This is a genomic window from Pseudonocardia adelaidensis, from assembly GCF_039543345.1.
Classification (GTDB): Bacteria; Actinomycetota; Actinomycetes; order Mycobacteriales; family Pseudonocardiaceae; genus Pseudonocardia; species Pseudonocardia adelaidensis.
The window spans coordinates 115,344-171,580 of sequence record NZ_BAABJO010000010.1; the positions used below are offsets into that span (position 1 = coordinate 115,344).

At 74.0% G+C, this 56,237-nt stretch carries 51 protein-coding genes and 1 pseudogene (2 of these 52 cut by a window edge); 27 read left to right on the forward strand and 25 right to left on the reverse strand.

Translation table 11 applies throughout. The features are described from left to right. Window positions 1–1,826 carry the 3' portion of a GAF domain-containing protein gene (locus tag ABEA81_RS15535; RefSeq protein ID WP_345605791.1) on the forward strand. The gene continues 415 nt to the left of window position 1, outside the view, so only the last 1,826 of its 2,241 coding nucleotides appear in the window; its start codon lies off the left edge, out of view; its stop codon occupies window positions 1,824–1,826. On the opposite strand, the gene ABEA81_RS15540 is transcribed toward ABEA81_RS15535, so the two are convergent. Genes ABEA81_RS15540 through ABEA81_RS15550 form a run of 3 tightly spaced genes read right to left on the reverse strand, consistent with a single transcriptional unit; the run spans window position 1,804 to window position 4,853 of the window. Further along, window positions 1,804–2,457 (reverse strand): response regulator, encoded by a 654-nt coding sequence (locus ABEA81_RS15540; protein WP_425570567.1) that lies wholly within the window; start codon window positions 2,455–2,457, stop codon window positions 1,804–1,806. The two genes, ABEA81_RS15535 and ABEA81_RS15540, sit on opposite strands and share 23 nt — an antisense overlap. Window positions 2,458–2,464: 7 nt before the next feature. Further along, window positions 2,465–3,799, reverse strand: a complete 1,335-nt coding sequence (locus ABEA81_RS15545) for an MFS transporter (protein ID WP_345605792.1) — start codon at window positions 3,797–3,799, stop codon at window positions 2,465–2,467. A gap of 43 nt (window positions 3,800–3,842) precedes the next feature. Then, window positions 3,843–4,853 carry a LacI family DNA-binding transcriptional regulator gene (locus ABEA81_RS15550; RefSeq protein ID WP_345605793.1) on the reverse strand — a complete coding sequence of 337 codons (1,011 nt, stop codon included), beginning with the start codon at window positions 4,851–4,853 and terminating at the stop codon, window positions 3,843–3,845. A 129-nt stretch (window positions 4,854–4,982) separates the two neighbouring features. Between ABEA81_RS15550 and ABEA81_RS15555 the strand changes: the two genes are divergently transcribed. Continuing rightward, on the forward strand, window positions 4,983–7,277 hold the full coding sequence (locus tag ABEA81_RS15555; RefSeq protein ID WP_345605794.1) for a beta-xylosidase/alpha-l-arabinosidase: 2,295 nt from the start codon (window positions 4,983–4,985) through the stop codon (window positions 7,275–7,277). 61 nt (window positions 7,278–7,338) lie between these two features. Here the strand turns inward: ABEA81_RS15555 and ABEA81_RS15560 are convergent, their stop codons facing one another. After that, window positions 7,339–9,258: a TPM domain-containing protein gene (locus ABEA81_RS15560; RefSeq protein ID WP_345605795.1), complete on the reverse strand. Its 1,920-nt coding sequence runs from the start codon at window positions 9,256–9,258 to the stop codon at window positions 7,339–7,341. Between the two features lie 96 nt (window positions 9,259–9,354). Between ABEA81_RS15560 and yczE the strand changes: the two genes are divergently transcribed. Beyond that, window positions 9,355–9,987 carry a membrane protein YczE gene (gene yczE / locus ABEA81_RS15565; protein ID WP_345605797.1) on the forward strand — a complete coding sequence of 211 codons (633 nt, stop codon included), beginning with the start codon at window positions 9,355–9,357 and terminating at the stop codon, window positions 9,985–9,987. 40 nt (window positions 9,988–10,027) lie between these two features. On the opposite strand, the gene ABEA81_RS15570 is transcribed toward yczE, so the two are convergent. Beyond that, the gene (locus ABEA81_RS15570) at window positions 10,028–11,287 is read right to left on the reverse strand and encodes a Bcr/CflA family efflux MFS transporter (RefSeq protein WP_345605798.1); all 1,260 of its coding nucleotides are present in this window, start codon (window positions 11,285–11,287) and stop codon (window positions 10,028–10,030) included. A gap of 71 nt (window positions 11,288–11,358) precedes the next feature. Between ABEA81_RS15570 and ABEA81_RS15575 the strand changes: the two genes are divergently transcribed. Further along, window positions 11,359–12,348 carry an alanine racemase gene (locus ABEA81_RS15575; protein ID WP_345605799.1) on the forward strand — a complete coding sequence of 330 codons (990 nt, stop codon included), beginning with the start codon at window positions 11,359–11,361 and terminating at the stop codon, window positions 12,346–12,348. 3 nt (window positions 12,349–12,351) lie between these two features. On the opposite strand, the gene ABEA81_RS15580 is transcribed toward ABEA81_RS15575, so the two are convergent. Further along, window positions 12,352–12,774 carry a pyridoxamine 5'-phosphate oxidase family protein gene (locus ABEA81_RS15580; RefSeq protein ID WP_345605800.1) on the reverse strand — a complete coding sequence of 141 codons (423 nt, stop codon included), beginning with the start codon at window positions 12,772–12,774 and terminating at the stop codon, window positions 12,352–12,354. A gap of 43 nt (window positions 12,775–12,817) precedes the next feature. Here ABEA81_RS15580 and ABEA81_RS15585 point away from each other — a divergent pair, with 43 nt between their 5' ends. Then, window positions 12,818–13,981 (forward strand): pyridoxal phosphate-dependent aminotransferase, encoded by a 1,164-nt coding sequence (locus tag ABEA81_RS15585; RefSeq protein ID WP_345605801.1) that lies wholly within the window; start codon window positions 12,818–12,820, stop codon window positions 13,979–13,981. A 10-nt stretch (window positions 13,982–13,991) separates the two neighbouring features. Here ABEA81_RS15585 and ABEA81_RS15590 read toward each other — a convergent pair whose 3' ends face one another. Together ABEA81_RS15590 and ABEA81_RS15595 are read right to left on the reverse strand one after the other, a co-directional pair. After that, window positions 13,992–14,972, reverse strand: coding sequence for a zinc-binding dehydrogenase (locus ABEA81_RS15590; protein WP_345605802.1), 981 nt, complete (start codon window positions 14,970–14,972; stop codon window positions 13,992–13,994). A 46-nt stretch (window positions 14,973–15,018) separates the two neighbouring features. Continuing rightward, window positions 15,019–15,285, reverse strand: a complete 267-nt coding sequence (locus tag ABEA81_RS15595) for a helix-turn-helix domain-containing protein (RefSeq protein WP_345605803.1) — start codon at window positions 15,283–15,285, stop codon at window positions 15,019–15,021. Window positions 15,286–15,318: 33 nt separating this feature from the next. Here ABEA81_RS15595 and map point away from each other — a divergent pair, with 33 nt between their 5' ends. Both map and ABEA81_RS15605 read left to right on the forward strand, forming a co-directional pair. Beyond that, window positions 15,319–16,101: a type I methionyl aminopeptidase gene (gene map / locus ABEA81_RS15600; protein WP_345605804.1), complete on the forward strand. Its 783-nt coding sequence runs from the start codon at window positions 15,319–15,321 to the stop codon at window positions 16,099–16,101. Window positions 16,102–16,122: 21 nt separating this feature from the next. Beyond that, window positions 16,123–17,016 (forward strand): MOSC domain-containing protein, encoded by an 894-nt coding sequence (locus ABEA81_RS15605; protein WP_345605805.1) that lies wholly within the window; start codon window positions 16,123–16,125, stop codon window positions 17,014–17,016. A gap of 18 nt (window positions 17,017–17,034) precedes the next feature. Here the strand turns inward: ABEA81_RS15605 and ABEA81_RS15610 are convergent, their stop codons facing one another. Continuing rightward, the gene (locus ABEA81_RS15610; RefSeq protein WP_345605806.1) at window positions 17,035–18,294 is read right to left on the reverse strand and encodes an amidase; all 1,260 of its coding nucleotides are present in this window, start codon (window positions 18,292–18,294) and stop codon (window positions 17,035–17,037) included. A gap of 71 nt (window positions 18,295–18,365) precedes the next feature. Between ABEA81_RS15610 and ABEA81_RS15615 the strand changes: the two genes are divergently transcribed. After that, window positions 18,366–19,964 carry a fatty acyl-CoA synthetase gene (locus ABEA81_RS15615; protein ID WP_345605807.1) on the forward strand — a complete coding sequence of 533 codons (1,599 nt, stop codon included), beginning with the start codon at window positions 18,366–18,368 and terminating at the stop codon, window positions 19,962–19,964. Window positions 19,965–20,072: 108 nt separating this feature from the next. Here ABEA81_RS15615 and ABEA81_RS15620 read toward each other — a convergent pair whose 3' ends face one another. From ABEA81_RS15620 to ABEA81_RS15630, 3 genes are read right to left on the reverse strand one after another with little or no spacing between them, the layout of a single operon-like run. Beyond that, window positions 20,073–20,282, reverse strand: a complete 210-nt coding sequence (locus ABEA81_RS15620) for a hypothetical protein (protein ID WP_345605808.1) — start codon at window positions 20,280–20,282, stop codon at window positions 20,073–20,075. Between the two features lie 46 nt (window positions 20,283–20,328). Next, a complete protein-coding gene (locus tag ABEA81_RS15625) occupies window positions 20,329–22,272 on the reverse strand; it encodes an acyl-CoA dehydrogenase family protein (protein WP_345605809.1) in 1,944 nt (647 codons plus the stop codon). Further along, the gene (locus tag ABEA81_RS15630; protein ID WP_345605810.1) at window positions 22,269–22,898 is read right to left on the reverse strand and encodes a TetR family transcriptional regulator; all 630 of its coding nucleotides are present in this window, start codon (window positions 22,896–22,898) and stop codon (window positions 22,269–22,271) included. The genes ABEA81_RS15625 and ABEA81_RS15630 overlap by 4 nt, the downstream gene beginning before the upstream one ends. Before the next feature lie 57 nt (window positions 22,899–22,955). On the opposite strand from ABEA81_RS15630, the gene ABEA81_RS15635 reads away from it, so the two are divergent. The 5 genes from ABEA81_RS15635 to ABEA81_RS15655 all read left to right on the forward strand — a co-directional run bounded on the left by ABEA81_RS15635 (window position 22,956) and on the right by ABEA81_RS15655 (window position 29,072). Then, window positions 22,956–24,242 (forward strand): acetyl-CoA C-acetyltransferase, encoded by a 1,287-nt coding sequence (locus ABEA81_RS15635; protein WP_345605811.1) that lies wholly within the window; start codon window positions 22,956–22,958, stop codon window positions 24,240–24,242. Next, window positions 24,242–25,567: a 3-oxoacyl-ACP reductase gene (locus ABEA81_RS15640; protein WP_345605812.1), complete on the forward strand. Its 1,326-nt coding sequence runs from the start codon at window positions 24,242–24,244 to the stop codon at window positions 25,565–25,567. Before ABEA81_RS15635 ends, ABEA81_RS15640 begins: the two co-directional genes overlap by 1 nt. Continuing rightward, window positions 25,567–26,415: a MaoC/PaaZ C-terminal domain-containing protein gene (locus ABEA81_RS15645; protein WP_345605813.1), complete on the forward strand. Its 849-nt coding sequence runs from the start codon at window positions 25,567–25,569 to the stop codon at window positions 26,413–26,415. The genes ABEA81_RS15640 and ABEA81_RS15645 overlap by 1 nt, the downstream gene beginning before the upstream one ends. A 70-nt stretch (window positions 26,416–26,485) precedes the next feature. Beyond that, window positions 26,486–28,036: an adenylate/guanylate cyclase domain-containing protein gene (locus tag ABEA81_RS15650; protein ID WP_345605814.1), complete on the forward strand. Its 1,551-nt coding sequence runs from the start codon at window positions 26,486–26,488 to the stop codon at window positions 28,034–28,036. A 145-nt stretch (window positions 28,037–28,181) separates the two neighbouring features. After that, a complete protein-coding gene (locus ABEA81_RS15655) occupies window positions 28,182–29,072 on the forward strand; it encodes a DMT family transporter (protein WP_345605815.1) in 891 nt (296 codons plus the stop codon). On the opposite strand, the gene ABEA81_RS15660 is transcribed toward ABEA81_RS15655, so the two are convergent. From ABEA81_RS15660 to ABEA81_RS15690, 7 genes are all read right to left on the reverse strand, one after another. Further along, window positions 29,069–30,229 (reverse strand): epoxide hydrolase family protein, encoded by a 1,161-nt coding sequence (locus tag ABEA81_RS15660; protein ID WP_345605816.1) that lies wholly within the window; start codon window positions 30,227–30,229, stop codon window positions 29,069–29,071. The genes ABEA81_RS15655 and ABEA81_RS15660 overlap by 4 nt on opposite strands. 36 nt (window positions 30,230–30,265) lie before the next feature. After that, window positions 30,266–31,048 carry a putative hydro-lyase gene (locus tag ABEA81_RS15665; RefSeq protein ID WP_345605817.1) on the reverse strand — a complete coding sequence of 261 codons (783 nt, stop codon included), beginning with the start codon at window positions 31,046–31,048 and terminating at the stop codon, window positions 30,266–30,268. Then, complete coding sequence (locus ABEA81_RS15670) at window positions 31,045–31,923, reverse strand: 5-oxoprolinase subunit C family protein (RefSeq protein ID WP_345605818.1); 879 nt, start codon at window positions 31,921–31,923, stop codon at window positions 31,045–31,047. Before ABEA81_RS15670 ends, ABEA81_RS15665 begins: the two co-directional genes overlap by 4 nt. Next, complete coding sequence (locus tag ABEA81_RS15675) at window positions 31,920–32,525, reverse strand: 5-oxoprolinase subunit B family protein (RefSeq protein ID WP_345605819.1); 606 nt, start codon at window positions 32,523–32,525, stop codon at window positions 31,920–31,922. Before ABEA81_RS15675 ends, ABEA81_RS15670 begins: the two co-directional genes overlap by 4 nt. Beyond that, window positions 32,522–33,313: a LamB/YcsF family protein gene (locus ABEA81_RS15680; RefSeq protein WP_345605820.1), complete on the reverse strand. Its 792-nt coding sequence runs from the start codon at window positions 33,311–33,313 to the stop codon at window positions 32,522–32,524. The genes ABEA81_RS15675 and ABEA81_RS15680 overlap by 4 nt, the downstream gene beginning before the upstream one ends. Window positions 33,314–33,332: 19 nt before the next feature. Continuing rightward, window positions 33,333–34,550 carry an NRAMP family divalent metal transporter gene (locus tag ABEA81_RS15685; protein WP_345605821.1) on the reverse strand — a complete coding sequence of 406 codons (1,218 nt, stop codon included), beginning with the start codon at window positions 34,548–34,550 and terminating at the stop codon, window positions 33,333–33,335. A 471-nt stretch (window positions 34,551–35,021) separates the two neighbouring features. After that, window positions 35,022–35,597, reverse strand: coding sequence for an SACE_7040 family transcriptional regulator (locus tag ABEA81_RS15690; RefSeq protein ID WP_345605822.1), 576 nt, complete (start codon window positions 35,595–35,597; stop codon window positions 35,022–35,024). 85 nt (window positions 35,598–35,682) lie between these two features. Between ABEA81_RS15690 and ABEA81_RS15695 the strand changes: the two genes are divergently transcribed. After that, a complete protein-coding gene (locus ABEA81_RS15695; protein ID WP_345605823.1) occupies window positions 35,683–37,551 on the forward strand; it encodes a sensor histidine kinase in 1,869 nt (622 codons plus the stop codon). Here the strand turns inward: ABEA81_RS15695 and ABEA81_RS15700 are convergent. From ABEA81_RS15700 to ABEA81_RS42680, 3 genes and pseudogenes are all read right to left on the reverse strand, one after another. Then, on the reverse strand, window positions 37,527–38,201 hold the full coding sequence (locus ABEA81_RS15700) for a response regulator transcription factor (RefSeq protein WP_345605824.1): 675 nt from the start codon (window positions 38,199–38,201) through the stop codon (window positions 37,527–37,529). The genes ABEA81_RS15695 and ABEA81_RS15700 overlap by 25 nt on opposite strands. A gap of 58 nt (window positions 38,202–38,259) precedes the next feature. Further along, window positions 38,260–39,510, reverse strand: a complete 1,251-nt coding sequence (locus ABEA81_RS15705) for an MFS transporter (RefSeq protein WP_345605825.1) — start codon at window positions 39,508–39,510, stop codon at window positions 38,260–38,262. Between the two features lie 234 nt (window positions 39,511–39,744). Then, window positions 39,745–39,834, reverse strand: a pseudogene (locus tag ABEA81_RS42680) (hypothetical protein); the annotation flags it as partial. A gap of 496 nt (window positions 39,835–40,330) precedes the next feature. On the opposite strand from ABEA81_RS42680, the gene ABEA81_RS15710 reads away from it, so the two are divergent. From ABEA81_RS15710 to ABEA81_RS15730, 5 genes are all read left to right on the forward strand, one after another. Continuing rightward, window positions 40,331–41,875 carry a carboxyl transferase domain-containing protein gene (locus ABEA81_RS15710; RefSeq protein ID WP_345605826.1) on the forward strand — a complete coding sequence of 515 codons (1,545 nt, stop codon included), beginning with the start codon at window positions 40,331–40,333 and terminating at the stop codon, window positions 41,873–41,875. Window positions 41,876–41,964: 89 nt separating this feature from the next. Then, on the forward strand, window positions 41,965–43,947 hold the full coding sequence (locus ABEA81_RS15715; RefSeq protein ID WP_345605827.1) for an acetyl-CoA carboxylase biotin carboxylase subunit: 1,983 nt from the start codon (window positions 41,965–41,967) through the stop codon (window positions 43,945–43,947). After that, complete coding sequence (locus tag ABEA81_RS15720) at window positions 43,947–45,095, forward strand: acyl-CoA dehydrogenase family protein (RefSeq protein ID WP_425570568.1); 1,149 nt, start codon at window positions 43,947–43,949, stop codon at window positions 45,093–45,095. Before ABEA81_RS15715 ends, ABEA81_RS15720 begins: the two co-directional genes overlap by 1 nt. Before the next feature lie 113 nt (window positions 45,096–45,208). Beyond that, window positions 45,209–46,657 (forward strand): fused MFS/spermidine synthase, encoded by a 1,449-nt coding sequence (locus ABEA81_RS15725; RefSeq protein WP_345605828.1) that lies wholly within the window; start codon window positions 45,209–45,211, stop codon window positions 46,655–46,657. Window positions 46,658–46,697: 40 nt separating this feature from the next. Continuing rightward, window positions 46,698–47,087, forward strand: a complete 390-nt coding sequence (locus ABEA81_RS15730) for a hypothetical protein (protein ID WP_345605829.1) — start codon at window positions 46,698–46,700, stop codon at window positions 47,085–47,087. Between the two features lie 39 nt (window positions 47,088–47,126). Here the strand turns inward: ABEA81_RS15730 and surE are convergent, their stop codons facing one another. Then, a complete protein-coding gene (gene surE, locus ABEA81_RS15735) occupies window positions 47,127–47,927 on the reverse strand; it encodes a 5'/3'-nucleotidase SurE (RefSeq protein WP_345605830.1) in 801 nt (266 codons plus the stop codon). 119 nt (window positions 47,928–48,046) lie between these two features. Between surE and ABEA81_RS15740 the strand changes: the two genes are divergently transcribed. Beyond that, window positions 48,047–48,988, forward strand: a complete 942-nt coding sequence (locus ABEA81_RS15740; protein WP_345605831.1) for a ferritin family protein — start codon at window positions 48,047–48,049, stop codon at window positions 48,986–48,988. After that, the gene (locus tag ABEA81_RS15745; RefSeq protein ID WP_345605832.1) at window positions 48,985–49,410 is read left to right on the forward strand and encodes a hypothetical protein; all 426 of its coding nucleotides are present in this window, start codon (window positions 48,985–48,987) and stop codon (window positions 49,408–49,410) included. Before ABEA81_RS15740 ends, ABEA81_RS15745 begins: the two co-directional genes overlap by 4 nt. Before the next feature lie 11 nt (window positions 49,411–49,421). On the opposite strand, the gene ABEA81_RS15750 is transcribed toward ABEA81_RS15745, so the two are convergent. Then, a complete protein-coding gene (locus ABEA81_RS15750) occupies window positions 49,422–50,738 on the reverse strand; it encodes an MFS transporter (protein ID WP_345605833.1) in 1,317 nt (438 codons plus the stop codon). Between the two features lie 182 nt (window positions 50,739–50,920). On the opposite strand from ABEA81_RS15750, the gene ABEA81_RS15755 reads away from it, so the two are divergent. The 4 genes from ABEA81_RS15755 (at window position 50,921) to ABEA81_RS15770 (ending at window position 53,436) form a co-directional block, all read left to right on the forward strand. Further along, window positions 50,921–51,373 carry a MaoC family dehydratase gene (locus ABEA81_RS15755; protein ID WP_345605834.1) on the forward strand — a complete coding sequence of 151 codons (453 nt, stop codon included), beginning with the start codon at window positions 50,921–50,923 and terminating at the stop codon, window positions 51,371–51,373. A 12-nt stretch (window positions 51,374–51,385) separates the two neighbouring features. Then, the gene (locus tag ABEA81_RS15760; protein ID WP_345605835.1) at window positions 51,386–52,603 is read left to right on the forward strand and encodes an acetyl-CoA C-acetyltransferase; all 1,218 of its coding nucleotides are present in this window, start codon (window positions 51,386–51,388) and stop codon (window positions 52,601–52,603) included. A 72-nt stretch (window positions 52,604–52,675) separates the two neighbouring features. Beyond that, complete coding sequence (locus ABEA81_RS15765; protein WP_345605836.1) at window positions 52,676–52,924, forward strand: hypothetical protein; 249 nt, start codon at window positions 52,676–52,678, stop codon at window positions 52,922–52,924. Between the two features lie 53 nt (window positions 52,925–52,977). After that, on the forward strand, window positions 52,978–53,436 hold the full coding sequence (locus tag ABEA81_RS15770) for a MarR family winged helix-turn-helix transcriptional regulator (RefSeq protein WP_345605837.1): 459 nt from the start codon (window positions 52,978–52,980) through the stop codon (window positions 53,434–53,436). Window positions 53,437–53,553: 117 nt separating this feature from the next. Here the strand turns inward: ABEA81_RS15770 and ABEA81_RS15775 are convergent, their stop codons facing one another. Next, complete coding sequence (locus tag ABEA81_RS15775) at window positions 53,554–54,045, reverse strand: inorganic diphosphatase (RefSeq protein ID WP_345605839.1); 492 nt, start codon at window positions 54,043–54,045, stop codon at window positions 53,554–53,556. Between the two features lie 210 nt (window positions 54,046–54,255). On the opposite strand from ABEA81_RS15775, the gene dacB reads away from it, so the two are divergent. Together dacB and ABEA81_RS15785 are read left to right on the forward strand one after the other, a co-directional pair. Continuing rightward, the gene (gene dacB, locus ABEA81_RS15780; protein ID WP_345605840.1) at window positions 54,256–55,620 is read left to right on the forward strand and encodes a D-alanyl-D-alanine carboxypeptidase/D-alanyl-D-alanine endopeptidase; all 1,365 of its coding nucleotides are present in this window, start codon (window positions 54,256–54,258) and stop codon (window positions 55,618–55,620) included. 37 nt (window positions 55,621–55,657) lie between these two features. Then, a protein-coding gene (locus ABEA81_RS15785) for a zinc-dependent metalloprotease (RefSeq protein WP_345605936.1) crosses the window boundary here: on the forward strand, window positions 55,658–56,237 show its 5' portion. 491 nt of this gene lie beyond the right edge of the window; 580 of the gene's 1,071 nt are visible here — the first part of the coding sequence; its start codon is at window positions 55,658–55,660; its stop codon lies off the right edge, out of view.

Here is a 56,237-nt window from a genome sequence, read left to right on the forward strand (position 1 = left end):
TGGCGGAGACGGTCGAGAAGCAGGGCCTGCTCGGGGTCGTCGCCTGCCCGGTCTTCGTCGAGGGACGCGTGTGGGGTGCCTTCGGCGTCGGGTCGCGGGCAGGCGCCTTGCCCGCGTCCACCGAGCGGCGGCTCGTCGACTTCATGGAGCTGATCGGCGCGGCGATCGCCAATGCCGAGAGCCGGGCCCAGGTCGGCCGCCTGCTCGACGAGCAGGCGGCGCTGCGGCGGGTGGCCACGGTCGTCGCGCGGGGGGCGCCCGCCCAGGAGGTCTTCGCCGCGGCCGCGGACGAGGTCGCCGCGGTGCTCCGGGCCGACGTCGCGTGCCTCATTAGGGCGGACGTCCCGACGATGGTCGCGGCGAGCGGCTGGGACGACGCTCCGATCGGCGTGGTCCTGGACCGGTACCCGCAGCTGCGAACGGCCTTCGAGCTGGGCGAGCCCTACCGGACGGACGACCTCTCCCTGGTCCCCCACGAGGCGGAGGTACTCGCCGGCTCGGGCGTCCGCGGGTTGGTCGCCACCCCCGTCACCGTCGAAGGGCGGTTCTGGGGTGTGCTCGTGGCGGGTTCGCGCAGCGGGCCGCCCCCGGTCGGTGCCGAGCACCGGCTCGTCCAGTTCACCGAGCTCGTCGGCACCGCGATCGCGAACACGGAGAGCAGGTCGGAGATCCTCCGGTTGCTGGCCGAGCAGGGCGCGCTGCAGCGGGTGGCCACCCTCGTCGCCACCGGCGCGTCCTCCCTCGAGGTGTCGCGGGCGGTTGCCGGGGAGGTCCGCGGCCTGCTCGGGGTGGCCGACGCCGGGGTGTGCCGCTTCGAGCCCGACGGCACCGCCGTCCTGCTCGTCGGGATCGGCGACACCATCGCGCAGTGGCCCCCGGGCACGCGCTTCGCCGTCGACGACATGTACAGCGTGTCCGAGGTGTGGCGCACCGGGAGCTCCGCTCGCTTCGACGCCGAGCGGTGGCAGCAGGACATCGGCGCCGTCGGCGCGCAGCTGCGCCGGTTGGGCGTGCAGTCGGTGGTGGCGGGCCCGGTGACGGTGGAGGGGCGGCTCTGGGGCGCGGTGATCGCCTGGTCGAGCGGGACCTCGCTGCCCGACGACACCGAGGAGCGGATGGCCCGCTTCACCGATCTCGTCGCGATGGCGATCGGCAACGCCGAGAACCAGGCCAAGCTCGCCGCCTCGCGGGCACGGATCGTCACGGCCTCCGACGAGGCCCGCCGGCGCATCGAGCGGGACCTGCACGACGGCGCCCAGCAGCGGATCGTGTCGCTCGGCCTCGAGCTGCGCCTCGCACAGGCGGGCGTGCCCGACGAGCTGCCGGAGGTGCGGGCCGGGCTCGCCCGCGTCGCCGACGGGCTCGCCGACGTGCTGGACGAGCTGCGCGAGACGGCGCGGGGGATCCACCCCGCGATGCTGTCCGAGGGCGGGCTGCAGCCCGCCCTCCGGACGCTGGCGCGCCGCGCGCCGGTGCCGGTCGAGCTCGACGTCGCGACCGATGCCCGGTTCCCGGAGCCGGTCGAGGTGGCGGCGTACTACGTGGTGTCCGAGTCGTTGACCAACGCGGCGAAGCACGCGAGGGCGTCGCACGTCGCCGTGGCCGTGTCCGCGCGGGACGGCGACCTGCGGCTGTCGGTGCGCGACGACGGTGTGGGCGGCGCCGATCCCCAGGGTGGTTCCGGGCTGATCGGCCTGCGGGACCGGGTGGAGGCGCTCGGCGGGACCATCGAGGTCGCGAGCCCGAGGGGCGGCGGCACGAGCGTGGTGGTCACCCTGCCCGCCGCGGACGGGCAGGACCGGATCACCTCTTCTCGAGGAAGGTGAGCACCGCGAGCACCCGGCGGTGGTCGTCGTCCGTGTCCGGGAGGCCCAGCTTCGTCAGGATGCTGCGCACGTGCTTCTCCACCGTGCCCTCCGTGATCCACAGCCGGCGGGCGATGCCGGCATTGGACCTCCCCTCGGCCATCAGGGAGAGCACGTCGCGCTCCCGCTCGCTGACCACGGCGAGCGGGTCGTTGCGCTTGCGGGCGGTGACCAGCTCCTGCACGAGCGCGGGGTCGACGACCGAGCCTCCCCTGGCGATCCGCTCGAGCGTCTCGATGAACTCGGCGACGTCGCTGACGCGGCTCTTGAGCAAGTAGCCGATCCCCCGCCCGCTGGCCAGCAGCTCCATGGCGTGGTCGACCTCGGCGTGCGCCGAGAGGACCAGGATCCCCACCTCCGGCCGGTCCCGGCGGATCTGCTTCGCCGCGTCCAGCCCTTCGGTGGTGTGCGCGGGCGGCATCCGGATGTCGACGATGGCCAGGTCCGGGTCGGTGTCACGCACCAGCTCCAGGAGTTGGGTCGCGTCCCCGGCCTGCCCGACCACCTCGAACCCGCTCCGGTCGAGCAGGCTCGCCAGTCCCTCCCGGAGCAGGACGTCGTCATCGGCGACGACAACCCGCACCGCGGTCATGCCCCGATTATCCGGCGTCCGCATTGGCACTGCCCACACTGAGGCCGGCCTGTGTCCATTTGCCGACGCTTCGCTCGTCCGTCCGCTGTGCGGCGGACGCCCGTGCCTGCTCCCGTCGCGCGACGAGCGCGGTCGACGCCGCGGCCACCAGGCAGGCCACCGCCCCCAGCGCGAGGCCGGCCCGCCCGCCGAGGTGCTGGCTGACGAAGCCCGCGATCGGGCCGCCGATCGGCGTCGAGCCGAGGAACGCCACCGCCCAGAGCGCCATGACGCGGCCCCGCATGTGCGGAGCGGACGCCAGCTGGAGCGTGCTGTTGCCCGTCGACTGGAAGGCCACGCTCGTGGCGCCGACGAGGGCCATCCCGATCAGGGCGAAGGCCAGGGTGGGTGCGAGTGCGGTGGCCAGCATCGTGAGGCCGAACGCGGCGGCAGCGGCGGAGAGCGACCAGAGCCCGGTGCGGCCCCATGCGGCCATGCACAGGCCGCCGATCACGGCGCCCACGCCCATCGCCGCCGTCAGGAACCCGTAGGTCCTCGCGTCGCCCGCGAACGTCTCGCTGGCGACGATCGGGAGCACCACCTGGAACTCGTAGGCCAGGCAGCCGATCAGCGCCATCGTCAGCAGGGGCACGGCGAGCGCGGGGGTGCGCCGGACGTAGTCGAAGCCCTCCCGCAGCTGGCCGGGAGCGCGGGGAGCGGGAGCGGTCGGGGTGAGTGCGGTGAGGTCGAGTCGCAGCAGCGAGGCGATGACCGCGGCGAAGCTCGCCGCGTTGAGCAGGAAGCAGACGGCGATGCCGCCGGTGGCGATCACGATGCCCGCGAGGGCGGGCCCGACCGCGCGGGCGACGTTCGCGAGCACGGAGTTGAGGCTCACCGCGTTGCGCAGGTTGTCCGGCCCGACCAGCTCGAGCACGAACGTCTGGCGCGCGGGGTTCTCGAGGCTGCTGACGGTTCCGAGCAGGAACGCGAGCACGTAGACGTGCCACAGCTGCACGGTGCCGGTAGCGGTGAGCACGCCCAGCACCATGGCCAGGGCCGCCATGAGGACCAGCAGGCCGATCATCAGCCTGCGCTTCTCCAGCCGGTCGACGACCACGCCGGCGTACGGGCCGAAGAGCAGCACCGGCAGCGTCTGCAGGGCGACGACGAGCCCTACCGCGGTTGCGGAGCCGGTGAGCTGCAGGACCAGCCAGGACTGGGCGATCGTCTGCATCCAGGTGCCGGCCAGCGAGACGGCCTGGCCGCCGATGAACCGGCGGTAGTTGGGGGTGGAGAGGGAAGCGAAGGTCTGGCGACGCAGTGCGTCGAGGGGGGCGAGCGCGCGCTCGCCGATCATCGTCATAGGGTCTCCGTATAGTTGCTTGCCAATAGGCAACTATACGCTGTCAACGCGGCGCGGGCCCGGTACTTCCCCGCACGACCAGATGTGTGGCGAGCTCCACGCGCGGTGGCGGGCCCGGGATGCTGTTCCCGGCGTCGAGCAGCAGTCGCACCGCCTCGGCCGCCATCCGGGCCAACGGCTGGCGCACCGTCGTGAGCGGCGGCGCGGCCAGCTCGCTGAACGCGATGTCGTCGAACCCCACGATGCTGAGGTCCTCCGGGATGCGCAGCCCACGCGCCGCCGCCTCCTGGTAGACGCCGAACGCCTGCATGTCGGAGCCGGCGAAGATCGCGGTCGGTGGCTCGGGCACGTCGAGCACGACGCGGGCGCCGTCCCGGCCGCAGCTCGTGGTGAAGTCGCTGAAGTGCACGAGCCGCTCGTCCACCGGGATGCCGGCACGGCCGAGCGCGGCCCGGTAGCCCTCCACCCGTTCCTGGCTGCACGCGAGCTGCGGGCGTCCGGAGAGCGCGGCGATCCGGCGGTGGCCGAGTGCGATGAGGTGCTCGATGGCGGAGAGGCCGCCTGCCCAGTTCGTGGCCCCGACCGTGGCGAACGACGGGTCGCTGCCGCCGACGGGGTCGAGCAGCACCACCGGTGTGTGCAGGGCGGCGAGCTGTTCCACCGCCTCCGGTGCCGCCTCGCTGACCACCAGCACGAGACCGTCGGAGCGCCGGGTGGCCAGCCGGTCGAGCCACTGCCGGTTGCCGGCGGGGGCCCGCTCGGTGGACGTCACGACGATCTGGCTGCCGACCTTCCGCGCCTCGGCCTCGGCGCCGCGCAACACGTCGACGACCCACGGGGAGTCGAGGCTCGGCACGGCCATGTCGATCAGGCCGACCGGGCGCTGCGCGCCGGACGCACGGCGCTGGTAGCCGCGGTCGATCATGACCTGCTGCACCCGCCGGCGGGTGGTCTCGGCGACGTCGGCCCGGCCGTTGAGCACCTTGGACACGGTGGGCACCGATACGCCGGCGGAAGCGGCGATCTCGGCGATCGTCACGCGACGGCTGGGCATCACGGTCCTCCAGGCAGAAACTTTCGGCCTCCATGCTCCCGCCCCGTGCGGCTTGACGGGCGGCCGGGTCGAACCTACCGTCAGCGCGGCGAATCGCAAATGTCGGAAACTTTCGGTCCCGGAGGGAACGTGTCCACCAGAACCGAGGCCTCCTCCCGGGTCGCAGAGCTCGTCGCGCGCATGACCCTGGAGGAGAAGCTCGCCCAGCTGGTCGCGCTGTGGGAGGGGCGCGGCGGTTCCGGCGAGGGCGGCGACGTCGCCCCGATGCAGGACGCGATGCAGGCCGACGAGGCCGGTTTCGAGGCGTTCGCCGCCCACGGGCTCGGGCAGCTGACCCGCCCGTTCGGCACGGGCCCCGTCGAGCCGGTGGACGGGGCGCGAGCAGTGGCCGCCAAGCAGCGCTGGCTGGTCGAGCACACCCGCCTCGGGATCCCCGCGCTCGTGCACGAGGAGTGCCTCACCGGCCTCGCCGCCTGGAAGGCGACGACGTTCCCGGCGCCGCTCTCCTGGGGGGCGAGCTTCGATCCGGCACTCGTCGAGGAGGTGGGTGCGGCCATCGGCGCGTCCATGCGCAGCCTCGGGGTGCACCAGGGCCTCGCCCCGGTGCTGGACGTCGTGCGCGACGCCCGATGGGGCCGCGTGGAGGAGTGCATCTCCGAGGACCCCTACGTCGTCGGGACGATCGGCACCGCCTACGTGCGCGGCGTGCAGTCGGCGGGCGTGGTCGCCACGCTCAAGCACTTCGTCGGCTACTCGGCCTCGCGGGCCGGGCGCAACCTCGCCCCGGTGCACGCCGGGCCGCGAGAGGTGACCGACGTGCTGCTGCCGCCCTTCGAGATGGCCGTGCTCGACGGCGGCGTCGACTCGGTCATGAACTCCTACGCCGAGATCGACGGGCTGCCGGTCGCCGCCGACGCCGCCCTGCTCACCGGCGTGCTGCGCGATCGGTGGGGGTTCGGCGGCACGGTGGTGGCCGACTACTTCTCGGTCGCGTTCCTGCACACGCTGCACCAGGTCGCGGGCGACCTCGGCGCCGCCGCCGCGCAGGCCCTCGCCGCGGGCATCGACGTGGAGCTGCCCAGCGGGAACGCCTTCCTCGAGCCGCTCGCGCAGCAGGTGCGTTCCGGTGCGGTCCCCGAGGCGCTCGTCGACCGCGCCGTGGAGCGCGTGCTGCGCCAGAAGGCCCGCCTTGGCCTGCTCGACCGGCAGGCGCAGGACTACGCCGAGGTGGGCCCCGTCGACCTCGACCCGCCCGCGCACCGCGCGCTGGCGGCCCGGCTGGCCGAGGAGTCGGTGGTGCTGCTCGCGGGCGACGGCACCCCGCCGCTGGCGGCGCCGGCCCGGGTGGCCGTCGTGGGCCCGAACGCCGACGACACCGCGGCGCTCTTCGGCTGCTACAGCTTCCTCAACCACGTCCTCTCACTGCACGACGGCGTCGAGCCGGGCCTGGAGATCGCGAGCGTGCTGGACGCCCTGCGCGCCGAGCTCCCCGGCGCCGAGATCACGCACGTCCGAGGCGCCGACGTCGACACCGACGACACCAGCGGCTTCGCCGAGGCGGTCGCGGCGGCCCGGAACGCCGATCTGTGCGTCGCGGTCGTCGGCGACCGGGCGGGTCTCTTCGGCCGCGGCACCTCCGGCGAGGGCTGCGACGCCGACTCGCTCGACCTTCCCGGCGTGCAGCGCGGGCTCGTCGAGGCGCTGCTGGAGACCGGCACCCCGGTGGTGCTGGTGCTGCTCACCGGCCGCCCGTACGCGGTGGGCTGGGCGCTGGAGCGGTGCGCCGCCGTCGTGCAGGCGTTCTTCCCGGGCCAGGAGGGCGCCGCCGCCGTGGCCGGCGTGCTGTCGGGACGGATCAACCCGTCGGGACGGCTGCCGGTGAGCATGCCGCGGTCGGTCGGGGCCCAGCCCTACAGCTACCTGCACCCGCGCCTGGGCGGGGCGAGCTCGGTGAGCAACCTCGACACCGCCCCGGTCCGCCCGTTCGGCTTCGGGCTGTCGTACACGACGTTCACCCACTCCGACCTGCGGGTCGCGGCGTCGCGGGTGCCCACGGACGGCGCGATCGTGGCGAGCTGCCGCGTGACGAACACCGGCGACCGCGCGGGCGCGGAGGTCGTGCAGCTCTACGCCACCGACCCGGTGGCGTCGGTGACCCGCCCGGTGGTGCAGCTGCTCGGCTACGCCCGCGTGCACCTCGAACCCGGGCAGAGCGCCGACGTCGAGCTCGACGTGCCGACCCACCGGCTGGCCTTCACCGACCGGCGCATGGTGCGCGTGGTCGAGCCGGGCGCCGTGCGCCTGTTCGTCGGGCGCAGCTGCGCCGACCCGGTGCTCGACACGGAGGTGGAGCTGACGGGCCCGGTGCACGAGGTCTCCACAGCGGACCGGCGGGTCGTGGGGGTGCGGATCACGCCGAACTGATCGGACGAGCGGCAGTCTCGTCGGAACCCGTGCGACGAAGGTGCCGCTCGTGCACCTGCCGTCAGAACCGGCCGCCACCGCCCCGGCGCCCGCGGCTGGCGGAGCCGCCGAAGCTGCCCGGTGAGAAGCCACCGCCGCCGTGCCGGCCGCCGCGGTAGCCGCTGGTGGCCCCGGACAGGATGCCGCCGAGGACGAGGCCTGCGAGGTCGGCCCCCACGCTGTTGGTGGCGCCGGGCGGGGACCACCGCGACACGTCCGCCTGCGCCAGGCGCAGCGCCTCCCGGCCGAGCGCGTCGGCCTGTTGCGCCTCGCCGAGCGCGGCCACCGGGTCGTCCGCGCCACCTGCCTGGTCGAGGTGGCGGTGGGCCTCGGCGAGCCGGGTGCGGGCCTGCGCGCCGACGGCCCCGCGCCGGGTGGCGACGAAGTCCTCCGCCGCGGCCACGCTCGACCGGGCGGTGAGCACGGCCTGCCCGAGCGCGGCGGCCGCCTTCCGCCCGCGTTCGGCGGCCTCGCGGGCGTCGGCCATCCCCTGGTCGAGGGCGGCACCGGCCTCGCCGAGCAGGCGCAGCGCCGCGATCGGGTCCGGCTGCGGTCCGCCGGCCGCCTCGTCGGCCGCGGCCAGTGCGGCCGACGCCCGTGCGACCACCGGGGCGATCTCGGCACCGGGCAGCGCCCGTGCCTCGGCCAGGTCCAGCTCCACCTCGGAGCGCGCGGCCGGGATCTGCTCCGCGGCGTCGGCCAGCTCCGACTCGCGGCGCCCGATGCCGTCGAGCAGGGTCTCGACCTGCGTGATCGCGTCCTCCGCCGCCCGACCGGCGACGACCGCGGCCCCCGACCCACCGCCGTCCAGGCCTTGCTGCGCCTCCGCGAGCTCGGCGTCGGCGGCCGTGAGCAGCTCCCGCGCCTGATCGACGTCGCCGGCCACGGGTTCCAGGGCGGTCGCGGCGTAGCGGGACCGCAGTGCCGCCCACGCGGCGTCGACCTGCGGAACCCGCGCGCGGACACCGTCGAGGCGGGTGCGCAGGCCGGTGACGTACTCCGGTGCCCGGGCCTCCAGGCCCCGCAGCGCGTCGAACGCCTCCACCTGCTCGTCGAGCCGCTCGTCCGCGGCGGTGGCGAGCCGGACGATCTCGGCGTGCAGGGCGCGCGCCGCGGGCTCGTCCTCCGGTTCGTCGTCGTCGAGCCGCTGGCGCAGCGTGAACGCCCGCAGCATGTCGGCGCGCGAGTGCTCGAGCGCGGCCGCGAACTCCGCCACCGCGTCGTCCCCGAAGTGGGCCCGCGCGGCGGCGAGCTCCTGCTCGGACGTGCGGACGGCGTCGTCGACCTCGATCAGGGCAGCGCTGGCCCGGTAGGCGAGGTCGGCGGTGGAGACGTCGGGGAACTCGTCGGGCGGGAGGCCGGGAGCCGCGGCGGCGCCTGCGGTGCGGCGGCGCCTGCGCGCCAGGGCGTAGGCGCCCGCGCCGACGACGACGGCGCCGCCGACCACCGCCAGCCCGAGCCCGAACCCGTGACCGCCGCCGGAGCGCAGCCCGTCGGCCAGTGCGACCGCGGCGCCGCCCCATGCCTCCGCGGAGAGCCGCGGCTCGACGTCCTCGGTGCGGATCTCGTCGAGCCGGGACTCGTCGACCGGGAAGCCGTCGGCCACCGAGATGCCGTAGGCGCGGTCCGCGACGGCCACGGCGAGCAGGGCGTCCTCCTCACCGAGCTGGGAGAGCCGGGCGGTCTCGTGGGCCCACTCCTCGCCGTCCGCACCGTCGAACGACTCGACGTAGACGACGAAGAGATCCACGTTGTTCTCGGTCCGCAGTTGCTGGATCGCGTCCTGGATCTCGGCGACGTCGTTCGGCGTGAGCACGCCGGCCCGGTCGGTGACGCGGTCGGCGAGGCGCATCGGCGGATCGGCCGCTGCGCCGCCGGCATTCAGCGCGAGCAGCGCCGCAACCCCGATCAGTACCCCGATCAGTACGGACAACCTGCGCACGGCGACCTCCGCGATCGACAGGGCGCCATCATCGCGCGCCGGTCCACCGGCGCTCGATTGGCCATCGGCTGCGGCCCGACGATCACGCACGATGGGGTGGTGGTCGTCGATCTCCGCACGCTCCCCGTCACCCGCAACCCCGGCAGGCGGCTACCGCAGCTCTTCTGCGGGCTCGCGCTGTACGCGGTGAGCATGGCGATGCAGATCCGCAGCGGCCTCGGGCTGAACCCGTGGGACGTGCTGCACGAGGGGCTCACCAAGCAGACCCCGCTCAGCTTCGGCGCGATCACGGCCATCACCGGGGTGATCGTGCTGCTGCTGTGGATCCCGCTGCGCCAGCGGCCCGGCGTCGGCACGGTGGCCAACGTCCTCGTGATCGCGGCGACCATCGACGTCGCCCTGGCGCTGCTGCCCGCCCCGGACGCGCTCGCCGGCCGGATCGCGCTGCTGGTGGGCGGGGTCGTGCTGAACGGCGTCGCCACCGCGTCCTACGTCGGGGCGCGGCTCGGCCCGGGCCCGCGCGACGGCCTGATGACCGGGCTGTCCGCGCGCACCGGGCGTTCCGTGCGCGTGGTGCGCACCTGCATCGAGGTGGTCGTGCTGGCGTGCGGGTGGCTGCTCGGCGGCACGGTCGGCGTCGGCACAGTGCTCTACGCGCTGGCGATCGGCCCGCTCACCCAGGCCTTCCTCCCGTTCGTCGCGGTCCGGACGCCCCCCGAGGTGCCGTGAGCGGATACGAGTGCCGGAGCACCCGTATCCACCCACGACCTCAGGCTGCGGCGGCCACGGGCTCCGGCTCGGCGCCGGCCAGCCGCCACGGCCGCACGACCAGCACGAGCACGGTCAGCGACGCGAGCAGCCCGCTCGCGATCGTCGTGCTCATGGCCAGCGCGTCGTTGCCCAGCACGCCGACGAGCGGCGAGATCAGGGCGCCGACGCCGAACTGGGTCGCGCCGAGCAGCGCGGCCGCGGTGCCGGCGGTCTCGCCGTGCCGCGAGAGCGCGACGGCAGGCGCGTTCGGCAGCCCGAACCCGACGGCCAGCAGCACCAGCCAGAGCGGGACGAGCACGCCGAGCAGCCCGCCCACACCCGAGGCGACGACGGTGACCAGCAGCAGGCTCGCCGTCGCGGCGATGGCGATGGCGCCGAGCAGGAGCTGCTGCGGCTCGAAGCGGCGCAGGAGCACGGGGTTGAGCTGGCTGGCGAGGATCAGCCAGATCGCGCCGCTGGAGAACGCGAGGCCGAACTGCTGCTGGTTCAGCCCGAACTGCTCCTGGAACACGAACGACGCGCCCGAGACGTAGCTCATCACGGCCGACATCGCCAGGCCTGCGACCAGCACCAGCCCGACGAAGGCGCGGTCGCGCAGCAGCCCGCGGTAGGTGCGCAGCGTGCCCACCACCCCGGACGTGACGCGGCGGTGCGGGGGCAGCGTCTCGGGCAGCACGCGGGCGGCCACGGGCAGGAGCAGCAGGCCGTAGAGCGCGAGCACGGCGAACACGCCGCGCCACGACGTGAACGCGAGGATCCACGCCCCGAGCGACGGCGCGAGCACCGGGGCCGCGCCCATCACGAGGATCAGCCGCGACAGCAGCGTGGCGGCCGCACGTCCGGTATAGAGGTCCCGCACGATCGCCATCGCGGTCACCGCGCCGGCCGCGGCCCCGAGGCCCTGCAGCACGCGCAGCACACCGAGCACCGCCACGTTCGGCGCCACGATGAGCAGCAGCGAGGCGATCACGTGCAGGGCGACGCCGGCGAGCAGGGGCCGCCTGCGCCCGAACCGGTCGGAGAACGGGCCCACGACCAGCTGCCCGAGGCCGAGTCCGAGCAGGGTTCCGGTGAGCGTCAGCTGCACGGAGGCGGCGTTGCTGAGCAGCTCTCCCGTGATCGTCGGGAGCGCCGGGAGGTACATGTCGATCGTGAGCGGGCCCAGCGCGGTGAACGCGCCGAGCGTCAGGACGAGCCGGAGGCGGTCCCCCCGGGTGTCCGGTACGGCCTCTGGGACACGGGCGGGAGTCAGCGTCACTGATCGATCAAGAAGGAACGACGCCCCGGCATTCCGGTCCGCCGACCTCTGTGGGGCACGACACTGGCTCCGTGCTGATCTCCGACCTCACCACGCCCGCCCTGCTCGTCGACCGCGACGTCCTCGACGCCAACCTCGCGACGATGAGCGCCGCCCTGCCCGGCCCGCGGCTGCGCCCGCACGTCAAGGCCCACAAGACCACGGCGCTCGCCCGGCGGCAGGCGGCGCACGGGCATACCGGGTTCACGTGCGCGACCGTGCGCGAGTGCGAGGTGATGGCGGCGGCGGGCCTCGGGGCGGACCTGCTGCTCGCCAACGAGGTGCTGGACACCAGGCGCCTCGGCGCGCTGGTGACGGGCGGGGCGCGGGTGACGGTGGCGGTCGACTCCGCGGAGACGATCGCCGCGGCCGCCGCGGGCGGGGTCCGCGAGGTGCTCGTCGACGTCAACGTCGGGTTGGCCCGGTGCGGCTGCCCACCCGAGAAGGCCGGTGACCTGGCCGACGCCGCCCGCGCCGCCGGCCTGCACGTCCGCGGCGTGATGGGCTACGAGGGGCACCTGATGCTCGTGCCCGCCCCGGACCGCGGGCGGTTGACCCGCGACGCGATGGAGCTCCTCGTGCGCGCTGCGGGGGACGTCGGCGGCGCGGTCATCAGCGCCGGCGGCACCGGAACCTACCTCGACAACACCTGGGCCACCGAGATCCAGGCCGGCTCGTACGCGCTGATGGACACGGCCTACGCCGGGATCGGCCACCCGTTCGGCCAGGCGCTGTCGGTGCTGGGCACCGTGATCTCGGTGGCCCCGGACCACGCCGTGCTGGACGTCGGCCTCAAGTCGCTCGCCATGGACCACGGCCTGCCGACGATCGAGGGCGCCGAGGTGCGGTTCTGCTCCGACGAGCACACGACGTTCGTCCCGCGGGATCCCGTGCGCGTGGGCGCCCGGGTGCGCGTGCTCCCCGCCCACGTCGACCCGACCGTCGCCCTGCACGAGCGGATGCACCTGGTGGACGGGGATGCCGTGCTGGAGACGTGGCCGGTGGACATGCGCGGCTGGTGACCGTCAGCCCGTGAGGTCGGCGGAGAGCCACCGCTCCGGCCGGACGTGGTAGACGACCTGCTCGCCGTGCTCGGCCATGGCCATCTCGAGGTAGGGCTCCACCCGGTCGGCCGGCAGGTAGCGGACCGTCATCGCGCGGACGTCCTCGTAGGTGCCGGGCTCCGTGCGCACGACCGGGCCCTCCACCGACACGTAGCGGACGCGGGCCCCGGCCTCGTCGACCATCAGCGAGACGCGCCCGGCGGCGTCGATCAGCTTCGCCTTGCGCGAGCCGACCGAGGTGTGGAACCAGATGTCGCCGCCCGGCTCGTACTGGTACCAGATCGGCACGACCAGCGGGGCGCGGTGCGGACCCGCGTCGACGGACAGCGCCGCGACGTGCGGCTCGGCGAAGAACTCCTGGCGTTCGCGCTCGGGCATCGGCATGCGCGCAGGGTAGGAGCGCCGTCCGACAACGTACGGTGCACCCATGCTCGTCGAACGCATGCGCGCCCACACCTCCACGATCTTCGCCGAGATGTCCGCGCTCGCACTGCGGACCGGCGCGATCAACCTCGGCCAGGGCTTCCCCGACACCGACGGCCCCGCCTCCCTGCTCGAGGACGCCGCCGCGAACATCAAGGCCGGGATCAACCAGTACCCGCCCGGGATCGGGGTGCCCGAGCTGCGCACCGCCGTGGCCGAGCACCAGCGCCGCTTCTACGGGCTCGACGTGGACCCGGACGCCGTGCTCGTCACCACCGGGGCCACCGAGGCGATCGCCTCCGCCGTGCTGGCGCTGTGCGAGCCGGGCGACGAGGTCGTGACGTTCCAGCCGTACTACGACTCCTACGCGGCCACGATCGCGCTCGCGGGCGCGGCGATCCGGCCGGTCCCGCTGCGCCCGAGCGGGACGTCGTTCGCCTTCGACCCGGACGAGCTGCGGTCCGCGTTCTCGGCCCGCACCCGCGTGGTGCTGGTCAACACCCCGCACAACCCGACCGGCACGGTCTTCGACCGCGAGCAGCTCACGCTGATCGGCGAGCTGGCGGCCGAGTACGACGCCGTGGTCGTCACCGACGAGGTGTACGAGCACATGATCTACGACGGGCGCCCGCACGTCCCGATGGCGACGCTGCCCGGGATGGCCGAGCGGACGCTCACGATCTCCTCGGTGGGCAAGACGTTCTCGGTGACGGGCTGGAAGGTCGGCTGGGTGCACGGGCCCGCCGAGCTCGTCGCGGCCGTGCGCGCGGTCAAGCAGTTCCTCACCTACGTCAGCGGTGCGCCGTTCCAGCCCGCGATCGCGACGGCCCTCGACCTGCCCGACTCCTTCTACGCGCAGCTGGCGGGCGACCTGCAGCGCAAGCGCGACCTGTTGTCCACCGGGCTGCGCGAGGCCGGTCTCACCGTGTTCGACACGGCCGGCACCTACTTCGTGGTCACCGACGTCACGCCGCTGGGCTGCACCGACGGCGCCGAGTTCTGCTGGAGCCTTCCGGAGAGGGTCGGGGTGGCCGCGGTGCCGGTGTCGGTGTTCTGCGCCGACCCTGAGCTGGGGCGCTCGCTCGTCCGCTTCGCCTTCTGCAAGCGCGACGAGGTGCTCGCGGAGGCGGCGTCGCGGCTGGTGGCGCTGCGGGCGGCGGCGGGCTGAGGGTCGCGGGTCACGCCGCGGGCGGCACGAGCAACAGTGTCTTGCCGAACACCGTGCGAGCCTCGATGCCCGCGTGGGCGTCCGCGGCCCGGGCGAGCCGGTAGGTCTGCCCGATCAGCGGGTGGATCCGCCCGGCCGCGGCCTCGGCCAGCGCGCGCTCCGTGAGGCGGAGGCGCTCCTCCGGGCTGAGCTGCACCTCGCGGATGCCGGTGAGGGTGATGCCCGCGCGGTCCGCCTCGGCCCGGTCGATCCGGGCGAACCGGCCGCTCGGCGTGCCGTGCGCGGAGAACCGGCCCCCGGGTGCGGCCAGCGCGAACGCCGCCTCGCCGACGTCCCCGCCCACGTTGTCCAGCACCACGGTCGCACCCGCGCCGCCGAGGGCCGCGCGCGCCTCCTCCGCCCAGCCCGGCGCCTCGGAGTCGATCACGGCGTCCGCACCGAGGGTCCGGATCAGGGCGAGCTTCCGCCCGTCCCGGGCCACGGTGACCACCCGGGCACCCGCGGCCTTCGCCAGCTGCACCGAGAGGATGCCGAGCCCGCCGCTCGCACCGACCACCAGCACGGTGTCGTCACCGGTGATCCGGGCCGTCTCGAACAGCGAGAGCGCCGTGACGCCGTCGTGCAGGAGGGCGGCCGCGTCCTCGAGGGCGAGCCCGTCGGGCACCGGGGTGAGCGCGGTCGCAGGCACCACTGCCCGCTCGGCGTAGCCGCCCGTGCCGCCGGTCCCGGCGGCGACGGCCCGGCCGACCCAACCCGGATCGACGCCGTCCCCGACGCTCAGCACATGCCCGACCACCGCGTTGCCCGGCACGTAGGGCGGCGTCACGGGCCATTCGGGCCCGTCCCCGCGCCGGATCATCGTCTCGACCCAGAGGACGTCCGCCGCGCGCACGGCGACGACCACCTCGCCCGGCCCGGCCACCGGATCCGGTGCCTCCGCGGGGACCAGGACCTCCGGCCCGCCGAACCGCTCCACCACGACCTGCTGCACGACTCCACGCTCCTCACATCGTCGGAAGCGAGCATCGGAGCTGAAGTCAGGTGGAGGTCAAGGGTGCTGAGGCGGGTGTGGTGACGCTCGCGATCGTGTCCAGGGACAGCCCGAGCGCGTCCGCGAGCGCGGCGACCGTGAAGAACGCCGGTGTCGGGATGCGCCCCGTCTCGATCTTGCGCAGCGTCTCGGCCGAGATGCCGGCCGCCGCGGCCACGTCCACCAGGCTGCGGTCGCCACGGGCGTCGCGCAGGAGCGTGCCGAGTCGCTCGCCGCGCTCGCGGTCGGCCGGGGTCAGCGGGACGCGCACCATGGGCCCAATACTAATACCGGTATAGTTATCAGCGTGATCGAGCTGAAGACCGCCTCCGAGGTGGACGCGTGCGAGGCCGCCGGCAAGATCGTCGCCGACGTGCTGACCGCCGTGCGCGCCGAGGTCGCCCCGGGCGTCACCACGGGCGAGTTGGACGCGCTGGCCGCCGACCTGATCACGGGCGCCGGGGCGCGTCCCAGCTTCCTCGGCTACCACCCCTCGTGGGCTCCGGTTCCGTACCCGGGGGTGATCTGCGCGAGCATCAACGACGCCGTCGTGCACGGCATCCCCGGGCGCGAGCGGCTGCGCAGCGGCGACGTCCTGAGCGTCGACCTGGCCGTGCACCTGGACGGCTGGTGTGCCGACGCCGCGTTCAGCACGCTCGTCGGCGGCACCGGGGACCCGCGGGACGCCGCCATGATCGAGACCGCCGAGCGCGCGCTGGCCGCGGGCGTCGCGGCGGCGGTCGCCGGTGCGCGGCTCGGCGACATCGCGCACGCCATCGGCACCGTCGCCCGCGCCGGCGGGTACGGCCTGCTGGACGACCACGGCGGGCACGGCGTGGGGCGCTTCATGCACGAGTCCCCGAGCGTGGCCAACGAGGGCAGGCCCGGGCGCGGGCTGCCGCTGCGCCCCGGCCTGGTGATCGCGCTCGAACCGATGCTCCAGGCCGGCGGCGCCGACACCTACCGCCACGACCGCGACGGCTGGACGATCCGCACCTCCGACGGCAGCCGCGCCGCCCACGCCGAGCACACGATCGCGATCACCGAGGGTGGCCCGCGCGTCCTCACCGCGGGCCGCCCCACGTCTTGACGTCCCCGCTAGAAATCAGGGATGGCTGTCACGGCGCTGTTCCGCTACCCGGTCAAGTCGATGCTCGGCGAGTCGCTCGAGCGTTGCCGGATCGACGAGCGCGGGGTGGTCGGCGACCGCGCCTACGCCCTCGTCGACGTCGAGACCGGCACCGTGGCCAGCGCGAAGGTGCCGCGCCTCTGGGGCGGGCTGCTCGGCTTCTCGGCCCGCTGCGCCGGCGATCCGGAGCGCGCCTCCCCTCCGCCCGTCGAGATCACGTTCCCCGACGGCTCGGTGCACCACAGCGGCGACCCGGACATCGACGCCGCGCTGAGCGCAGCCGTCGGCCGCGAGGTCCGGCTGGTGGCCTCCCCGCCGGATGGCGCGGGGTTCGAGGAGGTGTGGCCGGAGATCGACGGGCTCGCCCCCGAGGCGGTCATCGCTGCCACCCGCGTGCGCGACGAGGACACCGGGGAGCGGGTGAGCCGGTTCGACCTCGCCGCGATGTCACCCCACCCGGCGTTCTTCGACCTCGCGGTGCTGCACCTGCTCACCACGGCGACGCTGCGCAGGCTGCGCGAGCTCGCGCCGGGTGCCACCTTCGACGAGCGGCGCTACCGCCCCAACGTCCTGCTCGACGGGGAGGGCGAGGGTTTCGTGGAGAACGCGTGGCCCGGGCGGGCGATCGCGTTCGAAGGCGGTGCGACGGTCGCGGCCTCGATCCCGACGATGCGCTGCGTCATGACCACGCTTCCCCAGGGCGACCTGCCCCGCGACGCCGACACGCTCCGCACCGTCGCCAAGCACAACCGCGTGCTCATCCACGGGATGGGGACGTGGGCGTGCGCCGGCGTCTATGCGGACGTCACCGGCTCGGGCGAGCTGGCGGTGGGCGAGGCGTACGAGCTCCGGGATGCGGAGCCCTCGGGACACTAGCGGGGCACTGCTGGGGCACTAGGTGCGAGCGGGCGTGGCGCTCGCTCCGCGTAGCGCCTCCGCGATGCCCTCCGCCCACGCGAGCAGCTGCTCGTCCGCCCCGGGCCGGGCCACGCACTGCAGGCCCACCGGGAGCGCCGGCCCGCCCGGCTCGCGCGCCACCGTGCCCGCGGGGAGCGAGAGCGCCGGGACGCCCGCCTGGGTCCACGGCACGCTCATCGTCGGGCTGCCCGTGGTGTCCAGCCCGCGCGGGGCCGGACCGGTGGCCGACGGGCAGATCCAGACGTCGATGCCCGCGTCGGCCATCCGCTGGGGGAGTGTGCGCCGGAAGGCGTGCACGCCGTCGAGCGCCGCGGAGTAGGTCGCGGCCTCGACCGAGCGGCCCTCGCGGATGGCCGCGGCGGTCTGCGGGCGGTAGCGATCGGCGTACCGGTCGAACCACGGCTCGTGGGTGCGGGCCAGCTCGACGACGTTGACCACGGCGTGGCGCCGGTTGACCTGCGCGATGTCGTCGAGTGCCGCGACCTGGCGCACGTCGTAACCCGCCGCGCGCAACGCCGTGACCTGGGTGGTGAACTCGGCGCCCGCGCCGGGGTCGGCCTGGTCGAGGTAGGGACCTGCCGGCACCCCGAGCACCGGGCGGTTCCCGGCCGGGGCGGCCGCCCACCCGTCGACGAGAGCCGCGGCCGCTGCCGTCGCGAGGGACAGGTCGGCGGCGAACAGGCCGACGGTGTCGAACGTCGGCGCGTTCGGGATCATCCCGTCGCAGGGCACGCGGCCGTACGACGGCTTGAACCCGATGCACCCGCAGTAGGCGGCCGGGCGGATGACGGAGCCCACCGTCTGCGTGCCCAGTGCGAGCGGGACGAGCCCGGCGGCCACCGCGGCCGCCGACCCGCTGCTCGACCCGCCCGGCGTGTGCTCGGGGTGGTGCGGGTTGCGGGTGGGTCCGGGCGCGAAGTACGCGAACTCGGTGGTGACGGTCTTGCCGGCCACCACCGCGCCGGCCGCGCGCAGCCGGGTGACCGCGGTGGCCTCGGGCCCGGCGAGGAGCTCCACCGGGAGCGTGGAGCCCGCCCGGGTGGGCAGCCCGTCGACCCGGTACACGTCCTTCACACCGACCGGGACCCCGTGGAGCGGGGGGCGGTGCTCGGGGTCGGGCCAGCGGCGGGCGACCTCGGCGATGTCGGCGGCGACCCGCTCGGCACGGCCGGGCTCGTCGACGAAGGCGTGCAGGTCGGCGTCGGCGTTGGCTATCGGGTCGACGATCGTGGGCACGTCCTGACCGTAGAGCGTGCACCGGTGATGGGACAGGTGCGCCGCCTGGGCCGGCCCGGCAGAATCCGGACATGCCCGACACCGCCTTCACGGCCGACACCGCCGCCGCCATCGCCCGCGCCCGCCAGCACGGGGTCGGCGACCTGCTGCGGCGCACCGCGTTGCGGTACCCGGACAAGCTGGCGGTCGTGTCCGGCGAGCAGCGCTTCACGTACGCGGAGTTCGACCGGTCGGTGAACCGGGCGGCCAACGCGCTCGCCGCCCGCGGGGTGACGAAGGGCGACCGGCTGGCACTGCTGTCGCGCAACTGCTGGGAGTACGCGGTGATCGCGTTCGCCACCGCGAAGCTGGGCGTGGTACTGGTGCCCGTGAACTTCATGCTCGGCGCGTCGGAGATCGCCTTCATCCTCCGCCACTCCGGGGCAGGCGGGATGGTGGCGCAGGACGTGCTCACCGGGACCGCCGCCGCGGCGCTGGCGGAGGCGGGGCTGGCCGGGGGCGTGCGGGGCCGCATCGGCGGGGCCGCCGACGGCTGGGAGGACGTCGCGGACTGGTGGACCGCCGGGCCGGAGCACGACCCCGAGGTGGCCGTCGCCGACGACGACCCGCTCCGGCTGATGTACACCTCCGGCACCGAGTCGCGGCCGAAGGGCGTGATGCTGTCGAGCCGGTCGTTGATCGCCCAGTACGTCTCGTGCGTGATCGACGGCGGGATGGGCGTCGACGACGTCGAGGTGCACTCGCTGCCGATGTACCACTGCGCGCAGCTGGACTGCTTCTTCTCCGTGGACGTCTACCTGGGTGCCACCAGCGTGATCCTGCCCGGGCCGGACCCGGCCGCGCTGCTCGCCTCGATCGAGGCCGAGCGGGCCACGAAGCTGTTCTGCCCGCCCACGGTGTGGATCTCCCTGCTGCGCCACCCCGAATTCGACACGCGGGACCTGTCGAGCCTGCGCAAGGGCTACTACGGCGCCTCCGCGATGCCGGTGGAGGTGCTCAAGGAGCTGCAGCGCAGGCTGCCCGACGTCGAGTTCTGGAACTTCTACGGCCAGACCGAGATGGCCCCGCTCGCCACGATCCTGCGCCCGCACGAGCAGCTGCCGAAGGCCGGTTCGGCGGGCCGCGCCGCCGTCAACGTCGAGACGATGCTGGTCGACGAGCTGGGCGACCCGGTGCCGCCCGGCGAGATCGGCGAGATCGTGCACCGCAGCCCGCACGCCGCACTCGGCTACTACGCCGACGAGGAGAAGACCGCCGAGGCGTTCCGCGGCGGCTGGTTCCACTCCGGTGACCTCGGGATCATGGACTCCGACGGCTACCTCTCGGTGGTCGACCGCAAGAAGGACATGATCAAGACCGGCGGGGAGAACGTGGCCAGCCGCGAGGTCGAGGAGGCGATCTACCTCCTCGACGGCGTCGCCGAGGTGGCGGTGTTCGGGATCAGCCACCCGCACTGGATCGAGGCGGTCACCGCGGTCGTCGTCCCGAAGCCGGATGCCGCCCTGACCGCCGACGCCGTGCTCGCACACGCCCGGCAGCACCTGGCCGGCTACAAGTGCCCGAAGTACGTGGTGTTCGCCGACGCGCTGCCCAAGAACCCCAGCGGCAAGATCCTCAAGCGCGAGCTGCGGGCGCGGCACGCGAAGCTCGCCGTCCGGGACGAAGCCTGACCGCTGCGGGCGGCCGGCGCGGCTCGATGCGACGATCGCGAAGTGGCGAACCGGTCCTACCTCTACCCGCTGGCGCGCTGCCGACGGAGGAGAGCCTTCCTCCGCCGATCACGTGCATCTCCGGATGCATTCGACGCATGCGTCGAGCGGACCGTCTCCCACCTCGAGAAGCAGCGTGCAGCCCATCTCCTCCTCGAGACCGGCGAGATCCTCACCCTGGGTTCCGACGATCCCGAGGAGGAGATGCGGCGCGTGGTCGCCGTGGACATCCCCAGGTCGGTGACCGCCGCCGAAGCCGCGATCGCCGCCGATCGACACCCACGTCCCCGACGTGCAGCGGGCCCGTGCCGAGCGGGCACCCGCCTCAGCCCACTGAAGCCAGACCGGTCGGCTCGTCCTCGGTCAGCGCCTGGGCGGGGACGGCGGTCTCGCGCTCGCCGTCCAGCAGCGGGCAGGCGAGCCACGGCTCCGGGATGCCGAAACCGTCGACGAGGGTGCGGGCATGGGGGCGCAGCCGCCCGCAGAGCCCGTTGACCGCCTGCGTGACGGCCTTGGCCCGGGCCGGCGTCAGGTAGGCGTGCTCGATGAAGAACGCGCGGTCGCCCTCGATCACGGTGAGCGCGTAGAGGTCGAGGACGTCGGCGAGCAACGCGCGCACCGGAGCGTCCTCGATCCGGTCGACGGCGGCGGCGAAGGCGTCGAACACGATCCGGTCGACGTGGGCCCGTGCGGCGACGAGCAGGTGGTCCTGGGCGCCGTTGAAGATCCCGAACTGGTCGGCGCCGGGCGCGAGTGCTTTGCGCATGCGTTGCGCCGCGTTCGCCAGCAGGTGCTGCTCGCGCTCGACGAGCAGCCACCGCTGGTAGTCGCGGTCCCGTACGTCGCCGCGGTGCACGAGCGCGCGCACGCCGGTGCGCTCGGCGACCATGCCGCCGACCACGTCGGCGGCGAAGCGCGCCTTGCCGGCCAGGTCGAGGCGGCCGAGGCGACGCGCGTAGTCCGAGAGCAGCGTCTTCGCGACCAGCTGCAGCAGCACCGTGTTGTCGCCCTCGAACGTCGTGAAGACGTCCGTGTCGGCCTTGAGCGTCGGCAGCAGGTTCTCGGCGAGGTAGCCGGCGCCGCCGCACGCCTCGCGGCAGGTCTGGATCGTGGCGGTGGCGTGCCACGTGCCGACGGCCTTGATCCCGGCGGCCCGCGTCTCCAGCTCGCGCTGGCGCCGCTCGTCGCCCTCGGCGCCCGGGGCCTGGAGGTCGTGCATGTCCGACACCAGGTCGCTCTGCGCGAAGTGGAGGGCGTAGGTGGTGGCGAGCGCGGGCAGCAGCTTGCGCTGGTGCACGAGGTAGTCGAGGACGACGACCTCCTCACCGGTGGCCGGGTCCGCGAACTGCCTGCGGGTGTCGCCGTAGCGGATCGCGAGCGCGAGCGCCTTCTGCGTGGCGGTGACGGCGCCGCCCGCCACGCTGATCCGGCCGCGCACGAGCGTGCCGAGCATCGTGAAGAACCGGCGGGTCTCGTTCGCGATCGAGCTGGTGTAGGTGCCGTCCTCGGCGACCTCGCCGAACCGGTTGAGCAGCGCCTCCCGCGGTACGCGCACGTGGTCGAAGGTCAGCCGCCCGTTGTCGACGCCGTTGAGGCCGGCCTTGCGCCCGCAGTCGCCGATCGTCACGCCCGGCATCGCGGCGCCGCTCTCGTCCCGGATCGGGACGAGCAGCGCGTGCACGCCGTACGACCGGCCGCCGGTGACCAGCTGCGCGAAGACCACGGCCATCCGCCCGTCCCGCGCGGCGTTGCCGATGTAGTCCTTGCGCGCTCCCGCGTCCGGCGTGTGGATCACGAACTCACACGTGGCCGGGTCGTACGTGGCCGTGGTGCGCAGGTGCTGCACGTCGGAGCCGTGGCCGGTCTCGGTCATCGCGAAGCAGCCGAGGAGCTCGCCGTCCATGATCCGCTTCAGGTACTCGTCATGGTGACGTGACGTGCCGAGCACCTGCACGGCCCCGCCGAACAGTCCCCACTGCACGCCGGCCTTGACCAGCAGCGACAGGTCGCCGAAGCCGAGCATCGCGAACGCCGTGACCACGCCGCCGACGTCGCCCTCTCCGCCGTACGCCGGGTCGAAGCCCTGCCGTGGACGCCCGGTGCGCGCGAGCAGGTGCAGGTTCTCGGTGGTGAGCGCCCGGTACTCATCCGTGGAGAGGTTCGGGTCCGGGTTGAACGCCAGCTCGTCCATCTGGGCGCGGATCTCGTCGCGGACCCGCACCCACCTCCCGTCGAGGACGCGCTGCAGCGCGTGCCGATCGACCGTCATGGGGTCTCCTCCTCGGTGCGGGCGACCACCCCGGACAGCCCCGCCCAGGCGAGTGCGGTCAGGTGATCGGCCAGCTGGTCCCTAGTCATACCCGCCGGACGGGCTATCCAGTTGTCGGCCGCCGAGCGGACCATCCCCACCACCCCGTGGCCCCACGGCACCGCGGGCGCGGGGTCGGCACCGGCGAGCCGCAGCTGCTCGGCGATCACGTCCGCGACCTGGTCACCGATCAGCGATACGAGGTCTGCGACCAGGTCGGCGTCGGCCAGCGGCCGGTGCACCACGAACCGGTAGACCTGCGGGTCGTGCTCGATGAGCCTCAGGTACGCCGCGATCGCGGCGGCGGTCTTCGCGCGCGGGCCCGAGGCGCCGTCCATCGCCGCGCGAACCTGCCCGAGCAGCACCTGCGCCACGCGGTGGCAGACGGCGACGTACAGCTGCGTGCGGTCGGCGAAGTGCCGGTAGACGGCGGTCTTGCTCGTGCGTGCCGCCGCGGCGACGTCGTCCATCCCGACGCCTGCGCCGTGCTCGCGGATCGCGGCGATCGCGGCGTCGGTGAGCTCGGCACGCCGGGTGCGCCGGTGGGCGTCCCACCGGCTGGCGCGCCGATCCCCTACCGAGTGCACGACACCGACAGTACCGGGTACCTTGAGTACCGGCTACTCGTGGGTAGGAGAACCGACATGCCGGAGACCCGGAGGAAGGCCGCCGTGATCGGCGGCAACCGCATCCCGTTCGCGCGCGCGAACGGCGCGTACGCCCGCGCGTCGAACCTCGACATGCTCACCACCACGCTCGACGGCCTAGCGGCCCGGTTCGGGCTGGCCGGGCAGCGGCTCGGCGAGGTGGCCGGGGGCGCGGTGCTCAAGCACAGCCGCGACCGCGACCTCACGCGCGAGGCCGTGCTCGGCAGCACGCTCTCGCCGTACACACCCGCCTACGACGTCCAGCAGGCGTGCGGCACCGGCCTGGAGACCGTGGTCCTCGTCGCCAACAAGATCGCGCTGGGGCAGTTGGACAGCGCCGTCGCCGCGGGCGTCGACACCGCGAGCGATGCGCCGATCGCGCTGAACGACGACCTGCGCCGCGTGCTGATGGCGCTGAACGCCGCGAAGACGCTCGGCGCCCGGATCGGCGCCCTGCGCGGGCTGCGACCCGGCCAGATCGTGCCGGAGGTCCCCCGCAACGCCGAGCCGCGCACCGGTTTGTCGATGGGCGAGCACGCGGCGATCACCGCGCTCGAGTGGCAGATCGGGCGCGCCGAGCAGGACGAGCTCACCGTGGCGAGCCACCGCAACCTCGCGGCCGCCTACGACCGCGGCTTCTTCGACGACCTGGTCACGCCCTACCTCGGCCTCACCCGCGACCAGAACCTGCGCCCCGACACGTCGGTGGAGAAGCTCGCGAAGCTGAAGCCGGTCTTCGGCAAGGGCGAGGGGGCGACGATGACGGCAGGCAACTCCACCCCGCTCACCGACGGCGCCTCCGCGGTGCTGCTCGGCACCGACGAGTGGGCCGCCGAGCACCGGCTGCCGGTCCTCGCGCACGTGGTCGACGCCGAGACCGCCGCCGTCGACTTCGTCCACGGCCACGACGGGCTGCTCACCGCGCCCGTGTACGCGGTGCCGCGGCTGCTCGAGCGCAACGGCCTCACGCTGCAGGACTTCGACTTCTACGAGATCCACGAGGCCTTCGCGTCCACGGTGCTGGCCACCCTGAAGATGTGGGAGGACCCGGCGTTCGCGAAGGAGCGGCTCGGCCTGGACGCCCCGCTGGGGTCGATCGACCGGTCGAAGCTGAACGTCGCGGGCTCCTCGCTCGCCACCGGCCACCCGTTCGCGGCCACCGGCGGGCGGATCGTCGGGACCCTCGCCAAGCTGCTGCACGAGAAGGGCACCCCCGCCAGCGGCCTGATCAGCATCTGCGCGGCGGGCGGGCAGGGTGTCGTCGCGATCCTGGAGGCGGCCTGATGACCAACGACACGCTGCGCGACCTGTCGCAGTACCGGCTCGTCCAGCGCCTGGGTGTGCCGCGGATCCCGGTGCTGCGCCGCTACGCACCGGGGCAGCCGCTGCTCGACGGGCCCGCGCTCGTCGCGGCGGTCGGCAAGGGCGGGCTCGTCGACGACGTCCGCGCCGTGCTCGCCGATGTGGGCGTGGCCGAGGCGGGGGAGGACGGGAAGGTGGCTGCTGCCGTCCTCGACGCCACCGGCGCGCGCACCATCGACGACCTCGCCGCCGCGAGGGAGTTCCTGACGCCCGCGGTGCGTCGGCTCGCTCCGTCCGGGCGGTTGCTGCTGCTCGGCCCCGTGGCGCCCACCGAGGACGCGGAGGCGGCGGCCGTGGCGCAGGCCTTCGAGGGGCTGGTCCGCTCGGTGGGCAAGGAGGTGCGGGCCGGCGCCACGGCCAACCTGCTCGTCGTGGCCCCCGGCGCCGGTGCCGACGCGCTCTCCTCCTCACTGCGGTTCTTCCTGTCGGCCCGCTCGGCGTTCGTGTCCGGGCAGGTGGTGCGGATCGCCGCGCCGGTCGGGCCGGCCGGACCGGGCGACCCGGAGCGGCCGCTCGCCGGGCGGGTCACCGTGGTCACGGGCGCGGCGCGCGGCATCGGCGAGGCCATCGCCGACACCCTCCACCGCGACGGCGCCACGATCGTCGCCGTCGACGTCCCGGCGGCCGGCGACGCGCTCGCCCGGGTCGCCAACCGCACCGGCGGCACCGCGCTGCAGCTCGACATCACGGCGCCCGACGCGCCCGAACGGCTGCTCGCGCACCTGCGGGAGCGGCACGGCCGCGTCGACGTGGTGGTGCACAACGCCGGCATCACCCGCGACAAGCTGCTCGCCAACATGGACGCCGACCGCTGGAACGCCGTCCTCGCGGTGAACCTGCGCTCGCAGCTGGCGATCAACGAGGCGCTGCTGGCCGACGGCGAGCTGATCGGCGGCAGCGCCCGGATCGTCTGCATCTCCTCGATGAGCGGGATCGCCGGCAACCGCGGGCAGACGAACTACGCGGCGAGCAAGGCGGGCGTGATCGGGATGGTCCGCGCTCTCGCCCCGCGGTTCGCCGAGCGCGGGGCCACGATCAACGCGATCGCGCCGGGCTTCATCGAGACCGCGATGACGGCCAGGATGCCGCTCGGCACCCGGGAGGCCGGCCGGCGGGTCAACAGTCTCCGCCAGGGCGGGCTGCCCGTCGACGTCGCCGAGGCGGTGGGCTGGCTCGGCCAGGCCGCGTCGGCCGGTGTCACCGGCCAGGTGGTGCGCGTCGACGGCCAGAACATGCTGGGGGCCTGATGGCGGGCCTCGGCACCCTGTACGTCAAGGCCGCGATCGGCGCCCTCGGCCCCCGCGGGCACGAGCTGCCCGGCACCGCCCTGAGCAGGGCGGTCACCGTCGACCGCGACCACCTCGCGGAGTACACCCGTGTCTGCGGCTTCCCCGTACGCGATGCGCTGCCACCGACGTACCCGCACGTGCTGGCGTTCCCGCTGCAGGTGGAGCTGATGGCGCGGCGGTCGTTCCCGCTCTCGCTGCCCGGGCTCGTCCACGTCCGCAACGTGATCACCGTGCATCGGGCCATCGACGCGGCCGAGCCGCTCGCGGTGCACGTGCACGCCGAGGGACTCCGGGCGCACCCGAAGGGGGCGCAGATCGACCTCGTCGCCGAGATCGACGCCGCGGGCGAGGTGGTGTGGGTGGGCCGAAGCACCTACCTCGCCCGCGGCGCCACCGCGCCCGGCGGCGCGCCCGGACCCGCGGAGCCGCCCGGGACCGGGGACGCGGCGCCGGTCGCCACCTGGCGCGTGGCCGCCGGCACCGGCCGCCGGTACGCCCGCGTCAGCGGCGACGTGAACCCCATCCACCTGCACCCGTGGACGGCGAAGGCGTTCGGGTTCCCGCGGGCGATCGCCCACGGCATGTGGACGGCGGCCCGGGCCATCGCGGCGCTCCAGGGCCGGCTCCCGGACGCCCTCACCTACGACGTCGTGTTCGGCAAGCCGCTGCTGCTCCCCTCCACGGTGGAGCTGTGCACGGCGGCCGACGGCGCCGGGTGGAACCTGGAGGTCCGGGGTCGCAAGGGCGCGCACCTCACGGCGAGCGTCCGGCCCCCGGGTCCGGCGAACGACGTGTTCGTCGGTTAGGCCCCGACGGGCGGGCCGCTCGTCCGTCGTGCGGCTGTCCATACGCCCGATCGGCCTAGACTCGATGCTCATGGCGCGCAGCAGGCGGGGTCGGCGGTGGGTCATCGACTGGCCCGCCCGGTTCGCGCTCGCCGTCGTCGTGGTGTTCGCGAACCTCGGCGGTGCGGTGGTGGTCTTCGCGCTGGCGGCGTGGGTGCTGCCGGAGGGCCCGCTCGTCGATCCGGGCCGGGTGCGCACGCTGAACCTCCTCGCGTTCGCCGTGTACATGGCCCTCGCGGTGCCCATCGGGCTGCTGTGGGGCGCCCGCCGGTTCCGGCTGCGACCGGGTGAGGCGGACCCCGAGCAGCGCAGGGCGCGCCGGATGGTGCTGTACGGGCCACTGCGGCTCGTCACGGTGCAAGGTGTGCTGTGGGCACTGGCCGCCACCGTGTTCGCGCTGGTCAACCTGCCGTACTCGCTGCGGCTCGCGGCGTCGGTCGCCGAGACGATCGTGCTCGGTGGCATCACGACGTGCGCGCTTGCCTACCTGCTCAGCGAGCGCATCCTGCGCCGCACCGCGGCCGAGGTGCTGGCCGCGCGCCCGCCGCAGCCGGGGCGCGGGTTGCCCGGGATCGTCGTCCGGTCTCTGCTGTTCTGGGCGCTCGGTACCGGAGTGCCGGTGGTGGGGTTGATGGCGATGGCCGTCACGGCGCTCGTCCACGGCGACGTGCCGCCCGCCCGGCTCGCGGTGATCATGCTCGTGCTCGGCGGGATCGCGCTGGGCGCAGGCCTGCTCGTGACGGTCGGGGCGGCACGGGCCGTCGCCGACCCGGTGAACGCGGTGCGGCGTGGCATGCGGAAGGTGCAGCACGGCGAGCTCGACGCCACCGTCACCGTGTACGACGGCACGGAGCTCGGGCAGCTCCAGTCGGGCTTCAACACGATGGTCGCCGGCCTGCGCGAGCGGGAGCGGATCCACGACCTGTTCGGTCGCCACGTCGGCCGCGACGTGGCGCGGGCCGCTGCGGCCGCGGGCGAGGTCCGCCTCGGTGGCGAGGTCCGGCGCGTCGGCGTGCTGTTCGTGGACCTCGTCGGGTCGACCCCGCTCACCGCCGAGCAGCCGCCCGAGGAGGTCGTCGCGCTCCTCAACCGCTTCTTCGGGGTGGTCGTCGAGGTGGTCGAGGAGCACGACGGCTGGATCAACAAGTTCGAGGGCGACGCTGCGCTCGCGGTCTTCGGGGCCCCGGTGGACGGGACGGACCCGGCGGGCTGCGCGCTCGCGGCCGGCCGGGTGCTGGCGGCCCGCCTCGCCGCGGAGCTGCCCGACGTCACCGCAGGCATCGGGATCTCGGCGGGCGACGCGGTGGCGGGCAACGTCGGCGACGTGCGGCGCTACGAGTACACCGTGATCGGTGACCCGGTGAACGAGGCTGCCCGGCTCACCGAGCTGGCCAAGACCGTGCCCGGCCGGGTGCTGGCGGCGGCCGACGCCGTGGCGATGGCCGGCACGGAGGAGGCCGCCCGCTGGGAGCTCGGCGACACCACCGTGCTCCGCGGCCGCACCGCCGCCACCCGCCTCGCCGTCCCACAGGAGCACGCCCGCCCGGAGCGCGACGAGTCGGCCACGTCCGCCGCCCGGTGACGGCCTGCGATCGAAGGAACGGCACGCCCGTCCCACAGGTTCGGACGAACCTGCCGTTCGTCCAGGGACGACCGTCCGGTGAAAGGCAGCACCATGGCCGAAAACCGCGTGGGTGGGGGCTGGGAGGGGAGCTAGCGTCGGCCCCATGAGCTCCCCGGCCGTCGCCCTGGCCTCCCGCTACCGGTGGGGCGCGCTGGCGGCCGTCGGGTTCACGGTGCTCGCGTGGGCGTCGGCGTTCGTGGGCATCCGCGCCGTCGGGGCGCACTACGCGCCCGGCCCGCTGACGCTGGGCCGGCTGCTGGTCGGGTCGCTCGCACTGGGGGCGGGGCTGCTGGTCACCCGGCGCTGGGTGTGGCCGACCCGCCGCGAGTGGGCGCTCGTGGTCCTGTGTGCGATCGCGTGGTTCACGGTCTACAACCTCGCCCTCAACTCCGCCGAGCAGCGCGTCGACGCGGGCACGACGGCGATGCTGGTGAACGTCGGGCCGATCCTCATCGCGCTGTTCGCCGGCCGGTGGCTCGGCGAGGGTTTCCCGCGGTGGCTGGTGATCGGTGCGCTCCTCGCCTGCACGGGCGCGGTGCTGGTGGGCGCGGCCACGTCGACCGCCGAGGAGGCGGACCTGCTCGGAGCGGCGCTCTGCCTCGTCGCCGCGGTGACGTACGCGATCGGGGTGCTCGCGCAGAAGCCCGTGCTGCGCCGGTTGCCCGGGCTGCAGGTCACCTGGCTCGCCTGCACGATCGGCGCGCTCGCCTGCGTGCCGTTCACGCCGGGGCTGGTCGCCGAGCTGGCCGCCGCCCCGGCGGCGGCGACCGCCGGTCTGGCGTACCTCGGTGTCGTGCCCACCGCGCTCGCGTTCAGCACGTGGGCGTACGCGCTCGCGCGGATGGACGCCGGGCGGCTCGGCGTGAGCACCTACCTGGTGCCGCCGATCACGATCCTCATGTCCGCGGCCCTGCTCGGCGAGGTGCCCCCGCTCCTCGCGATCGCAGGCGGTGCGATCTGCCTGGTGGGCGTGGCGCTGTCGCGGCGTCGCTAGCAGGTCGTCGACCGGCCGGGTCGGGTGCCGCGGCCCGGCCGGCCGAGCTTTGCGAAGAACTCCCCGATGTCGGCCGCCAGCCGCTCCGCGTCCACCATCGCCACCATGTGGCTCGCGGCTTCGAGGCCCGACCAGTGCGTGATCTCGTTGTTCCGCTCGGCGATCCGCCGGAACGCGTCCGGGCCGCCGTGGGAGACGCCGGTGGGCACCACCGCCTGGTCGATCGGCATGCCGGCCGCGCCGTCGTAGTAGGTCCACGACGAGGAGCCGCCGGTGCCGGTGAACCAGTACAGCGACGCGGTGGTGAGCAGCTGGTCGCGGTCGAGGTGCGGCAGGAGGGCGTCTTCGCCCCCGGGCCAGCCGTCGAACTCGGCGAGGCGCTCCACCAGGTAGGCCAGCTGCGCCACCGGCGAGTCGAGCCAGCCGTACGCGAGCGTCTGCGGGCGGTTGGCCAGGTACGTCCCGTACCCGCTGCCGCCCGCGAAGAGCTCGGCCAGCCGCTCGCCGGCGCGGTCGTCGTCCGTCAGGCCCTCCAGCTCGCGGGGGTCACCGGTCGGGATCCCCACGCCGCCGGTCATGTGCACGCCGACGAGGTGCTCCGCGTCGACGAGCGCCAGGTGGGGCGACACGACCGCCCCGGCGTCGTTGCCGTGCGCCCCGTACCGCTCGTAGCCCAGCCGGGCCATCAGCTCGGCCCACGTCCGCGCCACGCGCTCCGCGGTCCACGGCCGTTCGTCGGCCGGCTCCGGGAACATCGAGTAGCCGAACCCGGGCAGCGACGGCGCCACCACGTGGAACCCGTGGTCCGTGAGCGGCCTGACCAGCTGCTGGAACTCGGCCACCGAGTTCGGCCAGCTGTGGGTGATCACCAGCGGGAGCGCGTCCGGCTCCGGCGACCGGACGTGCAGGAAGTGGATCCGCTGGCCGTCGATCTCGGTCAGGAACTGCGGCAACCCGTTCAGCCGAGCCTCCTGCGCGCGCCAGTCGAAGGCGGTGCGCCAGTACTCGGCGAGCTCCCGCAGCCGCGCCACCGGCACGCCGCGGTTCCACCCGCCAGGCAGCCGCCGTGGCCAGCGGGTGCGCGCGAGCCGGTCCGTGAGGTCGTCCAGGTCGGCCTGCGGGACGTCGATGCGGAACGGGCGGATCTCGGTGCTCATGCCGCCGACGCTAGGAGCGATATAGGTCAGCTCGTGTCACACAAGGCGGAGGCGGTAGTCCTCGTCCTCTGCGTCCGTGATCAGCATGTGCCCGGGCGCGTGCGCGATCGCGAGCGGCGGCTTGGACTCGACCACCGCCGCCTGCGGCGTGACCCCGCAACCCCAGAACACGGGCACGTCCCCGGGCTCGAAGGTCACCGGGTCGCCGTAGTCGGGGGCGTCGAGGTCATGGATGCCGAGCTCGCGCGGATCGCCGATGTGCACGGGGGCGCCGTGCACCGCCGGGTAGGCCGCGGTGACGCGCACGGCCGTCTCCACGAGGTCCTTCGGCACCGGCCGCATCGACACGACCATCGGACCGCTGATCGAACCGGCCGGCCGGCAGCGCACCGACGTGCGGTACATCGGGACGTTGACGCCCTGCTCGACGTGCCGGATCGGCACCCCGGCCGCCCCGAGCGCGCGTTCGAACGTGAAGCTGCAGCCGATGAGGAAGCCGACGAGGTCGTCCCGCCACACGTCGAGGACGTCGGTGGGCTCGTCGGTCAGCTCGCCGTCGACGTAGACGCGGTAGCGGGGGATGTCGGTGCGGATGTCGCCCGCGAGCAGCGGGCCGGAGACCGACCCTGCCTCCAGCACGTCCAGCACGGGACAGGGCTGGGGGTTGCGCTGGGCGAACAGCAGGAAGTCCCACGCGATCTCCTGCGGCACCGCGATCAGGTTGGCCTGGGTGTAGCCGTCGCACCAGCCGGCGGTCGGCGTGACCAGGCCGGCGCGGAACCTCGCGCGTGCCGCAGAGGGGACCTCGGTGCGTGTCATGGGCTCTCCTCCCACGGGGGCGGGACGAGGACGAACCGCACGCGCTGGCCCGGTCGCACCTGCGCGGCCCGGTCCACGTCGGCGTCCAGGACGACGGCGGCAACCGGGTAGCCGCCCGTCACGGGGTGGTCGGCGAGGAACAGCACCGGCTCGCCACCGGGTGGCACCTGCACCGCGCCGCGGACGATCCCCTCGCTGGGCAGCTCACCCGAGCCTGCCCGTTCCAGGGGGGCGCCCTCGAGCCGCATGCCCACCCGGTCGCTGCGGCTGGAGGCCGTCCACGTGGTGCGGGCCAGCGCACCGACGTCGGTGAAGAACTCCGCGCGCGGCCCGGGCACGGCCCTGAGCACGACATCGCCGCCCGGCGGCAGGCCCACCGGCGCGACGTCGATCAGGGGCAGCGCGTCGGGTTCCGTCCCGATCGGCAGCATCGCGCCCGGCGTGAGCCTCTCGGGGCCGAGCCCGGAGAGGATGTCGGTGCTGCGGGACCCGAGCACCGGCTCCAGCGCGATCCCGCCGCGCACCGCGAGGTAGGTGCGCAGGCCGGTGGGCGGCACCCCGAGCCGCAGCACCTGGCCCGGCCACAGCACGATCAGGGCGTGGTGCCCGACCGGTGTGCCGTCGACGTCGGCGGGTGCCGGCGCCCCGGACAGCGCCACCGTGAGCAGGCCGTGGGCCCGCACCGCGAGCCCGCCGAACACGACCTCGATGCCCGCCGCCCCCTCGGGGTTGGCGACGAGCCGGTTGGCCAGCCGCAACGCCCTGCGGTCCGCCGCGCCCGAACGTCCGACCCCGGTGGCCGCGAGACCCGGCCGGCCGAGGTCCTCGACGAGCGCCAGCGCGCCGGTGGCGACAACCTCCAGCTTGCGGGTCATCCGACCGCCTTGAAAACGACCGTGCACCCTGGCGTTAGTAGCGCACCGCGGTCGATGTTCCACAGCTCCGCGTCGGTGTGGCCGATCAACTGCCAGCCACCGGGCGACGAACGGGGGTAGACGCCGCTGAACTCACCGGCCAGCCCGACCGCCCCGGCCGGCACCGAGGTGCGCGACTCGCGGCGGCGGGCCACCTCGAGCCGGGGGTCGCCGCCCACCAGGTACGCGAACCCGGGGGCGAAACCGCCGAAGGCGGCCCGCCACGGGGTGCCGGTGTGCGCCTCCACCACGCCGTCGGCGCCGAGCCCGGTGAGCTCGCCGACCTCGTCGAGGTCGGGTCCGTCGTAGACGACCTCGATCTCCACCCGCTCCCCCTCCGGCGGTGCGGCGCCGGGCTCGATGTCGAGGCCGAGCACCGCCCGCCGCACCTCGGTGAGGTCGGTGCCCGGCTCGATGCAGAGCAGCACCGTGCGCGCGGCCGAGACGACGTCGAGGACCCCGACCGGTGGTGCCGCCCGTACGGCGTCGGCCAGGGCGAGCACCTCGGGCAGCCCGTCGACCTCGACGAGGAGCCCGCTGTCCCCACACGGGAGCAATCTCACCCCGACTCCTCCGCGAAGGGGCCCTCTGCGACGGGGCCCTCTGCGAACGGACGCAGTGTGACGCCCGCTGCCTCCAGCCCGGCGCGCACCGCCTCGGCCATCGCGACCGCACCCGGGGAGTCCCCGTGCACGCACGCCGAGTCGGCCTCCACGTGCACATCGGTGCCGTCGACCGCGGTGACCTTGCCGTCGGTGACCATCCGCAGCACGCGGGCCGTCACCTCCTGGGGGTCGTGCAGCAGGGCCCCCGGCCGGGAGCGGGGCACCAGCGTGGCCTCCGGCGTGTAGCCGCGGTCGACGAAGAACTCCCGCACCGTGCGGAGGCCGGCGGCCTCAGCGGCGGCGAGGAACACCGAGCCGGGCAGACCGAGCACCGGGAGCTTCGGGTCGTAGGCGCGCACGGCGGCCACGACCGCGGCCGCCTGCGCCTCGTGGTGCACGATCGTGTTGTAGAGCGCTCCGTGCGGCTTCACGTACTTCACGCGCGTGCCGGCCGCCCGGCAGATCCCGTCGAGCGCCCCGATCTGGTAGACGACGTCGTCGGTGAGCTCCTCGGGGGCGACGTCGATGAAGCGCCTGCCGAACCCCGCCAGGTCGCGGTAGCCGACCTGTGCCCCGACCGCGACCCCGCGCTCCGCGGCCAGGGCACAGGTCCGACGGAGGGTCGTCGGGTCGCCCGCGTGGAAGCCGCAGGCGACGTTGGCGGAGGTGACGAGCGCCAGCATCGACGCGTCGTCACCGAGCTCCCATCGGCCGAACGACTCTCCGACGTCCGAGTTCAGATCCACAGCGATCGCCCCCACAGGTTCACGCCCACAGCTTGGCCAGCCCCGACAGCGAGGAGTAGCCCATGTAGAGCGTGAGCAACCACGCGAGGACGCCGATACCGAGCAGCCACGCCGGGTACTTGTAGCCACCCAGCAGGTCCCGGCGCCGCCAGGCCACCCAGAGCACCACGGTGAAGCCGATGGGCAGGATCAGTCCGTTGAAGGTGCCCGCGAGCACCAGCAGGGTGGCCGGGGCCGTGCCGACCAGCACGAAGATCAGGGCCGAGAGCGCGATGAAACCGACCGTGAGCAGGTTGCGGGTGCGGTCGCTCGTCGTGGAGCGGGTCAGGAACGAGACCGACGTGTAGGCCGCACCGATCACGGACGTGATGGCGGCCGCCCACAGGATGATGCCGAACAGCCGGAGGCCTGCCTGGCCCGCCGCCGCCTGGAACGCGCTGCCGGCCGGGTCGGCCTTGGCCAGCGTGACCCCGCCCGCGACCACGCCCAGCACCGCGAGGAACAGCACCACGCGCATGACGCCGGTCACGATGATGCCGATCACCGAGCTCTTGGCGATGTTCGAGGCGTGCTCCGGGCCGGTCATGCCGGAGTCGAGCAGCCGGTGCGCGCCCGCGTAGGTGATGTAGCCGCCGACCGTGCCGCCGATGAGCGTGGTGATCACGAGGAAGTCGACGGTGTCCGGCAGGACGAAGTTGCGCAGCGCCTCGCCGACCGGCGGCTGCGAGACGATCGCGACGTAGGTGGTCATGAGGATCATGAGGCCACCGAGCACGACGACGATCCGGTCCAGCGCGACGCCCGCCTTCTTGCTGAGGAAGATGGCGATGGCGATCACCGCGGAGATCACCCCGCCGAGCGTGGTGTCGACGCCGAGCATGGCGTCCAGGCCGAGCCCGGTGCCGCCGACGTTGCCGATGTTGAACACGAGCCCGCCGATGACGACGAGCGCGGCCAGCACGTACCCGATCCCCGGCGCGATCTTGTTGCCGAGCTCGTGCCCGCGCTGGCCGGAGACGCCGATCACGCGCCAGACGTTCAGCTGGACCGCGATGTCCACCAGGATCGACGCCAGGATCGCGAACGCGAACGCCGCGCCGAGCTGTGCGGTGAAGGTCGCGGTCTGGGTGATGAAGCCGGGGCCGATGGCGCTCGTGGCCATCAGGAACATCGCGCCGAGCACCGCGCTGCGGCTCGTGCCCGAGCCCATGGCGGGAATCGCCTTCGTATCGCTCATCGCCCGCTCCCTCCAGAGGTGGTGACCCGCGGCACACCGCCGCTGGTTGGATGGGAGCGTAAGGATCGTTCAACGATACGGCAATACCTCAAGGAGAAGTTCTTGTAACAGGCGTGTGGCCTGCGACCTTCGCAAACCGCCCCTGTACATCGCACCGGGAGCGGGCGGACACTGTGCGCGACCGCGCTGGACACGCGGTACGGGTGTGCCCGCCCGGCCGGATGCGCGGTCAGGGCCGTCGACCGATCCCCCCTCCTCGGTCGACGGCCCGCCTAGCGACCCTATGGGCAGCATCGCGGGCAGGCCGGGGCCTGCCCGATGGTCCGCGGCGCCGCCAGGAGGCGGTCCCCACCGGGCCGGGGCCGGAACCGGGGCCAGCGCAGCGATCAAGGGCGTACTCGGGACGTCGGCCGGTGCGCGCAGCGTGGGGCTGGGCCGCCGAATTATTCGGCGGCCTTCCGGCGGGGGGCACTAGGAATGCAGGTCGCGCAGGGCGGCCATCGCCATCCGGCGCAGCAGCGCGGCGGCCTCCGGCGTGCGGCCGGCGTGCGGGGTGGAGTTGAGCAGGCCGAACGTCCCGTGTGCCGCGGTGCGGGCCGCGTCCACCGCGAGGCCGGGGTGGGCCCGCCGCAACGCGTCCACCCAGACCTCGACGTACGTGCGCTGCAGCTGCCGCACCTTCCTGCGGTCGGGGCCGGGCAGGTTCGCGAGGTCCCGGTCCTGCACGACGATCAGCTCGGGCTCGCGCTGGGCGAAGTCGGCGTGGAACTCCACCAGCGCGGCGAGCAGCTCCTGCGGGTCCGAGGTCCGTGCCGCCCGCTCCCGCCCACCGTTCAGCAGGTGCTCGCTTATCCCGACGAGCAGCTCCGCGAGCAGGGCCTCCTTGCCCGGGAAGTGCCGGTAGAGGGCGGGCCCGCTCACCCCGACCGCCGCGCCCAGGTCGGCGATGCTGACACCGTGGAACCCGTGCCGGGCGAAGAGCTGCGCGGCCACGCCGAGGATCTGCTCCCGCCTGCTGGCGGCGGGGGTCGCGGCGGGCGTGGCCATGCGCCGTAGCTAACCACGGGTTAACGGCTGCTAACAGCGCCGGAGATCTCAGCCCGACCACAGGCGGGCTCGTTACCCTGTAGCGATGCCCCGGCCGCTGGGATGGCTGCGCGCGCGCATGGGCGTGCGCGCGGTGTCCGCGCTGTCCGCAGCCGTCGTGGTCGCGCTCGCGCTGGTGGTGGCGGGCGCCGCGCTGGTGCTGCTCGTGCAGCTGTCGCTGCGCCAGCAGGTGCAGGCCGACGCCAAGGCCCAGGCCCAGGTGATCGCCACCCGGCTGGAGGGCAACTGGCGGGGCGAGGCCAACGAGAACGCCCGCGAGGCGCTCGACGCGCTCATCCGCCAGTCCGACCTCGCGCAGGTGAGGGTCGAGTACGGCGGAGACGGCGACGACGACGACCCACCGACGTGGACCACCGAGGCAGGCACCGACGCGGTCGGCCGCGACGTGCTGATGTCGGACATCCGGCCGGCCGACGGCCAGACCGTCGTCGAGACCGGCGTGCCGGTGCGCAAGGTCGACGGCAGCGTCGTGGATACCGTGCTCGTGGCGACCGCCACGGACTCGGACGGCCGCGACGTGATCCTGCTGTTCGCGGCGCCCCTCACCGCCGTCGAGACCGCCACCCGAGCGCTGCTGTTCTACCTGCTCTGGGGCGTCCCGCTGCTCATCGTCGTCGCCGGGGTCACCACGTACCTGTTCTCCGGCCGGGCGTTGCGCCCCGTGGAGGCGATGCGTGCCCAGGTGTCGGCGATGACGGAGAAGGACCTCGAACAGCGCGTGCCCGTGCCGCCTGCGCGCGACGAGGTGGGCAGGCTCGCCGAGACCATGAACGGCATGCTCGCCCGGCTGCAGGACGCCCAGGGCGTGCAACGGCGGTTCGTCGCCGACGCCAGCCACGAGCTGCGCAGCCCGCTCGCCACGATCGCCACCGGTCTGGAGCTCATGCAGAACGGCACGGTCGACCGCAGCACGATCACCGCGCTGCGCGGGGAGACCGCCCGGCTGAACAACCTGGTCGAAGGCCTGATCCTGCTCGCGAGGGCCGACGAGCGCGGCTTGCGGCCCCGGCGCGAGGAGGTCGACCTCGACGAGGTTGCCGAGCTCGAACGCGGCCGCCCGGCCGACGGCGCGGTGGTCGCCGAGGTGCGGGCGGTTCCCGTGCGCGTCGTCGGCGACCGCGGTCAGCTGGCGCGGGTCGTGCGCAACCTGGTCGACAACGCCCGCAGGCACGCCCGCTCCCGGGTGCTCGTCACCGTGGGGCGCGACGGGGACACGGCGGTCCTCGAGGTCTCCGACGACGGGCCCGGCGTGCCGCATTCCGAGCGGGCGCGTGTCTTCGAACGGTTCGTCCGCCTGGACGATGCCCGCGCCCGCGCCGACGGCGGCTCCGGGCTCGGGCTGGCGATCGTCGCCGAGGTGGTGGCCGCGCACGGGGGCAGCGTCGAGGTCACCGACGGCCCGGACGGCGGTGCACTGTTCCGGGTCCGGATCCCGGCGGCCGCCACCCCGGAGGCCCCGGCCGAGGAGCCCGGGCCCGCCGAGAACGCGGCGCCGGGCCGGCCGGCCGCGCCCGGTCCGGCGCCGGCGGCCGTCCCGGTCCCGCCGCCGACGAGGCGGACCGCGTCGGCGAACGGGTGGTTCGCCGCCCCCACCCCGTCCCCGGACGCCGCGTGGGGCGATGCCGCCTGGACCGGCGAGGCGGCCTGGAGGGAGGGGCCGGCTCCCCGCCCGTACCCCACGCGGCCGGGTCCCGCGCAACAGCCCGTGCGCGACGAGGAGGCCCGGCGCGACCCGGTCACCTCGCCGAGCGGCATCCCGGTGGTGCCGGCGGACGAGCGGGCCCGCGAGCGGGTCAACGGCACGGCGAAGGCGCGGAGGGACGAGCGTGCCCCGGCGCCCCGGCCCGGCCGGATCCCGGCCCCGCGGCCTCAGCCCGGCTCGGCCATCCGGTAACCGACCCCGCGCAGGGTCTCGATGCTCCTGGTGCCGAACGGTGCGTCGATCTTGCGGCGCAGGTAGCCGACGTACACCTCGACGACGTTGACCTCGCCCTCGTAGTGGGCGTCCCAGACGGCCCGCAGGATGTCCGTCTTCGTGACGACCTCGCCCGCGTGCCGCATCAGGTGCTCCAGCACGCCGAACTCGCGTGGGGTGAGGGTGATCTCGACGTCGCCGCGGTGCACCCGGTGCCGGGCCGGGTCGAGCTTCAGGTCGCCGACGGTGAGCACCGTGGGCCTGGCCTCGCCCGCCCGGCGCAGCAGGGCCCGGAGCCGGGCGAGGAGCACGACGAACGAGAACGGCTTGACGAGGTAGTCGTCGGCGCCGAGGTCGAACGCGTCGGCCTCGTCGTACTCACCGTCCTTCGCGGTGAGCATGAGCACCGGGGTCCACACCTCTGCGGCGCGCAGCCGCTGCAGGATCCGGTACCCGGACAGGCCGGGGAGCATGATGTCGAGCACCACGACGTCGTGCTGGCCAGTGCTCGCCGCCGCGAGGCCCGATATGCCGTCGTGCACGACCTCCACCGAGTGCCCCTCGGCGGCGAGCCCGCGCCGCACCATCTCCGCGAGTGGTACCTCGTCCTCGACCAGCAGTACGCGCACAGGCAGACGCTATCGGGCCGTCCGTGATGGCCGGACGGGGTCGGCGGTCAGGAGCACCTCAGGCGGCGGCGTCGGTGAGCTCGGCGCCGCGGGTCTCCGGGAGCAGGAGCGCGCAGAACGCCATCACCAGGTAGGCGATCCCCGCGAACACGGCGATGGCCACCCCGATCGAGATCGCGTCGGCCATGATCCCCACGAGCAACGGGAACAGCGCGCCGATCCCGCGGCCGAAGTTGTAGCAGAAGCCCTGGCCCGAGCCGCGCAGCTCGGTGGGGTACTGCTCGGTGAGCATCGCGCCGAGCCCGCTGAAGTACGCCGAGGACACGAAGCCGAGCGGCAGCGCGAGCACCGTGAACACCGGGGTCGGCAGGTCCAGGAGCGTGAACGGCAGGACGATCACGAAGGCCGCCACGGCGCACACGACGAGCGCGGGTCTGCGGCCGAGCCGGTCGGTGAGCCACGCCCCGAACAGGTACCCGGCGAACGCCCCGACGATCACCAGCAGCAGCGTGCCGCCGAGGCCGAGGAGGTTCAGGCCGCGGGCGCTGTGCAGGAACTGCGGGAGGAACGTCGTGAGCGAGTAGTAGCCGCCCTGCGCGCCGGTGCACAGCAGCGCGCACACCACCGTGGTCCGCAGCAGGTCGGGGCGGAATATCCCGAGGAAGGACGGCCGCCCGGCCGGCCGGTCGGCGTGCCGGACGAACACGTCGGGCTCCGGCACGTGGCGGCGGATCCAGAACACGCCCAGCGCGGGCAGCACGCCGAGCGCGAACAGCACCCGCCACGCCGTCTCGGGCGGGAACAGCGACTGCGTCAGCACGAACAGCCCCACCGCGACCGCCCAGCCGACCGCCCAGCCGCTCTGCACCGTCCCGACGGCCCTCCCGCGGTACCGCGCCCGGACGGTCTCGCCCATCAGGATCGCCCCGACCGCCCACTCGCCGCCGAACCCGAACCCCATGAGCCCGCGGAAGACCAGCAGCTGCGTGAAGTCCTGGGCGACGCCGCAGAGCAGCGTGAACACCGAGAACCACGCCACCGCGACCTGCAGCATCAGCGCCCGGCCGTACCGGTCGGCCAGCACGCCCGCCGCCCAGCCGCCGACCGCCGAGCACAGCAGGGTGACGGTGCCGATCAGCCCGGCCTGTGCGTTGGACGCCAGAAACCCGACCGAGAGCAGCACCGGTATCAGGAGGCTGTAGATCTGGACGTCCATCGCGTCCGTCGCCCAGCCGCCGAAACAGGACCAGAAGGTCCGTCGCTCGCGCGCTGACATCGACCCGTACCAGCGGCCGTCGGTGGCGGTCATCTGCATGGCCTACCAGCGGGAGGTCGTCCCGGCAACCGATCCTACGATCATCTGCGACTGACCCGATCGGGTGAACGAGGTTAACGGGCTGGGACGAGATCCGGGATCTGCACGTCGAGTTCCTCGCTGAGCAGGGCTTTCGGCCGAAGGTGGATGACGAGGAGATGAGCGCCCGCCTCGCGGTCGCCGTGCCGGCCGACACCGCGTAGGCCCCTGACACGGGCGCCCGATCGGTCAGGCCTGGCCCGTCACTTCCGGGTCCAGCAGGCGCCGGACGGCCTTGTCGACGAGGACGGGCAGGTAGTCGCGGACCGTCGCCGCCGTTCGGCGCGAAGTCGTGCAGGAGGCGCGCGGTCACGTCCTCCCATTGCGTGGCGAGGCGCTCCGCGTTGGCCCTCGCCAGGAAGTCGTCGTCGGGCGGTGGTGCCGAGGCGGGTGCGGGCGCCTGCGCAGCGGCGGGGCCCGGTGCCGCGAGCTGACCCAGCCGGGCCATCAGGCTCGGCGCGCCCGGGCGGGTCACCCCGCCGCGACTCCGGGTCGAGCCGAGGGGTGTTGTCCACGAGCGGGCCGGACTTCAGGTTCCGGTCGATCTTGCGGTGGACGTGCTCGAGGTTCTCGTCGGTCCGGCGCGGGACGGGCTGCGCCCAGCGGGACGAGGAGGGAGCGGATCCGGTCGTCGGGGTCACGGGGGCGGGATCCTCCGGTCGGGGTGGAGCCGATGATCAACCGATCGGAGGTTGTCGCCCGGTCCGGACGGGCGCGCTGGCGCCGCAGGTTAATGACCGTTAACATCGCGATGGCTCCGACTCCAGGAGGACCGATGCCCGTTGCCACGTCCGGCACCACGCCGCGCGGTGCCGCGTCCCACCGCGAGCTGGTGGCCGATCTGAAGGCGCGGCTCGCCACGGCCGCGCTCGGCGGGTCGGAGCGCGCGCGGGTGCGGCACGTCGAGCGCGGCAAGCTGTTGCCGCGGGACCGGGTCGACGCGCTCGTGGACCCGTCGAGCCCGTTCCTCGAGCTCTCCCCGCTCGCCGCGAACGGCATGTACGGCGACGAGGCGCCCGGGGCCGGCCTGATCACGGGGGTCGGGCGGGTGGCCGGGCGCGAGGTCGTGGTGGTCGCGAACGACGCCACCGTCAAGGGCGGCACCTACTACCCGATGACGGTCAAGAAGCACCTGCGCGCGCAGGAGGTGGCCTTGCACAACCGGCTGCCGTGCGTCTACCTCGTCGACTCCGGCGGCGCCTACCTGCCGGAGCAGGACTCCGTCTTCCCCGACCGGGAGCACTTCGGCCGGATCTTCTACAACCAGGCGCAGATGTCCGCGCGCGGCATCCCGCAGATCGCGGCCGTGCTCGGCTCGTGCACCGCGGGCGGCGCCTACGTGCCGGCGATGAGCGACGAGGCCGTGATCGTCCGCAACCAGGGCACGATCTTCCTCGGCGGCCCGCCGCTGGTGAAGGCCGCCACCGGCGAGGTCGTCACGGCCGAGGAGCTCGGCGGCGGTGACCTGCACTCGCGGGTCTCCGGCGTCACCGACCACCTCGCGGAGGACGACGCCCACGCCCTGCGGATCGTGCGTTCGATCGTCGGCACGCTCGGTCCGCGGGCGCCCCGGCCGTGGGACGTGGCGCCCGCGGAGGAGCCGCTCGCCGACCCTGACGAGCTGTACGAGGTCGTGCCGACCGACTCGCGCACGCCCTACGACGTGCGCGAGGTGATCAGCCGGGTCGTCGACGGCTCGCGGCTGCACGAGTTCAAGGCCGAGTACGGCACCACGCTCGTCACCGGCTTCGCGCGCATCCACGGCCACCCGGTCGGGATCGTCGCGAACAACGGGATCCTGTTCTCCGAGTCGGCCCAGAAGGGCGCGCACTTCATCGAGCTGTGCGACCAGCGCGGGGTGCCGCTGGTGTTCCTGCAGAACATCTCCGGCTTCATGGTCGGGCGCGAGTACGAGGCGGGCGGAATCGCGAAGCACGGCGCGAAGATGGTCACCGCGGTCGCCACCACCCGCGTCCCCAAGTTCACGGTGATCATCGGAGGCTCGTTCGGCGCCGGGAACTACTCGATGTGCGGGCGGGCGTACTCGCCGCGGTTCCTGTTCATGTGGCCCAACGCCCGGATCTCGGTGATGGGCGGCGAGCAGGCCGCCACGGTGCTCGCGACCGTCGGCTCCGGGGCCGACCCCGACGCCGTCCGCGCCCAGTACGAGACGCAGGGCCACCCGTACTACTCCACGGCCCGGCTCTGGGACGACGGCGTGATCGACCCGAAGGACACCAGGACGGTCCTGGGCCTGGCGCTCTCGGCGGCGGGGAACGCGCCACTGGAGGAGCCGGGCTTCGGGGTCTTCCGCATGTAGGCGAACCCGGTCCACCCGACGAACGGCACGTTCGTCGGTACCCAGCAGACGAGAGTGCCGTTCGTCGGCCGACGGAGGAGGAGGCGCGCGTGTTCGACACCGTGCTCGTCGCCAACCGCGGTGAGATCGCCGTTCGCGTGCTGCGCACCCTGCGCCGGCTCGGCATCCGGTCCGTCGCCGTCTTCTCCGACGCCGATGCGTGCGCGCCGCACGTCGGGATGGCCGACATCGCCGTGCGGATCGGGCCCGCCGCTGCCGCGCAGAGCTACCTCTCCATCCCCGCCGTGCTGGAGGCCGCTGCCGCGACGGGGGCCCAGGCGATCCACCCGGGGTACGGGTTCCTGTCCGAGAACACCGCCTTCGCCGCGGCCTGTGCCGACGCCGGGATCGTGTTCGTCGGGCCGCCCGCGTCGGCGATCGAGGCGATGGGCGACAAGATCGCGGCGAAGGCCACGGTGGCGAAGGCGGGCGTGCCGGTCGTCCCCGGCTCGGACGGTGCGGGCCTCACCGACGACGAGCTCGCGGCCGCCGTCGCGGAGATCGGCTACCCGGTGCTGCTCAAGCCCAGCGCGGGCGGCGGCGGCAAGGGCATGCGCGAGGTGCACCGGCCCGAGGACCTGCGCGACGCGATCACGTCGGCCCGACGAGAAGCGCGCAGCTCCTTCGGGGACGAGACGCTGCTGGTCGAACGCCTGGTCACGACGCCGCGGCACATCGAGATCCAGGTCCTCGCGGACGCGCACGGGAACGTCGTGCACCTGGGCGAGCGCGAGTGCAGCCTGCAGCGGCGGCACCAGAAGATCGTGGAGGAGGCGCCGTCGGCGCTGCTCACCCCCGTGCAGCGGGAGGCGATGGGGGCGGCGGCCGTCGAGGCGGCCCGCACGGTCGGCTACACCGGCGCCGGCACGGTCGAGTTCATCGTGGGCGCGGACGACCCGGACCGCTTCTACTTCATGGAGATGAACACCCGGCTGCAGGTGGAGCACCCCGTCACCGAGCTCGTCACCGGGCTGGACCTGGTGGAGTTGCAGCTGCGGGTGGCCGCAGGGGAACCGCTGCCGATCGGCCAGGACGACGTGCGGCTGTCCGGCCACGCCGTCGAGGCGCGGGTCTACGCAGAGGACCCCGCGGCCGGCTTCCTGCCCACCGGCGGGCGGGTCCTCGCCCTGCACGAGCCGGCGGCGCCCGGCGTGCGCGTCGACTCCGGGATCGCGGAGGGCACGGTCGTCGGCAGCGACTACGACCCGATGCTCGCCAAGGTGATCGCCCACGGCGCCGATCGCGCCGAGGCCCTGCGCAGGCTCGACGCCGCACTGCGGGACACCGTGCTGCTCGGCCTCGACACCAACACCGGCTTCCTGAGAGCCCTGCTCGCCGACCCGGACGTGCGGGCCGGCCGCCTGGACACGGGCCTCGTGGGGCGCAGGCTGGCCGACTGGACGGCTGCCGACCTGCCCACCGACGTGCTCGTCGCGGCCGCGGCGCACGCCATGCTGGAGCTCGAGCCCGCGGGGCCGGTCGTGGACCCGTTCGACGTACCGGGCGGCTGGCGGGTCGGCGAGCCCGCGTGGACGACGTGGCGGATGTCGGTCTCCGGGCACGACCCGGTCGCGGTGCGCATCAGGGGCCGGGCCGCGGCCGCCGAGGTGGCGGTCGGGGACGCCGAGCCGGTGCCGTGCGCCGCGCGGCGCGAACCGGGCGCGTTGGTCGTGACCGTCGACGGGATCACGCGCCGGTACGCCTGCGCGCTCGACGGCGAGACCCTGTGGCTCGGCCGGGACGGGCGGGCGTGGGGCGTCCGCGAACAGGCCCCGCTGGACGCGGCGACGTCGGCGGAGGCCGGAGCGGGCGGCCCGGTGCTCTCGCCGATGCCCGGCACGGTCACCGCCGTCGAGGTCGTCGAGGGGCAGGCGGTCGCCGCCGGCGCCCGGCTCGTCGTCGTGGAGGCGATGAAGATGGAGCACGTGCTCACCTCCCCGGTCGCCGGGGTGGTCCGCGAGCTGCGCGCCCGCCAGGGCGAGGCCGTCGCGAAGGACGCCGTGCTGCTGGTCGTGGAACCGGAGGTGGACTGATGGACCTCACGCTGAGCGAGGAGCACGAGGCGCTGCGCGCCACGGTCGAGGACTTCGCCCGCAAGGAGGTCGCCCCCGTCATCGGCGAGCTCTACGAGCGCGGCGAGTTCCCGTACCAGCTGGTGGCGCGGATGGGCGCGATGGGCCTGTTCGGCCTGCCGATCGATGAGGAGCACGGCGGGATGGGCGGCGACTACTTCGCGCTCTGCCTCGCCCTCGAGGAACTCGCGCGCGTCGACTCGTCGGTGGCGATCACCCTGGAGGCCGGCGTCTCGCTCGGCGCCATGCCGCTCCACCGCTTCGGCAGCGAGGAGCAGCAGCGGCGGTGGCTGCCCGCGCTCGCGGCCGGGGAGCGGCTGGGCGCGTTCGGGCTCACCGAGCCCGGCGGGGGCTCGGACGCGGGCGCCACCCGCACCACCGCCCGGCTCGACGGCGACGAGTGGGTGATCAACGGTTCCAAGGCGTTCATCACGAACGCCGGCACCGACATCACCTCGATCGTCACCGTCACCGCGGTCACGGGTGTGGGCGCGGACGGGCGCAAGGAGATCTCCTCGATCATCGTCCCTGCCGGTACGCCCGGCTTCCGGGTCTCGCAGAAGTACTCCAAGGTCGGCTGGTCCGCCTCGGACACGAGGGAGCTGTTCTTCGACGACTGCCGGGTGCCGGCGGAGAACCTGCTCGGCGAGCGCGGGCGCGGGTACGCGCAGTTCCTGTCGATCCTCGACGAGGGCCGGGTCGCGATCGCGGCGCTGTCGGTCGGGCTCGCCCAGGGCTGCGTCGACGAGTCGGTGCGCTACGCCCGCGAGAGGGAGGCGTTCGGCTCCCCGATCGGCAGCTACCAGGCGATCCAGTTCAAGATCGCCGATATGGAGGCGCGAGCCCACACCGCCCGCCTGGCGTACTACGCGGCCGCGGCGAAGATGTTGCGCGGCGAGCCGTTCAAGAAGGAGGCGGCGATCGCCAAGCTGGTCGCCTCCAACGCGGCGATGGACAACGCCCGCGACGCCACCCAGGTCTTCGGCGGCTACGGCTTCATGAACGAGTACCCGGTGGGCCGCTTCTACCGCGACGCCAAGATCCTGGAGATCGGCGAGGGCACGAGCGAGGTCCAGCGGATGCTGATCGCCCGCCACCTGGGCCTCTAGCCCCGCCCGCGATGTCAGCAAAGCCACTTTCACGACACCAGGCGTCATGAAAGTGGCTTTGCTGACGCTGGCCCCGCGGTCGATCACCGGGCACCGGGCGCGAGGATGGTGGGGTGAACGCCCTGTTCGCCCGGATCGTCGTACTCGTGAGCGGTGCCGCGATCCTGGTGGTCGAGACGCTGGCGACCCGGCTGGTCGCGCCGTACGTCGGCCTGACGCTCGAGTCGACGTCGGCCGTGATCGGCGTGGCGCTGGCCGGCATCGCCGCCGGGGCGTCCCTGGGCGGCCGGTGGGCCGACGTGCTGCCGCCGCGCCGGGTGGCCGCGGGGGCGCTCGCGGTCGGCGGGCTCGGGGTGCTGGCGGTCCGGCCCATGGTCCGCGTGCTCGGCCCGGCGCTCGGCCCGGGCCCGCTGGCCGCGATCGTCCTGGTGGCGGTGTCCACGCTGGTGTCGGTCACCGCGCTCGCGATGGTGACGCCCGCGGTCACCCGCGCCCGGATCTCACACGTCGAGGGCTCCGGTGCGGTGATCGGCGGACTCTCGGCGGCGGGCACCGTCGGGTCGCTCGCCGGGGTGTTCCTCACCGGGTTCGTGCTGGTGGCGTTGCTACCCGTGGCGATGATCCTGCTGATCACGGCCGCCGCGTGCCTGGTGCTGGCCGTGCTCACGGCGGTCGTCCCGGCGCGCGGGGCGGTCGCCGGCACGGCCGTCGTCGCCGCCGTCCTCGCCACTGCCGTGGTGGCGGTGCCCGGCCGGTGCGACGCCGACACGGTCTACTACTGCGCGAGCGTGCGCGCCGACCCGGCCGACCCGGACGTCCGGGTACTGGTGCTCGACGATCTGGACCACTCCGCCGTGGACCTGACCGATCCCGCGTACCTGCGGTTCGCCTACACCCGGCGGTTCGCCGACGCGATCGACAGCGCATTCCCGGCGGGAGTCCCCCTCGCCGCGGTGCACGTCGGCGGCGGCGGCTTCACGATGCCCCGCTGGCTCGCCGCCACCCGTCCGGGCTCGACCTCCACCGTGCTGGAGGTGGACGAGGGCGTCGTCGAGCTGGGCCGCCGGGAGCTGGGCGTGGCCGGGATCCCGGCCGTCGACGTCCGGATCGGGGACGCGCGCAACCAGCTCGCCGCGCTGCCGGACGCGTCGGCGGACGTCGTGGTCGGGGACGCCTTCGGCTCGCGCTCGGTGCCGTGGCACCTGGCCACCGCCGAGTTCGTCGCCGACGTCCACCGCGTGTTGCGGCACGACGGCGTCTACGTGCTCAACGTGATCGACCACGATCCCTGGGGTCTGCTCGCCGCCGAGGTGGCCACCGTCGCGCACAAGTTCCCCCACGTCGCGCTGCTGGTGCGGCCCGAGCAGCTCTCCGCGGGCAGGGGTGGCAACGCGGTCGTCGTGGCCTCGGACCGTCCGATCGACGTGGCCGCGCTGGCCGAGCGGGCCGCGGTGCGCGGCGAGCCGGGATCGGTCCTCGACGCCGGCGCCGCCCTGCGGTTCGCGGCGGACGCCCCCGTGCTCACCGACGACCGGGCACCGGTCGACCAGCTGATCAGCTGATCAGCTGGTCCCGCTAGGGTCCGCGGGAGGAGGTGGCGGGGTGGCTGAGTGGGACGACCTCGTGGCGTTCGTGCGGGTGCGCTACGAGATCATGCGGCAGGCCGACGGCGAGCTGTGGTTCCGCTTGCCCACGAAGGACGATCGCACGCAGCTCGTGGTGGTGCGCCTGGTCACGGGCGAGGACGACCACCCGTGGGCGCAGATCGCCTCGCCGATCGGGCGCGTGGCCGACCTGGACCTCGCCCGGATGCTCGATCTCGCGGGCGAGTGCGTGGCGGGTGGAGCGGTCGCCGTGGACGGCGTGGTGCTCTTCCGCCACTCCATCCCGTTCGGCGACACCGCGCTCGACGGCTTCGACCGCCCCTTCCGGCTGGTCGTCGACGTCGCCGACCGCCTGGAGCACGCGCTGACGGGCGCCGACGAGCACTAGCGCGGCGCCTTCCGGCGCCGTCGTGGTGGCCGGGAGGTCTCAGCTGGCGCGCCTGCGCAGCGCGCCGTCGGCGAGCAGGCCGGGGCGGTCGGTCACCGTCTGCAGCTCGGTCAGGGTGGGGTGTCCGGCGGCCAGCAGGGCCGTGTCGGTGTCCGGCTCCGGCTCCCCGGCCAGCTCGGCCTCGTGGGTGTGCAGGAGATCGCCGTCCTCGCCGCTGACGTGGTCGACGCGCACCCGGACCGATCCCCAGTCGGCGAGCCGCGCCTCGCGGAGCTCGCCGAGCTCGGCGACGGGCAGGTCGGGCACGTTGAGCGAGAGCACCGTGGAGTCCGGGGCACCGAGCAGGACGTCGAGCACGTCGGGCAGGAGCTTCAGCGCGGCGTCCCAGTGCGGCCGCTCGGGTTCGATCAGCGGGGTGCCGAGCGAGACCGCGAGGCCCCGCCACCCGTGCAGTCCCGCCGCGAGCGCCGCCCCGATCGTGCCGGAGTGCAGCACCGCGTGCCCGAGGTTGGCCCCGATGTTGATGCCGGACAGCACCACGTCCGGCTCCGGGTCGAGCCAGCCGCGCCCGGCCGAGTGGACGATGAACGCGGGGTGGCCCTCGACGGCGAACGCCGGGATGCCGGGCAGGTCGGGCAGCTCACGGCGGTGCACCCGCACGCGCCGCCCGTCGCGGACCGCCAGCACCGAGCCGCCCACACCGCTCGCGTCGACGTGCGGGGCCGCCACCACCACGTCGAAACCGGCGTCCCGTGCTCCCGTGGCCAATGCCCTGAGCCCCGGCGAGTCGATGCCGTCGTCGTTGGTGATCAGGGCGCGGAGACGTCGGGAGGATGCCACGCCTCCACCGTAGGCGAGCCAGGTGGCCGCCGGACGGCCGCGCGATGACACTCACGCGCGCGGTTCCCGTTCCTCGAATCGGGTTCTAGGATCGATGTCACATCCACTGGGAGGTGCCGATGCGGGAGGCCGTCGAGACATCCAGCCTCGCCGAGATCCGCGACGTCGACATCGACGACGTGCTCGACTACGTCCACGCCGACCTCAAGAAGCTCCCGGACTACCTCGACCTGTACCGGCGCTACCTGCGGCAGCGCTGGGACGTCTACGAGCTCGACTTCGGCCGGGACGTCGAGGACTGGAACACCCGGATGTCGCAGGAGGAGCGCACCGCGTTCGTCGCCATCTCCTCCGGCTTCCACCACGGTGAGCGGCAGGTGGAGGTGGAGCTGCCGGTGTTCATGCTCGGCGGCAGCGAGGAGTCGAAGGTCTACATGTCGAGCCAGATCGAGGACGAGGCCCGGCACACCATCTTCTTCGACCGCTTCTACCGGGAGGTCGTCGGCCTGCCCGGCGAGACGGTGCAGGACGTGCTCGACGCGTCGTTCCCGCACGTCTCGGAGACGTTCGTGGGCCCGTTCGGCCTCCTCGCCTACCAGGCCGACGAGCTGCGCCGCGACCCGGAGGACCCCGCGGCGCGGGTGCGCTACGGCACCACGTACTTCCTGTGGATCGAGGGCGTGCTCGCGCTCTCGGTCATGAAGATCACGCTCACCTACTGCCGGGAGCGCGGCCTCCTGCCTGCCTACTACGCCGGGTTCACCGCCACCTGCCGGGACGAGGCCCGCCACGTCCAGGCCGGCATGCGGTTCCTGCGCGACGCGGTGCGTGCCGACCCACCGCTGCTGCGCGAGATCCACGAGACGCTGCGCACGATCCTCGCCATGAACGGCGCCGTGAGCCGGCGGCTGGCACTCGAGGCGCTCGGCTGGAGCCCGGAGGAGGTGCGACGGCTGATGATCCGGCAGCTGTCGATGAAGCTGTCGGACGTGGGCATCGACCTGCCACCCGACCTGCGGGAGCGGATCCAGCAGATCGAGCCCGAGGTGGCGGGCGGATGACGGCGCTGTTCTCGCCGGCGTGGGCGGACGCGGCGCGCGAGGCCGTCGACGGCGGCCCGTCCGACGAGGTGCGTGCGGGCAAGCTGCCCGCGTACTGGGAGTGGATCGACGATGCGCGGGCCCGGCACGACGGGACGTGGGCGCTCGTGGCCCCCGACCTGCCCGGGTGCCTTTTGCTGGAGTGGGAGCGGGGCAGGTGCACGCGGGCGGCGGTCGGCGGGGCGGGGTCGGCGCCCGCCGCCACGTACGTGCTCAGCGCCCCGCTCGCGGTCTGGCAGGAGCTCGTGGGCGGCGCGGACGCCGGACGACTGGTGATGTACCGGCGGATCCGGTTGGAACGCGGCGACGTGCTGGCGTTCTTCCGGATCGTCTACTTCGTCGTGGAGTCGCTCGCCGCGATCGGACGGGTCCGGGCGGGATAGGACGAGGAGGTCTACCTCACCGGTCCGGGAGCCACGGCCGTCGCGGCCGCCGGCGCGGTGCGCCGCCACGGCCCGCCGAAGAAGCAGATCGCCACGGCGAACAGCGCCATGCAGCCGGCCGTAGCGGCCATCCAGACCTGCCAGCCCGCGGCGGCCACCACGTGGGGCACGACGAGGAGCACCACCACGGCCATGGCCTTGACCAGGAACGAGAACAGGCCCCACGCCGTGCCCTGGAGGCGTGGGTCGATGTCCTCCGCGTCCTCGGAGAAGTTCGCCATCCACGGCGCGTAGGCGGCGCCGAGCACGCCGCCGAGCACCATCCCGGTGACCATCAGGACCGGCAGCGAGACGGCCGCGCGCCCCAGCAGCGACACGAAGAACACCAGGACCGCGAGCCCAACCAGCGTGCCGCCGAGCGCGAACGGGCGGCGCAGCTGCAGCCGGTCCGACAGCCGCCCGGCCACCACGAGGGCCGCGAGGTCGAGGATCCAGAACACCGTCATCACCGCCGACGCCTGGGCCGTGGTCATGTCGAAGGTCTGCACCAGCATCGTCTGCCCGTAGAGGGTGAGCGTCAGGTACAGCACGAGCCAGAACGCGATCCCGACGACGTGGGCCCACATCGTGCGGTGCACGAGCAGGGTGCGGGCGAGCGCGGGGCGCTCGGCGTCGACGACGGTGAGCGCCGTGCGCTCGGTCTGCACGATCTTGGCCCGCAGCCGCGGGGACAGCTCGGCGATGTTGGCCGCGATCACGATCGACAGCACGAGCGAGACGCACCCCATGATCACGAACTGGGACTGCCAGGCGTCGTCGAACAGCGGCAGCGTGAGCCCGGCGATCGCGGCGGCGAGGAAGTTGGCCCCCACCGGCCCCCAGGTCCAGAACCCGAACGCCTGTGCGCGGCCCATCCGCGGGGAGAAGTCGCGCACGAGCGGGGCGGTGCTGGCGATCGCGACCCCGTCGATGAACGACAGCACGACCCGGGCGACGAGCAGCTGCCCGGGCGAGCTGATCAGCGCCATCGCGAAGCAGCAGAGCCCGGTGAGCATCATGAGCGGGATCAGCAGGCGGACCCGCCCGACCTTGTCGGTGAGCCGCCCGCCGACGATCCCGGCCACCGCCCCGGCGAGCGCCGCGACCGCCGAGATCGCCCCGTACGTCGCGAGCGTCATGTCCAGGTCCTCGAGCAGCAGCGGGACCACGGGCGCGATCTGGGCCTCGTAGGAGCAGATCAGGCTCGCCAGTACGGCCATCGCCAGTATCCGCAGCCGCCGTCGGCCGGTCGGGTACTCGTCGAGCAGGCGTACGTACCGGGGGCTCATTCGCGACCTCCTCGTCGCAGCGTTCTTACCGAGCCAGGCTCTAGAACGAGATCCCAGAATCCGCGTCGGGAGCGGAGCGTGTCAAGGGCCGGCGTCGCCGTGCCGCATCTCACGCACCGGCTCCGCCCGTCCCGTGTGGCAGGGTGGGCTCTCGCAGGGTCGCGGACGATCGGAGCGGATGGATGCGTGTCTTCAACGGGGTCGACGAGCTGCGGGCGGCGGTGGGTTCCCAGCTCGGCGAGAGCGACTGGCACACGGTCGACCAGTCCCAGATCGACACGTTCGCCGACGCCACCCTCGACCACCAGTGGATCCACGTCGACGAGGAGCGGGCCAAGGCGGGCCCGTTCGGCGGCACCATCGCCCACGGGTTCCTCACGCTCTCGCTGCTGCCGCACCTCGTGAAGCAGGCGTACCGCGTCGAGGGCACGAAGATGGGCGTCAACTACGGGCTCAACCGCGTGCGGTTCACCTCGCCCGTCCCGGTCGGCAGCAAGGTGCGGGCGAACGTCGAGCTCGTCGACGTCACCGACGTGTCGGGCGGGGTCCAGATGACCACGAAGGTGACGGTCGAGATCGAGGGATCGGACCGCCCTGCGCTCGTCGCCGAGTGGCTGACCAGGCAGTACGTGTAAGGAGTGCCTCCGATGCGAGAAGCGGTCATCTGCGAGCCGGTGCGGACCCCGGTGGGTGGGTTCGGTGGCGCGCTGCGGGACGTGCCGGCACCCGAGCTCGCCGCCACCGTGATCCGCGCGCTGATGGAGCGCACCGGGCTGCCGCCGGACGCGGTCGACGACGTCGTGCTCGGCCACTGCTACCCCACGATGGACGCGCCTGCGATCGGCCGCGTCGCCGCGCTGGACGCCGGGCTGCCGGTCACGGTCACCGGCCTGCAGATCGACCGCCGCTGCGGATCGGGCCTGCAGGCGGTGCTGTACGCGGCGATGCAGGTGCAGTCCGGTGTGTCCGAGCTGATGCTCGCCGGCGGCGCCGAGTCGATGTCGAGCGCGCCGTTCTACGCGAACGGGATGCGCTGGGGCGTCAAGGGCGGGCCCGGGGTGATGCTGCACGACGCGCTCGCACGCGGCCGCGTCACGGCGGGCGGGATCAACTTCCCGGTGCCGGGCGGGATGCTGGAGACGGCCGAGAACCTGCGCCGGGAGTACTCGATCCCCCGCGAGGAGCAGGACGAGTTCGCCGTGCGCTCGCACCGGCGCGCCGCCGCCGCCCGCGACGAGGGCCGGTTCGCCGACGAGATCGTCCCGGTCACGGTGAAGGGCCGGAAGGGCGACACGGTGGTCGACGCCGACGAGCACATCCGCCCCGACTCCACGGTGGAGAAGCTCGCCGGGCTGCGGCCCGTCCTGGGCCGCGACGACCCGGAGGCCACGGTCACGGCGGGCAACGCGAGCGGCCAGAACGACGGCGCGGCCGTCTGCGTCGTCACCCACCCGGAGAAGGCTGCCGAGCTGGGCCTGCGGCCGCTGGTCAAGCTCGTGTCGTGGGGTATCGGCGGCGTGCCGCCCGCCACGATGGGCACCGGCCCGGTGCCGGCGGTGGCGAAGGCCCTCGACGCCGCCCGGCTGACGCTGGCCGACATGGACCTGATCGAGCTCAACGAGGCCTTCGCGGCGCAGGTGCTCGCCGTCACGCGCGAGTGGAAGCTCGTGCCGGAGGACTTCGAGCGGCTCAACGTCAACGGCTCCGGGATCTCACTCGGCCACCCGGTCGGCGCCACCGGCGGCCGGATCCTCGCCACGCTCGCGCGGGAGATGGAGCGCCGGGACGCCCGGTACGGCCTCGAGACCATGTGCATCGGCGGCGGGCAGGGGCTCGCCGCGGTCTTCGAACGGGTGGCCGCCTGATCGTGATGTGAAACACCTCTCCCGCCGGGTACGACAGCCCTCGTAGACACACGCTGCGAGAGAGGCGAGGCCATGACGAGCGCGGAGACCGCGACGTTGAGCGGGCGGGACCGGGCCGTGCTGCGCGCGGTGGCCGCGGGGCGTTGCGAGCTCGGCAGCGGTGGCTGGCAGCCCGTTCTCCTCATCGACGGGCTCGCGTGCGCCGACTCGGCCGCGGGGCACCGGCTGCTGGCGGCCGGGCTGATCAACCCGCCCGACCCGGGCCGGCCGCTCGGTCCGGCGAGCATCACCTCGCTGGGGTGGCGGGCGCTCGCCCGCTGAGCGTCACATCGGGGCGTGTTGCCCGAACCCGGCGGGCGGTCCATGCTCGCGCCGTGCCGTCCGACGACGACCTCGCCCTGGCCGATGACGTGAGCGGCCAGCTCATCCGGCTGCTGCGGCTGATGGACCGCAGGCAGGCCCAGTACCTTGCCGAGCACCCGGACGCGGTCGAGCGGGCCACCTACTTCCTGCTCGTCCACCTCGTGAAGGGCGGCCCGCAGCGCGCAGGTGCGCTCGCGGAGGCGGTGCACTCGGACCCCTCGACGATCAGCCGCCAGGTCGGGCACCTCGTGCGGCTCGGCCTCGTCGAGCGCATGGCCGACCCGGGGGACGGGCGGGCCACGCTGCTCACCGCCACCGACGAGGGCAGGCGGGTGTTCGGGGAGAACCGGCGCATGCGCATCGAACGGTTCGCCGAGATGCTGTCGGACTGGTCGGTCGAGGAACGGCGCACGTTCGCGGAGCTGCTGGGCCGCTTCACCACGGCGTTCGAGAACACCCAGCGTTCCTAGCGGGACGTCCGGGGCGGGCCCGCGGCGCATGTGGGACGAGCGGCCGCTCGCTCGCACCCGGCGCACGAGGGTGTCGTTGACTCCACCCGGTGTGGCCGTACCGCCCGAACCACGTCCTCAGTGCGCGCCGGCCACCTTGGCGCGCTGCCAGGAGGCCTTGATCTCCCGCTCGGCGTCGGCCCGGCCGACCCAGGTGGCGCCTTCCACGCTCTTGCCCGGCTCGAGCGCCTTGTAGATCTCGAAGAAGTGCTGGATCTCCATCCGGTCGAACTCGGGGAGGTGGTGGATGTCGCGCAGGTGCTCCTGGCGCGGGTCGTCGCTGGGCACGCAGAGGACCTTGTCGTCGCCGCCCTTCTCGTCCTTCATGCGGAACATGCCGATCGCGCGCGAGCGGATCAGGCAGCCCGGGAAGGTCGGCTCCTGCACGAGCACGAGCGCGTCCAGCGGGTCACCGTCCTCGCCCAGCGTGTGCTCGACGAACCCGTAGTCGGCCGGGTACTGGGTGGCCGTGAACAGCGTCCGGTCGAGCCGGATGCGCCCGGTCTCGTGGTCGACCTCGTACTTGTTGCGTCCCCCCTTGGGGATCTCGATGGTGACGTCGAAGTCCACTGGCGCTCTCCTGCTGTTCCGTCGGATGGATGGCCGGTACCGGTCGGGCGACCGGCTCCGGCGCCTCGGTCTAGTCTGATGCACCGCGTCGGCGGGTCCGACGTCCGGGGCGCGCGTCCAGCGTCCCGCGGATGTCGAGGGAGGGCGCCCGTGGGCATCGGGCGACGAATCGGTGACTCACTGCGACTGCCCGGTCGCGGAGCGCGGCGGATGATCGCCGTTCTCGTCGTGCTCGTGGTGGCCGGCGGCGCCGGCGGGGCGATCGCGCTCACCGGCCCGACCCTCGTCCAGCGGCTGGGTCTGGTGGCGCCCCCGCCCCCGCCGCTGCCGCCCGTCCCGCACGCCCAGCTGGGGCCGCTCCCGGCGAACGCCCCGGTACCCACGCCCGACGGTGTGAGCGCGGTCCTCGACGAGGCCGCGGCCGACATGCCGGGCAAGTTCGGGGGCGTGGTGATCGACCCGGCCACCGACAGCGAGCTGTGGAGCCACACCCCCGAGCGCCCGCTCACCCCGGCGTCCACCGGAAAGCTGATCACCACCGCGGCGGCGATGCTGGTGCTGAACCCGACCGACCGGCTGGTCACCCGCGTCGTGACCGGCCCGGACCCGGGCACCGTCGTGCTGGTGGGCGGCGGCGACCCGACGCTCACCGCGCTCCCCGACCCCGAGGACAGCCTGTACCCGGACGCGCCGAGCATCGTCGAGCTCGCCGACGCGGTGCGCAAGAAGGCCGCCGGCCCGATCCACCGGGTGCTCGTCGACACGAGCCGCTACACCGATGACGGGCTCGCACCGGGGTGGAACCCCGGCGACGTCGCGGCCGGGTTCATCACGCCGATCGAGCCCGTGATGCTCGACGGCGGCCGGATCGACCCCGCGTTGCAGGACGGCCCGCGCGTATCGGACCCAGCGCTCACCGCCGCCCGCGAACTCGCCGACCGGCTCGGCGTCCACGATGTGGGGAAGGGCAAGGCCGGACCGGACGCCACGGCCATCGCAGCGGTGTCGTCGGCGCCGGTGAGCGAGCTCGCCGAGTTCGCGCTCCGCGCCTCGGACAACGTGCTGGCCGAGGTGCTCGCGCGCGAGGTGGCGATCGCGCGCGAGGTGGAGCCGTCGTTCGAGGGTGCGGCCGGGGCCACGCTCGGCGCGCTCCGGCAGGCGGGGATCGACACGACCGGCGCCGTGATGGTGGACGGCAGCGGGCTCTCCACCCGGGACGAGGTGCCTCCCCGGCTGCTCGGGGAGATCCTCGCCGCCGCCGCGGCGCCCGCGAAGGGACCGCTCGACACGCAGTTCCTGCGGCCGGTCCTCACCGGCCTCCCGGTGGCGGGCGGTGTCGGCACGCTCGACAACCGGTATGCGCGCGACGGAGGGGCCGCGGACGGGCGCGGTGTCGTCCGCGCGAAGACCGGCTCGCTCACCGGGGTGAGCAGCCTGGCCGGGGTCGTCACGGACGCGGACGGGAGGCTGCTGGTCTTCGCCCTGATGTCCAACGGGGCCAATCCGCTCATCGTCCGCCCGCTGCACGACGAGATGGCCGCCGACCTGAGCCGCTGCGGTTGCCGCCAGCCGTGAGCCCGGCAGGCCACGTAGCGTGGGAGGCGTGCAGTACGTGACCGACTCCGCCCAGCCCACGTCGAGCCCGCCCGGTGAGCGCGGCCTCCCCGTCGACTGGGAGCTCGCGAGCCGCACGGCGGGCCGGCTCATGCAGCCCGGCCCGGACGCCACCCCCGCCGAGGCCGCCGAGCTGGTGCAACGCCTGCGCGCCGACGCCGTCGTCGCCGAGCAGCACGTCCGGGAGACCACCGGCCTCGGTCACGGCCTGCCGCTGCTGCCGGCCGATGTCGTGGACCGCAAGGCGTGGGCGGCGGCCGCGGTGGCGGGCATGGCCGCGCTCACCGCGACCGCACAGCTGCCGGAGGTGTCGCGGGTGGCCCGCCGCGTCACGGCGCGCACCGCTGGGCTGCAGGTCGGTGGAGTGGTCGCGTTCCTCGGCGGGCGGGTGCTCGGCCAGTACGACCCCTTCGGCGGGTCCGACGGTGGGGGGCGCCTGCTGCTCGTGGCGCCCAACGTGCACGCGGCGCAGAAGGCGTTGGACGTGCCGAGCACCGACTTCGGCCTCTGGGTCTGCCTGCACGAGGCCACGCACCGGCTCCAGTTCACCGCGGTGCCGTGGTTGCGGTCCTACTTCG

Coding starts and splice junctions, on each gene's coding strand:
- ABEA81_RS15540 (WP_425570567.1), bottom strand. CDS start 2,457: ATGACCGCGGTGCGGGTTGTCGTCGCCGATGACGACGTCCTGCTCCGG.
- ABEA81_RS15545 (WP_345605792.1), bottom strand. CDS start 3,799: ATGACGATGATCGGCGAGCGCGCGCTCGCCCCCCTCGACGCACTGCGT.
- ABEA81_RS15550 (WP_345605793.1), bottom strand. CDS start 4,853: ATGCCCAGCCGTCGCGTGACGATCGCCGAGATCGCCGCTTCCGCCGGC.
- ABEA81_RS15580 (WP_345605800.1), bottom strand. CDS start 12,774: ATGCCGATGCCCGAGCGCGAACGCCAGGAGTTCTTCGCCGAGCCGCAC.
- ABEA81_RS15585 (WP_345605801.1), top strand. CDS start 12,818: ATGCTCGTCGAACGCATGCGCGCCCACACCTCCACGATCTTCGCCGAG.
- ABEA81_RS15595 (WP_345605803.1), bottom strand. CDS start 15,285: ATGGTGCGCGTCCCGCTGACCCCGGCCGACCGCGAGCGCGGCGAGCGA.
- ABEA81_RS15605 (WP_345605805.1), top strand. CDS start 16,123: ATGGCTGTCACGGCGCTGTTCCGCTACCCGGTCAAGTCGATGCTCGGC.
- ABEA81_RS15615 (WP_345605807.1), top strand. CDS start 18,366: ATGCCCGACACCGCCTTCACGGCCGACACCGCCGCCGCCATCGCCCGC.
- ABEA81_RS15625 (WP_345605809.1), bottom strand. CDS start 22,272: ATGACGGTCGATCGGCACGCGCTGCAGCGCGTCCTCGACGGGAGGTGG.
- ABEA81_RS15635 (WP_345605811.1), top strand. CDS start 22,956: ATGCCGGAGACCCGGAGGAAGGCCGCCGTGATCGGCGGCAACCGCATC.
- ABEA81_RS15640 (WP_345605812.1), top strand. CDS start 24,242: ATGACCAACGACACGCTGCGCGACCTGTCGCAGTACCGGCTCGTCCAG.
- ABEA81_RS15645 (WP_345605813.1), top strand. CDS start 25,567: ATGGCGGGCCTCGGCACCCTGTACGTCAAGGCCGCGATCGGCGCCCTC.
- ABEA81_RS15650 (WP_345605814.1), top strand. CDS start 26,486: ATGGCGCGCAGCAGGCGGGGTCGGCGGTGGGTCATCGACTGGCCCGCC.
- ABEA81_RS15655 (WP_345605815.1), top strand. CDS start 28,182: ATGAGCTCCCCGGCCGTCGCCCTGGCCTCCCGCTACCGGTGGGGCGCG.
- ABEA81_RS15660 (WP_345605816.1), bottom strand. CDS start 30,229: ATGAGCACCGAGATCCGCCCGTTCCGCATCGACGTCCCGCAGGCCGAC.
- ABEA81_RS15665 (WP_345605817.1), bottom strand. CDS start 31,048: ATGACACGCACCGAGGTCCCCTCTGCGGCACGCGCGAGGTTCCGCGCC.
- ABEA81_RS15670 (WP_345605818.1), bottom strand. CDS start 31,923: ATGACCCGCAAGCTGGAGGTTGTCGCCACCGGCGCGCTGGCGCTCGTC.
- ABEA81_RS15685 (WP_345605821.1), bottom strand. CDS start 34,550: ATGAGCGATACGAAGGCGATTCCCGCCATGGGCTCGGGCACGAGCCGC.
- ABEA81_RS15690 (WP_345605822.1), bottom strand. CDS start 35,597: ATGGCCACGCCCGCCGCGACCCCCGCCGCCAGCAGGCGGGAGCAGATC.
- ABEA81_RS15695 (WP_345605823.1), top strand. CDS start 35,683: ATGCCCCGGCCGCTGGGATGGCTGCGCGCGCGCATGGGCGTGCGCGCG.
- ABEA81_RS15705 (WP_345605825.1), bottom strand. CDS start 39,510: ATGACCGCCACCGACGGCCGCTGGTACGGGTCGATGTCAGCGCGCGAG.
- ABEA81_RS15710 (WP_345605826.1), top strand. CDS start 40,331: ATGCCCGTTGCCACGTCCGGCACCACGCCGCGCGGTGCCGCGTCCCAC.
- ABEA81_RS15720 (WP_425570568.1), top strand. CDS start 43,947: ATGGACCTCACGCTGAGCGAGGAGCACGAGGCGCTGCGCGCCACGGTC.
- ABEA81_RS15740 (WP_345605831.1), top strand. CDS start 48,047: ATGCGGGAGGCCGTCGAGACATCCAGCCTCGCCGAGATCCGCGACGTC.
- ABEA81_RS15745 (WP_345605832.1), top strand. CDS start 48,985: ATGACGGCGCTGTTCTCGCCGGCGTGGGCGGACGCGGCGCGCGAGGCC.
- ABEA81_RS15750 (WP_345605833.1), bottom strand. CDS start 50,738: ATGAGCCCCCGGTACGTACGCCTGCTCGACGAGTACCCGACCGGCCGA.
- ABEA81_RS15755 (WP_345605834.1), top strand. CDS start 50,921: ATGCGTGTCTTCAACGGGGTCGACGAGCTGCGGGCGGCGGTGGGTTCC.
- ABEA81_RS15760 (WP_345605835.1), top strand. CDS start 51,386: ATGCGAGAAGCGGTCATCTGCGAGCCGGTGCGGACCCCGGTGGGTGGG.
- ABEA81_RS15765 (WP_345605836.1), top strand. CDS start 52,676: ATGACGAGCGCGGAGACCGCGACGTTGAGCGGGCGGGACCGGGCCGTG.
- dacB (WP_345605840.1), top strand. CDS start 54,256: ATGATCGCCGTTCTCGTCGTGCTCGTGGTGGCCGGCGGCGCCGGCGGG.